The following is a 56213-nucleotide window of genomic DNA, read 5'->3' on the forward strand; positions in this document are numbered from 1 at the left end:
AAGCACAGCCCAGCCCGAAAACGGGCATGGGCTGTACGACAGGAGCGCGGGTGCCCGCGCGGGGCGAGGCTTCCGACGCGGGACGTCAGGCGTTCCTGGCGTGCCCCACACCAAAGCTTTCGGTGATCCGATCGAGAATGATCGCCAACAGCACGACCGCGAGGCCCGACTCGAAGCCGAGCCCGATGTCGAGCCGTGCGATGCTCGTCAGAACGTCATTGCCCAGACCGCCCGCGCCCACCATCGAAGCGATGATGACCATCGACAGCGCCATCATGATGGTCTGGTTGATCCCGGCCATGATGGAAGGCAGGGCGCCGGGAATCTGCACCTTGAACAGCAGCTGCCACGGCGTGCAGCCGAAGGTGATGCCCGCCTCGACCTGCTCGGCGTTGACCTGACGGATGCCGAGACTCGTCAGCCGCACCACCGGCGGCATCGCGAAGATCACCGTCGCCAGCACGCCGGGCACCTTGCCCAGACCGAACAGCATCGCCGCCGGAATCAGGTACACGAAGGCCGGCATCGTCTGCATGAAGTCGAGGCTCGGGCGCACGAAGGACGCCGCAAGCTTGCTCTTCGCCGTCCAGATCCCGAGCGGCACGCCCACCAACAAGCTGATCAACGTCGCCGAGATCACCAGCGCCAGGGTGGCCATCGTCGCGGTCCAGAAGCCGGTGCCGACGATCACCCCCGATGCCGCGACGCAGAACAGTCCGAAGCGCCAACCCACGCGCCAGAACGCCAGCGCGGTCAGCGCCACCACCAGCACCCAGCTCGGGATCAGCAGAAGCCCGTTCTCGACAAGCTCGGTCAGGCTGCCGACGAACGAGCCGATCGCAGCGAAGGTGCCGCTGTCGTTTTCCAACAGGAAATTGACCACTTGGTCGGCCCACTCGCCGATCGGTAGAAAGTCAGACATTGGCCGTCTCCTGTGCCATGTTCCGCAGCAGGATCGTCTGGGTCACGGCGCCGAGGTAGCGCCGCTCGCAGTCGATGATCGGCAGCGGATAAGGGTTCCTGACGATGTTGGAGATGAGCTCGCTCACGCGGGTGTCGCCGGGGACGGGCTGGATGTCGTCGAGCAGCGCCTGCTCGAGCGTGCTACGGCCCTCCGCCAGGCAACGCAGCATCGAATCGATCGACACCGTACCGAGCACGCGCTGCTCCTTGTCCACGACGAAGCCGTAGTTGCGCCGCATCTGCCGTAAACGGTCGATTGCCGAGTGGAAGCCGGCGTTGACGTCGGCGGGCGCCTCCATGACCAGGACCTCGTCCGGGCGGGCCACGTCCCTGGCGGTGAGGTAACGCCTCACGTCCACACCCTTGAAGAAGGCGCGCACGTAGTCGTCGGCCGGATTGCGCAGGATCTCGTCGGGCGAGCCGATCTGCACGATGCGCCCGCCTTCCATGATGGCGATGCGGTTGCCGATGCGGAACGCTTCGTCGAGGTCGTGCGAGACAAAGATGATGGTGCGCTTGTGCTCTTTCTGCAGCGTTAGCAGAAGTTCCTGCATTTCCGTGCGCTTCAGGGGATCGAGCGCCGAGAAGGCCTCATCCATCAGCATCAGCGAGGGATCCACCACCAACGCGCGCGCGAGACCGACGCGCTGCTGCATGCCGCCGGAGAGCTCGGCCGGGCGCTTGCCGGCAAAGGCCTTGAGGCCGACCTCGTCGAGCACCTCGAGCGCGCGCCGCTCGCGCTCCTTGCGCCCCACACCGGCGACTTCGAGCCCGAAAGCGGCATTGTCGAGCACGGTCAGATGCGGCAACAACGCGAAGGACTGGAACACCATCGCCATGTCGCGCCGGCGCAATGCGACCAGTTGCGCCTTGCTCATGGTCGCCACGTCCACGCCGTCGACGAGGATCTGCCCGACGGTCGGCTCGATGAGGCGATTCAACAGCCGGATCAGCGTCGACTTCCCGGAGCCCGACAGGCCCATGATGACGAAGATCTCGCCTTCATTGACCGCGAAGTTCGCGTCCTGCACGCCCACGACCGTGCCGGTCTGCTGGAAGATTTCATCCTTGCTCAGCCCCTTGCGGAGCATCTCCAGCGCAGCCTCGGGGCTGCGGCCGAAGATCTTGTGGAGGCCCTTGGCGACAATTTTCTGTTTCATCTGCCTGCCCTCCCCCCTCTTCGACGACTGGCGCGACGCGCCCGCCGATCCCTATCAACCGCATGTGTATTCATTGATCGTGTCTCCTGTCATGAGTATTCATCCACCGTCTACGCGGCTTCACCCTGCGTGCTTTGTTTCCTGATTGCCGGGCGTGCGGACAGGAAAAAGTTTAGGCGGGGTGGGAATCGGCAAGGCCCGGATTGCGACCGAGAAAATCGGGAATGCGCCAAGAAGGCACGGAATCGTTCGGGTACATGAACTTACTGTCGGGATGGCGGGCACTCGGCCCGCCGTGAACAGTTCTTCTCCGGCGGCCGGGGTCCTCAGAAGGTCCTCGTGACCGAGACGAAGACGGTGTTCTTCAGCGGGTTGGAGGTGTCCATGTGGCCCGACGAGTCGACTGCGCCCGTGGTGAAGCGCTCGAAAAGGTCGTCCTTGTCCCAGGCCTTGGTGAAGGCGAGCGAAGCCGACCAGCCACCGTCGAAACTCTTGCTTACCGCGATCTTGGCGTCGCGCCAGTTGGCGAAGCTGAAGCCGCGCACGCTCTGCTGGCCGTAGTGCAGCAGCAGGCCGTAGCCGGAACCGAGGTCGAAGTTGGCGTTGACGTCTAGGTAGCCCGAGCCGCGGCTGTGGCGATCGCCGGTGCGCGCCGTGGTGCCAAGGGTCTCGTCATTGAAGCCGAAATAGTCCCGCGTGTAGGTGAGCCAGTACTTCACCGTGAGAAACTTGTAGCTGATACTGGGAACGATCTCGCCATAGTCGTAGCGCACGTCGGCAAACGCCATCTTCGCTCCGGGATAGAGGTAATAGTAGGCGGTGACGCCGTATCCCACGTCGCCCACCGTCTGGCTGTAGCCGGCGTACAGGTCCCACTCGACGGTGCCGTCCTCGATGAAGCGATTGCTCACGCTCGACATCCAGGTGCCGGCGAAGAAGCCGCTCGGATGGGCGTAATCGAAACCGCCCTGCAGCGCGGGCTTGCCCCAGGTCTGCCGCCAGCCGCGTGAGACATACTGCGAGGTCAGGGTGACGTTCGCGGAAAGCGGGGAAGCGGCCGCCGGTTCGGGCGCAGTGGATACGCCGGCCTGGGGACCGGCGGCGATGTGGACGGGATCGGCGCTATCGGACTGCGCGAGGGCGGGCGAGGCAGTGCCCCACAGCGCGGTTGCACAGAGGCAGAGGGTGAAGGCGGTGGTGTGGAATGTCATTATTTTCGCTCCTGTCAGAAGACATGAAAGGACTTCCTTCGAGCCCCCCGCTCTCCATCCAGGTCGCACTACAGGCTGGGCGGGCGAGGTCATCCCCAAGGGAGGCGGGCCGATTATTCGTCGCGGCCGGGGGCCGAGCAGACGAGATTGCGACCAAGAAACCCGCGTTTGCGACAGGAACAGGGAAAGCCTCGCCGGGGGTCGGGTAGCGCCTGCTCGCCGGCGGGCGCGACGGGGCGACGGGGCGCCGTGGCGACAGATCGGGTCGCGCCGAGAGAATTCGCTCCGGCGCCCCGTGGCTATGCTCGGCAACACTGTCGGTCCGTAACCGGCAGCCAAAGCGAGTGGCACCCAGGCCGACAATGACTGCGGCCGGGCGTGCCGCCTGGACTGAATCGCCTCCGCACCGAAAAGGATCCGTCATGAAAAATATGCTCAACCTTGCTGCCGCCGCCAGCTTGGGTCTCGCTGCGTTTGCCACCAACGCGGCAGCCAGCGTCGAGCCGGCCACCTGCCGCGACGTCCGCTTCGCCGACGTGGGCTGGACCGACATCACCGCGACGACGGCGCTGGCCTCCACCCTGCTCGAAGGCCTCGGCTACCGGCCGAAGACCACGATCGCATCGGTGCCCATCACCTTTGCCGGAATCAAGAAGAAGCAGATCGACGTCTTTCTCGGCTACTGGTCGCCGTCGATGACGCCGATGATCGAACCCTTCGTGAAAACGGGCGACGTGAAGGTCATCGAGACGCCCAATCTCACCGGGGCCAAGTACACGCTGGCGGTGCCGAAGTACGCCTTCGACGCGGGGCTCAGGAGCTTCGCCGACATCGCCCGCTTCGCCGACAAGCTCGAGCGCAAGATCTACGGCATCGAATCCGGCAACGACGGCAACGCGCTGATCGAAAAGATGCTCAAGGAGAACACCTTCGGCCTGAAGGGCTTCGAGATGGTCGAGTCGAGCGAGGCCGGAATGCTGCTCTCGGTGGACCGCGCGATCCGGCAGAAGAAGTGGATCGTCTTCCTCGGCTGGGAACCTCATCCGATGAACGTCAAGTTCGACGTCAGCTACCTGGAGGGCGGCGACGAGGTCTTCGGGCCGAACTTCGGTGAAGCCAAGGTCTACACTGTCGTGCCACCCGACTACCTCAACCGCTGCCCCAACGTCGGCCGTCTGGTGACCAACCTCACCTTCAATACGGAACTCGAAAACCGGCTGATGATGCCGGTCATGGAGAAGAAGAATCCGGCCACGGTAATCAAGGCCTGGCTCAAGGAAAATCCGGCGCAACTCGACCACTGGCTGGCCGGCGTCAAGACCGCCGACGGCGGCGACGGGCTGGCCGCGGTCAAGGCCTACCTGCAGCGCTGAGAACGGCCGAGGTGTGATCCACCTCCGCCCCGACCTCTCCCCCGCATCCTCCTTCGGCGCGCGCCGCTGACCGGCGCGTGCCGCCTTTTTCCTTGCGAACCTGACGGAGCACCGCATGGAGTGGCTTTACCTGTCGATCTCGATCCTCGCCGAGGTCAGCGCCACCACCGCCCTCAAGGCCTCCAACAGCTTCACGCGCCCGCTGCCTTCGCTCGTCGTGGTGACCGGGTACGGCATTTCCTTCTATTTCCTGTCGCTCGCCATGCACCGCATCCCGCTCGGCGTGGCCTATGCGATCTGGTCGGCGGTGGGCGTCGTCCTGATTTCCGTTGCCGGCGCCCTGCTCTTCGGTCAGCGACTCAGTAGCCCCGCGGTCGCAGGCATGACACTCATCGTCGCCGGCGTGATTGTCATCAACGTGTTTTCGCCCGCCCCGGTCCACTGACCGGACGCAAGCGCATCGCGCTCATCCGCGCCGACAGCCGCGGCGCGAATCCGCACGTCGTGCGGCTAACTCCTCGTCTCGTGCCCCGCCAGCGATGCTGACGACGCTTCAGCACCGCTCCACGACTGGCTGTCCCGCGGTCACGACAGCGGCCTCCAGAACACTCACCGTTTTTTTGATTGCACGTTCAATTAAAAACAAGGAAGATGTGTTCGAACCGTTGTCGCACCTCCGGCAAGGCGACAAACGGATCTCAGGCAAAGGAGCCGGACACAAGCATTCTGGCCAATGAAAAGAGCACTGGAAGGAGACGACCCGATGTCAGGAGCAACGGCAGCACCCACTTATCGCTTCGCATTCATCACGCTCGACAAGTATTCGATGATCGCGCTCTCCAGCGCGATGGAACCGCTGCGCATGGCGAACCACCTGAGCCGACGCGAGGTGTACCAGTGGTCGATCGTTACGCTCGACGGTCAACCAGCCATCGCCAGCAATGGCGCGTACATGCTGCCGACGGTGGCGCTCGACGACATGGGGGCGGTCGACATCGTCTTCGTGTGCGGGGGCATCAAGGTCAAGGAAGCGGTCACTCCGCCGTTGCTGGCTGCCCTGCGCCGTCTGGCGCAGCGCCACGTGCCGATCGGAGCGCTGTGCACCGGGAGTTACGCACTCGCCAAGGCCGGAGTGCTCGAAAAACACCACGTCGCCATCCATTGGGAAAACATGGCGGGCCTCATCGAAGAGTTTCCCGGCATCCACCTCACCGAGAAGCTCTTCTCGATCGATCAGGACCGCTATACCTGCTCCGGCGGGATCGCGCCTTTGGACCTGATGCTTCACCTCATCAAGAACCACCTCGGGAACGACATCGCGTTGGCGATCTCGGACCAGTTCATCGTCGAGCGCGTTCGCGACGACAACGACCGTCAGCGAGTCCCGTTGCAGAACCAGGTCGGCATCTGCCAGGAGAACCTGCTGAAGGTTGCCGCGCTGATGGAGGCAAACATCGAGGAGCCGTTGTCGCTCGACGACCTGTCCGACGAGATCGGCGTCTCGCGGAGGCAAATCGAACGCCTTTTCAAACGCTACCTCAATTGCGTACCGACGAAGTATTACCTCGACCTGCGGTTGCACCGCGCTCGCGCGCTACTGTTGCAAACCTCGCTGTCGATCCTCGAAATCGCCATCGCCTGCGGCTTCCGCACGCCTCCGCATTTCGCAAAGTGCTATCGCGATCTCTTTGGTTACCCACCGAGCGGCGAGCGCGGACAGAAATGCAAGAAGCCATTTGCGTCCGTTCCGCTCATGGCTGCGCCGCAGCTGCGATCCGTCGCCCCCAACGTGGAATATTGCGGCAATGCGTGAGCGGCATGGGCGCGGGACGTTCAGCGCTAATTTCTCATGCACTTCTCGGCCGTCCGGGGCATCTGCCTGCTCCTCGGGCGGAGCGCCTTCATCAAGCTGATCGCGGTCATCAAGATCCACAGCACCTGCGCAATGACCGACGCCAGATTGAAATCGAAGACCAGCGAGAACAGGATGCAGCCGGGGCCGAGGATGTTGAGGCCGATGTAGCGAAGATCGTCACGTCGAACGCGGCCGAGTTGCAGTCCTGCGTACGCAATCTGCACGCAGATCACGCCGAAGATTCCGATCATGTCGGGAATGCTCATGAGTGCTCCATTGCCGGTTGATCGAGCTCCACGCCGCGCGCGCTACTCATTGTTCATGCAGCGCTGATCGAAGCGAGGTATCCGTCGTCGTCGCGCACGCATAGTCTGCACCAGACCGAGCACCGTGATTCCGAGCCACAGCACCTGCGTGATGAGGGCTGCGAGATTGAAATCGAAGACCAGCGAGTAAAGCAGGCAGGCAGGGCCCAGGAGGTTGAGGCCGATGTAGCGCAGGTCGTCCTGTTGAAAGCGACCGAGTTGCAGGCCTGCGTAGGCGATCTGATAACAGATCACTCCGGTGATTCCGACGACGTCTGGAATGTTCATGAATATCCTGTGTTGGGCAAGCCCGTGAGTGAACGACCCGAACCCGCGCGCGGAGTCGGGGTCGAGCCACGGCGCCGATCACGGGTCGGTCTGAATGTCCTGGATCACTGGCGGCTTGCCGGTTCGGATTACCGTGCCGGCGGGGCCTCTAGTATTCGATGCTCACGTCGGACACGGCCTTGGTGCAGCAGCTCAGCACATAGCCCTCGGCGATCTCTTCCTCGGTAATGCCACCGTTGTGACTCATCACGGTGTCGCCCTCGAGGACGCGCACCCTGCACGTACCGCAGATGCCCATGCCGCAGGCTTTGGGGATGGTGATCCCGGCACTGGCCGCCGCCGCATGCAGCGTGGTGTCGGTTGCGGCCTGCACCGACTTGCCGGATTCCTTGAAGCTGACCCGATAGGTATCCTGCGCCGCTTCCTCGCGTTCGTGTGCCTCCGCCGCATGCTCTTCGGCCACCGCGATGTCCGCTTCGGGCGTCGCGCCGAAGGACTCCTCGTGATAGCGGGAGAAATCGTAGCCCGCTTCCTGCAGCAACTGACGTATGGCGCGCATGTAGGGGGTCGGGCCGCAGCAGAAGACTTCGCGCTCCATGAAGTCGGGGGCAATCAGTTGCAGCATCGCCGGCGTCAGGTAACCGCGATATCCGCTCCAGATCTGGCCGGTCTCGGTCCGCTCACTGATGAGGTGCAACTTGAAGTTCTCGATCCGGGTGGACATGTAGTCCAGCTCGGTCCGGTAAATGATGTCCCTCGGCGTTCGGGCACTGTGGGCGAACACCATGTCCACTTCGGAGTTGGTGTCGAAGAACCACCGCGCCATGGACATGACCGGCGTGATGCCGACGCCGCCGGAGAGAAACAGCACCTTCTTCGACGGGTGATCGATGCAATTGAATTGACCAACCGGGCCGTGCACGGCGATCGCGTCGCCCTCCCGGAGGTTGTCGTGCAGCCAGTTCGACACTTGGCCGCCGGGTACACGCTTGACCGTGATCGAGAAGCTGTAGGGAATCGACGGTGCGCTGGAGATCGTGTACGAACGCATGACCTGCTTGCCGTCGATCTCCAGTTCCAGGGTCACGAACTGCCCGGGCTTGAAGAAGAACAGCACCGGCTCCTGCATGCTGAAGCAGTAGGTACGGACGTCGTGCGTCTCCTGAATGAGCTTGCGACAGCGCACCACGTGCCGCCCATTGGTCCAGTTCTGCGTGTTGACGGGGTTGAGGAATTCGGAGCTGGTCAGGCTGAGCATGGGGAATGTTCCTATATGCCGCGCACGGTTCATGAGGCTAGCTGATCCTGTCGGGGCGGCCAAACCACCTCTCCCTCCCCTTCAAGGGGAGGGCCGGGGTGGGGATGGGTTTCAAAGGGCTGGCATGGCGCTCGAACCCATCCCCCTCCTGACCTCCCCCTTGAAGGGGGAGGAACCTGCTAAGGCGGCCCGGCCTGCCGGGGATGCTGAGCTATTTCCGACTGTAGTACTAGCTCAAGCCAGCTTGATCCACGTTGTCTTGAGCTCGGTGTAGTGCTCATGGGCATACACGGACTTGTCCCGCCCGCCGAAGCCGGACTGCTTGTAGCCGCCGAATGGGGTCGTGATGTCCCCTTCCGAGAAGCAGTTCACCGAGACCGTGCCGGCACGGATGGCTTTGGACATGCGATGCACGGTGCTGATATCGTCGCTCCACAGCGAGGCAGCCAGCCCGTAGCAGGTGTCGTTGGCGATGGCGATGGCCTCTTCCTCGGTGTCGAACGGGATCACCGCCAGCACCGGGCCGAAGATCTCCTCCCGCGCAATTTCGGCATCCCTGGGCACCTCGTCGAAGATCGTCGGCGCAACGAAATAGCCGCCGGTTTCTTCGAGGATGCGCTCCCCACCGGTCAGCAGGGTCAGGCCGGCAGCCTTCGCCCGATCGATGAACCCCAGCACCTTGTCCATGTGGTCCTTCTGAATCAGCGCGCCGAGCCGCAGCTCCGGATCCAGCGGGTCGCCGGTCTTCCAGTCGGCCTCGAGCTGGACCAGCATCTCGTCGAGCAGGGCGTCCTTGATGGAACGGTGCACAACCAGACGGGAGCCCGCCGAGCAGTTTTCGCCCATGTTCCAGAAGGCGGAGGCGAGGACGTTGCTCGCAACGGTCTTCAGGTCGCTCACGTCGGGCATGACCACCTGCGGATTCTTGCCGCCCAGTTCCAACGCCACACGCTTGAGGTTGGTCGCGGCCGAGTATTCGAGGAAGCGCCGGCCGACCGCGGTGGAACCGGTAAAGGCGATCAGGTCGACGTCCGGATGCATGCCGATCGCCTGACCCGCGGTGCTGCCGAGGCCGGGCACCACGTTTAGCACCCCGGCCGGGATGCCGGCCTTATGGCCGAGCTCGGCGATGCGGAGGGTGCTGAGCGAAGTGAGCTGGGCGGGCTTGACCACCACGCAGTTGCCCGTCACCAGCGCTGGTCCCAGCTTCCAGCCCACCATCATCGCGGGGAAGTTCCACGGCAGCACCGCGCCGACGACACCGAGCGGCTCACGGCGGACCGTCGCCACCACGTCCGGCGCGGTCGGGGCGACGGCATCGTAAAGCTTGTCCGCGGTCTCCGCATTCCAGCGAATGGTGTTGGCGGTGTCGGGAATGTCGACGTTGAAGCATTCGCCGATCGGCTTGCCCGCCTCCAGGGATTCGAGGATCGCGAGCTCCAGGCGATGCTCGTCGATCAGATCGGCGAAGCGCTTCATGATGGCCTTGCGCTCAGCCGGTGCGAGCCCCGACCAGACGCCGGCATTGAAGGCGCGCCGGGCGGCCTGGACGGCGAGGTCGACGTCCTCGGACCCGCAGGCGGCGACCTCGGTCAATACTTCCCCGGTGGCCGGGTTCAGGGTCGGGAAGGTCTTGCCCGAACGGGCGGGGACGAACTGGCCATCGATGAAGGCCAGGTTGCGATACTCGAGACGCTTGATCTTTTGCGCGATGGCGTCGCGGGTAAGGGTGTCGGTCATTATGGTTCTCCTCCGTTGGAATGATTTAAAGTTCGATGCCGGCCTGCCACTCTTTCCACATGAGGGTCGAGCGGACCCCGATGCCGAGCAGCGGCTCGGGTGGGTTGGCAACCGGCTTCGGCTGGCGCAGAAGGATCTGAAGCAGCTCGCTGTCGATGCCTGACGCATATTCGGCAATCAGCATGCCGCCCATCGTGCCGCGGGTGAGGCCCAGGCCGTTGCAACCGACTGCGCTGTACACTGCGGGGGCGATCTCGCCGAAAGGCGCGCCGCCGTTGCGGGACAGGCACAACGCGCCGCCCCAGGTGTATTCGAACTCGACCCCGGGCAACATCGGGAAACGACGTTCGTATGAACGCCTGTGCGACGCATGCACGCGTTCCAGAGTGCTCGCGCTCGCGTTCACGTCCGGGTTGTAAGTGAAGGAATTGCGAATACAGATGCGTCCGCTCGCCAGACGCCGCACGGTCGTTCCCATCGGGTCGGCCGGAATCAGTCCCCAGCTCTCGTCGCCGCCGAGTGTGGCAAGCTCGGTGGGGCTCAGCTGACGGGTGAGGCTGCCGTAGGTATAGATCGGCAACATCAGCCCCTTCAGGCCAAGCTGACCGAACTGGGCCGCATAGGCGTTGTTGGCGAGGATGAGGCGCGGAGTCTTGATCTGGCCCCGGTCGGTGGTCAGGGTATGCGGCTGGCCAACCACGATCTCGCGGACCACCGTGTCCTCGTACAGCCGCACGTTCTCAGGCAGGGTAGCGCCGAGGCCACGGACCAGGGCTGCCGGCTGAACCAGCACGCAGCCGGGCGCGTGTACGCCCGACCGATAGAAATCGGTGCCCGTGGTCGCCTTCATCTTCCGGGCGTCGAGGACGGTGTAAGGTTCGCCCAAGGCAGACAAGCCCTTGGCGAAGTTCTCCAAGGCTTGCTCCCCACGCGGCTCAACCGCGCCATGCAGCTTGCCCTGCTCGCGCCAATCGCAGTCGATTCCGTGGGCCTTGACGATCTTGCGCACGTAATCGATCGCCGCGCGATTGAGGCGGATCTGCATCAGGTCGGCGCTGCGGTCTCCGGTGTAGTCGTGCTTCGTCAGATCATGCGGCAGGTCGACCATGAAGCCGGAGTTGCGGCCGGAAGCACCGAAGCCCACTCGACGGGCATCGACTAGGGCGATGGAAGCATTGGGGTGGAGTTCGGCCAGGCGGCGGGCCGCCGCAAGTCCGGACAGCCCCGCACCCAGCACCACCCAATCGGCCTTCACGTCGCCCTTGAGCGGAGTCGAAGGCGGCGGCGGAGGCAGCGTCTCGTACCAGCCGCAATGACCGTCGTCCTGGGGCAGAAATTTGAATTTGAGCTGCATAGGGAGTGCCTTCGGTGCTACGGGTTCAAGCGCGGTGGGCGACGAGCGCGTCATAGACACGCTTGAATTCCACCTTTTCCGCGTCGTCGAGCGCGAGCAGCGGCCGACGCGCCGGGCCGACAGGCAGGCCCGCAAGTTCGCAGCCGTATTTGACGCATTGGCAGAACTTGCCGCCATTTTCCAGCATGTTCAGCATCGGCATCAGGCGGGCCGCGAGCTCACGCCCCTTGACGAAGTCGCGCTCGACGACGCAGGCCTGATACAGCGCGACGTGCTCGGGCGCCAGGAAGTTGGACGCGCCGCAGACCCAGCTGCGCGCACCCCAGACGAAGAATTCCAGGATCTGATCGTCCATGCCGCAGCTGAGCTGCAGCTGGTCGGCGTGCTCGTTCGCGAGCGTGTGCATGCGCTGGATCGAACCGGTGCTTTCCTTGATCGCCTGGACGTTCGGCCGATCACGCAGGGCGTTGATGAACTCGAAGCTCATCGGGGTGCCGGTACGATCGGGGAAGTTGTAAAGCATGATCGGCAGGCCCAGCGCGTCGTCGACGCACTGCACATGCGCCAGCAATTCGTCCTGCGTGGGCTGGCAGTAATACGGCGCCGCAACCAGGATGGCACCGAAGCCGGCCGCCTTTGCATGCTGCCCCAGTTCCAGACTCTCGTCGGTCGTGGTCGCGTTGATTCCCGCCATCAACGGCACACGGCCCTTGACGTGATCGGCCACGTAATCGAACAGGCGCTTACGCTCGTCCTTGCTCAGTGCGTAGTATTCGCCGGTCGTACCCCCGACGATCAGTCCGTGAACGCCCTGATCGATCAGCTTGTCGATCGTCCGTCCGACGGTGTCGAAATGGATGGAACCGTCCTTTGAGAAAGGCGTTACCAGCGGGGTCCAGATGCCATCGAAATTCATGCAATCACCTTGTTAATCGTGTGGATGGGGTTGGGCGTTTATGGGTGTGTCGGCCAAAAAATGGTAAGTTCGCGACCTCGCCGCCACAATCAACATTTCGTCCCGGCAATTCATGCATGGACGTTATGAATCGAACGCCACTTGCACGATGGGATGGCCGTCTTATTTCAGCCGAAGCGCGCGAACCACGTCGCCCTCAGGTAAGCGCAGCGAATTGGCCACTCCAGCGGGAGGGTATTCGGAGGAGATGTCCGACCTTCAGGGCGCCGTGAAAACGGGGCGATTTGGACCGGATATTCGGGATAACGGCGGGACGTGGCACGCGACCGAAAATGGCCCGGATACTCGCCGGGACGCTTGACCGAGAACGCTGTCATCATGCTCGACGCAGTGACAGCGGCGGATGCCTTGGGGTTGACCGATTACTCTTGGGCGAAGGGCGAATACTTTAGGGGCCGTATACGGAAAAGACGCAGCTCCCTTTTGCGAGGGAGCTGCATTAATACAAAAGGCAGTCAGCCGGTCAGAAGGGAAGCGGCAGCTTGGCCGTGCGCCCGCCATCCACGACGATAACCTGACCCGTGATGAAGGCCGCGTCATCGCTCGCCAGGAAAACCACGGTGGCGCCGACATCGCTGGGTTCGCCGGTGCGGCCGACGGGGTGCATTTTCAGGAGCGCCGCCCGCGCCTGGGCCACATTGGGTTGGGCTTCGATATAGTCGTTGCTCAGGTCCGAATTGATCCAGCCGGGAGCAATTGCATTGCAGCGAATCCCGTCACGCCCCAGGTCCACCGCGAGCGCACGCGTAAAGCCGTGGACTCCGGCCTTCGAGCCGCAATAGGCTGCGTGCCATGGATTGGCGCCGATACCTTCGATCGAGCCGATGTTGATGATGCTGCCGCCGCCCCGCTGACGCATCCGGGGAAGCAGCGCCTTGGCGAGGAAAACCGGGGCACGCATGTTGACGACCATCATCCGGTCCCAGTCCGCTTCGGCCATCTCGTCGAGCGAGAGCTCGAACATGAATCCGGCGTTGTTCACGAGGATGTCGGCGCCCCCGAACTTCTCCTCCACGGCGCGAGCGATCGCGTAAGGCGCTTCACGCTCCGCAAGGTCGGCATTGACCCAGACGACATTGGCGTTGCGACCGAGAGATTCGTCCAGTGGCTGGCGCTGGGCGATCAGCACCCGTGCGCCGGCCGCGAGCAGTTTTTCCGTGATACCGCGGCCAATCCCGCGTCCGCCGCCGGTTACAACGGCCACTTTACCTTGAAGTTGCATGAGTCTCTCCTCAGCCCGAGACCGGTTTCGCACCGGTCACCTCGACGCACGCGCCAGCCATGTAGCGGGCCTGGTCCGAGGCCAGGAAGGCGATGACGTCGGCGATATCCTCGGGTTCGGCGATGCGTCCCAGTGGCACCGTCTTGTTCAGTTCCGCGACTGCCTTATCCGGATCGATGCCGCGTCGTTCGAAGCCCGTGCGGATCATCGGGGTGTTGATTTCGTGGGGGCACACCGCGTTGACACGTATGCCCAATGGCGCGCAATCGCGGCCGAGGTTGCCGGTCAGCGCAGCGACGGCGCCCTTGCTGGTGCAGTAGGCGACGTGGCCGGGGCCCGGGTAGGTTCCCCAGACCGAGGAGGTATTCACGATGGCGCCACCGCCACGAACCTTCATGTGCGGAATGGCAGCACGACAAAGGAAGAAGACGGCGTTGAGGTTCACGTCCATGGCAGTGAACCACATGTCGTCGCTCGTCTCCTCGATGGTTCCGCGCGGGATGATGCCGGCGTTGTTCAGCAGGATATCGACGCCGCCAAAATGCTCGACGGTGCGGGCGATCACGGCTTCGCAATACTCCTTCTCGCGCAGATTGCCCGCCAGATACTCGGCCTCGGCACCAAGGCTGCGGGCCTCCTCCACCATCGCCTGGCACCCCTCGGCATTGATGTCCGAGATCATGAGACGGGCACCTTCAGCGGCGAACAGCCTGACCAGCGCCTGACCAACTCCGCCGGCGCCGCCGGTAATGACAACGACCTTGTTCTTGAATCTCATTGCTTCATCCCCTCTGGTGGTTAAGTGAGGTCAATAATCGACGAGGGGAAAAGTGCTGACAAACGAGTTTTTCGTGATCTTCACTTAAGTTATAGTTAAGCGACCAGAGGGAGTTCGAAATCAGAATCCAGCTTTCGCTTGCGCTATGGTCAACTACATAATCCGCCAGCAGGGCAGGACCATGAGCAGATCCAGGCTTTCACTTCCACCGCTGAACGCATTGCGAACCTTCGAAGCAGCCGCCCGCCACGGCAGTTTCAAGATGGCCGCAGAGGAACTCTGCGTGACGCAGGCGGCCGTCAGCCGACAGATTCAGGCGCTGGAGGAGTTCTACCGGCTGAGCCTGTTTGCGCGCAGCAACCGCAAGGTCGAACTGACCGAGGACGGACACGCGCTATATCTGGCCACGTCGTCCGCGTTGCAGCACATCGCCACGGCTTCGCGCGATCTCCTGCGGCGCAATAGCCGGGATGATGAGCTTTACCTGATCACCACGAGCGCCTTCGCGCAGCTCTGGCTGATGCCGCGACTGAAGCGACTGCGAGCCCAGTACCGCGACCTCCAGTTGTTCTTGATCAGCTCCGAAGGGAACCCCGATTTTCATGCGGGATTCGATGCTGCCGTGACACTGGGGCTCGAAGAGCACCCGCAATATGTCGCCGATTATCTCTTCGCCGAGGAGATATTTCCGGTCTGCACCCCCGAGTTCTTCGAACAGCATCCGCAGATTTCAACGCTGGAGGGACTGCTGACGGTGCCGCTGCTCAACCTCAGCGCCAGTCATTGGAAAGCAAAACTGTGGACACCGATTGACTGGGCCTTCTGGCTCCAGCAATTCGGGTGCGACGCCCCCACAAGCAAGATGACGATGAATTTCAGTCATTTTCCAATGCTGCTGGATGCCGTGCAGCAGGAAGCTGGCGTTGGGCTGGCATGGCGCCACCTGGTGCAGCAGCAACTGGAGGAGGGAAAACTGGTACGACCAACTGGCGCGACATATTTTGCCGATGACCGGAAGCATTATTTCGTCTGCCGTCGCGAGCTGGTCAACTCCAAGAAGATCCAGATATTCCGCGACTGGCTGATGGCTCAAACTAGAGTGCTGCGGGAACGGAGCGATCTTCCGAATGGAGACCGATCTTCGCCCGCGACCATAGTCCCCGATCCCCGCCCTTGATGGCCAAAAAAAACGCGCTCCGTTACGACCTGGCGAGTTGTTGAAGCCTGAATTTCCCCGGGGCAACATTGAAGAACTGCCGGAAACACTGACAGAAGTGCGAGATGCTGGCAAATCCGGCGGCGACGGCAATTTCCGCAATCGGCTCGTTCGAATGCTGCAGGAGTTGTCGCGCATGGGTGACGCGCAGCTCGAGGTAATACCGCGAGGGCGAAGCACCCAGATAACGATTGAAGAGACGGTCGAGCTGCCGTCGCGACAAATCGGACAATTCCGCAATTTCTTCGATTGCAAGGGGCTCGTCGATATTGCTGTGCATCAGCTCCAAAGCCAATTTGAGGGCTTGCGGTAGAGTCGGATCGCGATCCGACGGCGCGGCCACTACCTCCTGGCTTTTGTCGCAGCTCAGTATTTCCTCGACGGAATCGACGACGGCCGGCTCGTAATCGCGCCTCAACCACGCGAGCATCATGCCGAGCGAGCTATTGGCGCCGGCACAACTCATGCGCGGCCCGTCCAGAACGTAGGAACACCTCGAAACTCTTGTCCGCGGAAATTTCTCGGACATCAGGGCCCGGGTGTCGGGGTGCACCGTGCATTCGTGATCGTCGAGCAATCCGGCGTCCGCGAGGAAGAAGGCACCATTCCACAAGGCCCCCAGCGTTGCCCCCGCGGCATGCGCCGAAAGCAGCTGGGCACGCAGCTGGGGTGGGGTCTGGAGCCGGACCCTGAGCCCGCCGCACACGATGACCAGGTCCCCGCGCCGCACCTGGAGCGCGGAGAGATCGCCGTCTACGGAAATGCCGATCCCCACATCGGTGACCGCCATCTCTCCGTCGGCACTCAACACCAGCGCCTCGAATAGCGGCTCGCGGCTGACGAGATTCGCGGTCGCCAGGGCGTCCACCGCGCCCGTGAAGGCCATCAGCGAGAAATGGTCGAGCACCACGAAGATTACGCGTCGGCAACCGCTCGACGGATTGGCCCAGGGGCGCTCGTGCACGTGCGGCCGGTTCCTGTGCTTCAAGAGGCTCTTGAACGGGACAGTCAGTTTGTCCGCCGGATGTCCGTCACCGATCTGCACTGCCCCGCACCCGGCGTGAATGCCCGGAGGAATCCCGGCGGACGTCCACGCCGGGGCGCCGGCGGTTCCTGGCGATGGCGACGTCATGAATGTTGGCATCGATGTGTGCGCCTGCTGGAGCAGAGTCTGCTCAGCTCAGGGCGGCTTCCCTTGCCGCAGCTCGATCGCCGAGACTTCCCCCCGACGTGTCATCGCCGGAGAGGATGAGCTCGAACAAGGAAGCGCAGCTCGGGCTGCCGGCAAGCTCGGCGATCTGGCGCTCGATGGCCTTGCGGTGCGCCTCCGCGAGCGTACCGCCAGCCATCCGGTGAAATTTCTCCCGCAGTTCTTCGTCCGACAAGCGGGTCGAAGGGTCGCCCTTGGCAGCCGTTGTGTCGCTGCTGAGCTCACGTCCGTCCTTGAGGCGGAGGTAAACCCGCGACAGAATCTCCTCCGGAAACCGGCTCGACAGGTCGTCCTTGTCGACGATCTCGACGCGCGCACTCAGCGCGCGGATGTCCTCCGCCTGAATGGCCGCTCCGGTCACCTCATCCGGCCCGACCCGTCCGCGGCAGATCAATGCCGCGAGAGGGAAGGCCAGCGCGTACTGGGCCTCGTCGGCGTTGGCCGGGGCATGTCCCTGAAGCCGCATCGACTCGTGGAAGGTCTCGATCCGGATGCTCTCGATGTTCTCCGCATCAATCCCGTGATTTTGCTGCATGAGCGCATCCATCGCCGTGAGGGCCGGTTGTGCCCAGCGGCATACGGGCCACGGCTTGAAATACTGCGCATCGATCTCCCAGCGCTCTCCGAGATCGTTCCAGTGCGCAGCCACCTCGCTCGACTCGATCGTCTCTGCCGGTGCGCCCGTCACGCCTGCCCGTGCGAGGAGCAGCGCGTTGATGCCGGCATACGCGCCGGCTCCATGCGCATCGCGCAGCATCGAAGGGTGATCGACGAGGCGCATCATCGGGCAGCGCGGCCCGAAGTACTCGGCAATCCCGAGCGCGTGCCGGAAGGTCTGTTCGTCCAGACCGAGGAGCCGTGCCCCACCGCACACGACGCCCACGCCGGAGAACGCGCCGGACGCGTGATATTCCGGTGCCGTTGCCATTAACGCTGCGCCTGCGCGCAGCGCCGTTTCGTACGCGATGCACAAGGCACTCAGGAACTCCTCGCCGCTGATCGCGTGCCCCTGCTCCCGGTACGCATCGGCCAGCGCCAGCAGGGCCGGCACCACCGTCGCGCCGGCATGCCCCTTGGACGTGAAGTGACCTTCGTGCGCGTCGAGGCTATCGACGCAGAAACCGCCCGCCCAGGCCGCACCCAGGGGGTGGACGCGGTGGCCGTCGAACAGGATCCGGCTGGAGATTCCGTTCGCCGGGTAATGCTCGACGGCGTATTGGCGAAGGATGCTGCTGGTCTGGTTGTCGCGCGCGCCTGCCGCCACACCGAGAATATCCAGCAGGCACGTCAGAAGGAGCCGACGCGTGCCGAGAGGAGCCTGCTCGAAATGAAAACCCTGGACGAACGAGTACAGTGACATTGGATCTCTCGAACTCGGCCTCACGGCCGGACACGGAAATTGGGCGTGCAAGGGGCCGGGGTGCCCGCTCCGCGGGCACCCGCATCACACCACCAGGGAGGGGGCTTTCTTACTTGGCGGCGCGCGCCTGGCTCAGCCAGTCATCGAATTGGCCACGATGCTGCTTCACCCAGTCGGCGGCATGGCGGCGAATGTCGTCTGCGCTCTTCTCGCCGTTCTGCATCCTGAGGTTCTGCGCGCTCTCATCGGCAGCACTGATTTGCACCCGCCCAAGGAATTCGCGAGCGGCCGGATTCTTCTTCGCGAAATCCTTGTTGATCACCGCCTTGACGGTGTCCACTGCAAAGCCGAGGTTCTTGCCATCCACCATGGTGTTGACCTTGTTGTCGCCCCCCGGCAAGTCAGTGTGCGGCACTTCCAGCCACACCACGTCCTTACCCGGGACCAGCACGCCCGAGATCCACTGCGGCGCCCACGTGAAGTAGAGGATCGGCTGACCCTGCTTGTAGCGTGTGATCGTGTCGGCCATCAGCGCGAAGTAGGAGCCGCGGTTGTGACTCACCGTGCGCTCCAACCCGTAGGCCTTCAGGTGATGATCGATCGCCAACTCGCAACCCCAGCCCGGATTGCATCCGGTCAGATCGGCCTTGCCGTCGCCGTTGAAATCGAAAATCTTGGCGATCTTCGGATCTTTCAGGTCGGTCAGGAATCTGATGCCGTGCTTGTCGGCCGTCTTCTTGTCGATGAGATAACCCTGCACGACGCCCGGGATCACGTCCCCCGTCTTCACCAGCGTGTCGTCGCCACCGACCTTCTGGTAGAACTTGTCGTGGAGCTTGTCCCACAAGTGCACCGTGAAGTCCGCGTCGCCCTGCGACAGGGCCACCATCATCGTCGGGTACTCGGTCTCCTTGGGGTCCTTCACCGTGTAGCCCAGTTCGCGCAGCCCCGCCATCGCGACTTCGCCGCGGAAACGCTCCTCCGCAATCGGCGGGAAGATCGGCGTCACGCTCTTGCCCTGTCCGGGCTTGTCGGGCGTCGCCGCCAGCGCATGGAGCGGCAGCAGGGTGACGGCAGCGACCGTCAGGGCACGTGCCACTTTCTGAATCAGGTTGCCAGCATCAAGAAACATCATCTCCTAACCTCTCTTATTAGTCGTGCTGCGGTGAGTGATTTACAGCGCGTGCCGGACGGCGCCGGGCTTGGCGTTGTTCAGATGCAAGATTCGCAGGCAGAGGCCGACGGGGCCTCGCTGATACCAGTGCCGCGTCATGTCGCTCGAGGCGCTGCGCTCGCCCATCGCCTGCGTCAGACGGTCGAGGAAGATCGCAAGCAGCACCAGTCCCATGCCACCGACGGTGGCCAGGCCCATGTCGAGGCGGCCGATGCCACGCAGCACCATCTGCCCCAGGCCGGCGACCGAGATCATCGAGGCGATCACAACCATCGACAGCGACAACATCAGTGTCTGGTTCAGGCCGGCCATCATCGTCTGCGTGGCCAGCGGCAGCTGAACCCGGGTCAGCATCTGCCACGGGGTGCAGCCGAAGGCTCTCGCTGCCTCGATCTTGTCGGCAGGCACCTGGCGGATGCCGAGGTTGGTCAAGCGTACCAGGGGCGGCAGGGCGAACACGATGGTCACGAGGACGCCCGGCACGTTGCCGATGCCGAACAGCATCACGACGGGCACCAGGTAGACAAAGGCGGGCAAGGTCTGCATCGCATCGAGGACCGGCCTGAGCGTCTTCTCCATCCGGTCATACCGTGCGCACAGGATGCCCAGGGGCACACCGAACAGTCCGCAGAAGAAGACCGAGGTGAGCACCAGCGCCAGGGTGGTCATCGACTCCGCCCAGACGCCGATCAAGCCGAGCATGAAGAGCGTGACGGCACAGAGGATGCCCATGCGCCGTCCGGCGATCTGCCAGCCCAGCAGGGAGCCCAGAGTGATGCCGATGGTGGGGGGCACCGAAAGAAGCAAGCCCTCTATGCCATTCAGCACCTGGTCGATCGGCCAGCGCACCGCGCGAAACACGCCGCGGAAATTCTGGACGACATAGTTCAGGCTCGACTCCACCCACTCGCCGAGGGGGATCTGGAGGTGCTGAAACGGATCAAGCAAATTGAAATCTGACATCTTGCCTACCTACTGTCTGTAGTGTTTTCCCGTGGGCTCAATGGCGGCTGAGCGATTTCAGCAGCGAGTCCTTGGAGATCGTCCCGTGCAGGGCCCCTTCACGCGTCACGACCGGGAGCGGATACGGCACGGCGGCCGCGAGCCCCAGGACGTCATGCAAAGGCGTGTCGAATGCGACGACGCTCAGATCCTTCGGAGCGAGCTGCCGAGGCCCCTCGCCGCGGCCGGCACAATTGTCCAGAAGGCCCAGGAAGCGCCCGTCGTTGTCGACCATGAAGGCGTAAGGAATGGCCGGGACATCGGGAGTCGCGCCGTTGGTCTGGCGGACCACGATCTCCGATTCGAAGCGCGCCACGTCGCCCGCTCGGAGAACCTTCGAAGAATCGACGTTCTTGAAGAAGGTCTCCACGTAAGCGTCAGCGGGGTTATTGAGGATCTCCTGGGGCGTGCCGACCTGGACGATTCGCCCACCCTCCATGATCGCGATCCGGTGTCCGATACGGATCGCTTCATCGAGGTCATGGGAAATGAATATGATGGTGCGCTGCTGCTCGGCCTGCAGGCGGATCAGTTCGTCTTGCATTTCGGTGCGGATCAGCGGATCCAGGGCCGAGAACGCCTCGTCCATCAGGAGTATGCTCGGGTCGTTCGCCAGCGCCCTGGCGAGTCCGACGCGCTGTTGCATGCCGCCGGAAAGCTGATGCGGATAGCTGTATTCGTGTCCTGCCAAACCTACCTGCGCGAGGGCTTCACGCGCTCGCGTGTTGCGCTCCTGCTCCGCGACGCCCGAAATCTCCAGTCCGAATGCCGCATTCTCCAGCACCGTCATGTGGGGCATCAGCGCGAAGGACTGGAACACCATGCTCATTTCCTTGCGCCTGACATCGAGCAGCTGCTTGTCGTTGAGGCCGGTGATTTCCTTGCCGTTGAGATAGATGCTTCCGGAGGTCGGCTCGATGAGGCGATTGAACAACCGGACCATCGTCGATTTCCCGGACCCCGACAGGCCCATGATGACGAAGATTTCGCCCCTCTTGACGGAGAAACTGGCATCGAAAACACCGACTACCTGCCCCGTCTTCTTGAATATCTCGTCCTTGTCAGCGCCCTTCTCGAGCATCTTCAGCGCTTCCTGCGGCCGATCGCCGAAGACCTTGAAGATGTTCTTCACCACAAGGATGTCGTCGTCCTTATTCATCTGCCACCTCGTCTCCTTTTATATTCGGAAAGATTCGCCGCAGCGTCTCCCGTTGTATGGCTATAAGTTATAACCTCGGGGAGACGGCGTCCAACGATGTATTGGGCGGGTATTCGATAACCCCCGGTAATCAATTGATCGAGCTGCCTTATGCCCCATAGCCGAGGACAGGTGCAATCGATTCGTCAGTACACGAGGATTCCTCCAATCCTCGAAGCCCAAGGCCGTTGGCGTCGTCTGGCGCCCGCCCAAAGGGCCGGCGGCACGCCGGCCCTTTGAAACGATCAGACGTTCAATTTGCGACGCATCGTGTCGCAATACCAGTCATCGAACTGGCAGGGACCGTTCTCGGCGGTGTCCGAATAGGGCCCCGGCACGTAAGCGGGGGAAGTCACCCCGCACTGGGTCCCTTCGACGAGCCTGCGGTCCTGGTCATTGGTGGCCTTCCACACCCGGGTCAGGTGATCAATGTCGTAATCGACCCCAGCCTCCGCGTCCTTGTGTACCAGCCACTTGGTCGTCAGCAGCGTCTCGCCCGGGCCCATGGGCAGGACCCGGAAACTCAGGGCGTGGTCACCCAGGAAGTGATTCCAGGTCGATGGATAGTTGAAGTACAGCAGCGCGCCGATGTTCTCGACTCCGCTCCGATCGAGGCGGCGTGACACGGCCGGCTTTCCGTCCATCGTGTAACTGGTGGCATTGGGCGCAAGCGGAATGCGGGTCAGGCGGAATTGGCCGCTCTCTGCCATTACGAGGCGACTCGGAAGGCCTGCCGCTTCACAACGATCCCAGAACGCCGCGAGCTCGGGCTCTTCTCCGCTCGCGATGCCGGCCACCGAGAGGTTCTCGACGTAGGAATTCAGCAGCTCCGGGTGCGAACCTTCGCAGTGATAGCATTCGCGGTTATTCTCGAACACCAGCTTCCAGTTGCCCTTTTCGACGATGCTCGCTTCGTAGGCCACCTTGCAATTATTGAGGCCGTGAGGGGCGATGAAGGGCGTCACGGCCTTTCGGAAAGGCTCGAAATCGGGCGCCATTTCGGCGACGCAAACGAAAATATAGCTTTCCACGACCGCGCAATGGGCGGGCTTGAGCCCGTATTGCTGTTTGTCGAAATTGCCGCCCATATTTCCGGCGAACAGCAACTTGCCATCGAGGTCGAACGTCCATTTATGGTAAGGGCACACCAGTTTGGCTGCCTTCCCGTGATCCTCGTTGCAAACCTTCGATCCACGATGGCGGCAGGCGTTGTGGAAGGCGCGGAGTTCACCATCCGTACCCCGCACTACAGCAATTGGATAATCTCCGATTTGGAGAGTGAAATATTGCCCGGGCTTTTCCAGCTCGAATGTGTGCCCGGCAAAGATCCACTCCTTGTGCCATATCTGCGCCAGGTCTTCGCGATAAACATCCGGATCGCCGTAAAGCTCACCCGGCAGTCCATGACGCGCCTCGCGCTGCTGCAGGAAACCGAGAGTTTTGTTTTGATTGCTCACTTCGAACTACTCCTCCTGTGGGGGTCGGCCTACCCTGTCTTCGCCAGTTCTCGCGCATTCAGCGAACGAGGTCTGATGGCTTGCCGGGCGTTCCGATTGCGTCAAATCGGGGCTTGCTGCTTGTTTTTGTGTTGATCCCAGTCTAGGTTTGCGCACCCCTAGGCACAATCGACTTTTTCTGGAAAAAACTGATAACCTTGAGTTATGAGTAAGCCCGCCGACCCCGACCAGACGCTGCTCAAGATGCCTTCACTGCGGGCAGTGAAGTGCTTCGTCGCTGCCGCGCGCTACCAGAGCTTCACGCGCGCAGCGGAAACCTTGTGCGTGACGCAGGCCGCGGTCAGCCGCCAGATTCGTGAGCTCGAGGACCATCTCGGCACAGCCCTGTTCAAGCGCGTCGGGCGTTCTGTCGAACTGACCACTGCGGGCTCGCTCTTTTTCGACGCTGCGCAACTGTCGTTCATCAACATCGCGCAGGCTGCCGACCGCATTCGGGATGATCACGGCCAAGCCGCCCGGCCCCGGCGCAGCCTGACCCTGTGTTGCTCGCCGGCATTCTCGGCACTCTGGATGGCGCACCGCCTCCCGAGCTTCTTCAGCGCGAACCCGGACACGGACCTCAACCTGGTCACGACCCAGAACTTCCTCTCGATGGAGCCGGGCATCCATCCGGATATATTCATCACGAAGATGTCACGGGTACGGCCCGGCTATATCAGCGTGCCCCTGTTCCACGACCGGATCTACCCCGTGTGCACCCCGCGCTATCTCGAGGCACATCCGGAAATCCGTAGCCTGGAGGGGCTGCGGAATGGCCTATTGTTGAATTTGAGCCCCTACGGGCGCTCCCAGGTCGCCGAGCACGTGGATTGGGGTATCTGGCTGGCCATTCATCATCTGGACATCGAGGACCGTCTGCGCCGGGGCCCGCACTATTTCAACGCCAACGATTACAACCTCCTGGTGCAGATGGTGCTGAACGACCAAGGTGTCGCGCTCGGATGGGACCACCTGGTCGGACCGCTGGTCGAACGCGGATTGCTGGTGAGGCCCGTCGAAGAGGAAGTGGTGCTCGAAGAGACTCACCATTACCTGTCGTACCGCGAGGACAAGGCGGACGACTGCGCGATGATCCGGTTCCGTGACTGGTTCCTGGATCAGTGCGGGATCCAGTCCAACACCTGAGTCCCTCCCTGCAGTCGGCGACCATTCGCTGACATCGGCGCTATCGGGCAGCAGCAAGCATGCTGCCTCGATCCGACCCCATTCCCTACTCCGGACCGGTTCCCACATGGCTCGATTTGCAGGCCAGGACGGCTCACGTCCAAAAACGGACATTTAAGGTCCCCTGCACCACATTCTCCCCCGCTGCCAAATCCTAAGATTGGCCCTAATTACCCGCCAAAAGAGCGGGATATCCGCGGGTTGCTGCATTCAGCTGTGCACGCATCAGAAAAGGGAGGAGACAAGGTCATCGAAAAGCCGACCCACCTAAATCGTCACGTCGATTTCACTGCAAATCGCGTTTTGCCGGACACCCCGCGGCCGAGCGCCCTGTTCCGTCGGAAGTCCTGACCGGACTGCCCCGGCGCCGTGCCCCTCGAGTTCACGCGCGGGGGATGCACTCCCCGCGCAGCATCGATCACACCTGCAATTCAGCACCCCGCACCAAAACACAAGGAGACAACAATATGAGCAACTCACCGATCCGCAAGCCGGCACTGCCCGCCGCACTTGTGGGGCTCTTGATCGCATTGGGCAATGGTCACGCACAGGCCGCCGAAGGCGACGGCGAACTCAAGATCGGCGGTGCGCTACGCGCGCGCTATGATTACTCGTTCGACAATGATCCCAATATCAGCAAGCTGAGCTTCGATACCTTCCGGATCGACGTCAATTATGATTCGTCGACCCTCTTTGGCTCGGCCCAGTACCGCTTCTACGGCGGAGCCCATCCGTACGACTACACCGACCAGATCGGCCGCATCAACTTCCCGTCCTGGGCCTGGCTGGGCTACAAGGTCGGCCAGGATACCCGTCTCGTCGCCGGTATCAACCAGGTGCCCTTCGGCCTGCTGCCCTATGTCAGCAGCACGTTCTACCAGAGCTTGGTCAACGCCATCGGCCTGGAAGACGTCCACAACCTCGGCGCCAAGGTCCAGCAGAAGTTCGGCCCGCTCGACGTGCAAGTCGGCTTCTACCCCAAGGACGGCGGCGACTGGACAGGCACTTCGCGTGACGGGAATCGCTACTCGGTCAACGTCGTGAAAGCCGACAGCTACGTGACGGGCGGCAGCGACAACAAGGAGCGCAACCTGTTCGTCGGCCGCGTGGCCTACAAGCTCGAGCATGGCAAGGATGCAAGCTCGGAACTGGGCGTCTCCGCATTGCGCTCGACCCTGCACAACGAAGACACCGACGACGACGGTACCCGCAAGGCCTACGCCGTGCACTATGGCGGCAAGTTCGGGGCGCTCGGCGTCCTCGCCGAGCTCGGCCGCCAGAACATGTCGCCGCGCAACCCGTCGGCCGTGGGCAACGACACCGTGACCTTCGGTGCCTACGACGGCTCCTTCAACGTGGCGTCGAAATCCAGGTTCTACTCCGCTGAGGTGAACTACGCCCTGCCCTGGACCTTCGGACCGGTCAGCAACATCACGCCTTACCTGAATTACAGCGTCGTCACGAAGGACAAGTCGGGCTACAAGGACTCGCAGCGCATCATCGCCGGCGCCCACTTCAGTGCCGGCCCCCTGTTCATCTACACCGAGATGCGATGGGGCCGCAACGATCCCTACACCGGCGACTACGTCAGTGGAGCCGCGGCCGGCGGCGAGGACAAGTGGAAGAAGGCGTTCTACGCCAATATCGGCTACTACTTCTGATTCTCGCCTGGTTTTCCGGCGCACCTCACACGCCGGCTGGATCTTGAGTTCGCCCCGGGGCCGACAAGGTACCGGGGCGATTATTTTCCTGCGTCCATGACGCAAGGCCTGCCGATGATCGCCGCATTGAAGAGTTGGGGCCGTGCGCATTGCTCGACGCGCCTCGCGTCCACCGCTACGAACGGGTCGGGTCCGCTTCCCGATCGTCGGTGTATGCTCCTGAAGGTGGTACGCGGAAGGGCAAGCCCCCCCACCCCGACACCGACGGCTGCGAAGCGATCGTGTCCCGGTGCGACAAGGGGGTCCGAGGCCCGCGCCGAAAATGCCCCCACGCTCTCGTTCGCACCTCCGGGCGGGGCCGGCATCTCGTGGATCTCCTGTATATTCGCCCCGGTTCGCGAGCCAGGGCTCTTCCGCAGTCGAGCGCCGAAATCTGGAGACGATAAATGGGGGACAAATTGCGGCAGGCCCCGCGCAGCTTCGACAGCCGTATGCGGCACAGCAACCAGGCCTATCTTCAGGGGCAGTCGTCCCATGACGAGCATCCGCCGATCTGCCGACGCATCGGCTTCGTGCTGCTCGAACACTTTTCGATGATGGCCTTCACGGGGGCAGTTGACGCGATCGTCACTGCCAACCTGATCAGCCGCAGACCGCTCTACCGATTCGAAACCTACAGCCTGGAAGGCGCCACGGTACGCAGCGACCTCGGCATCAACATTTCTGTGGATGATGAACTGGTCGCGCTGGACACGAAGGATCTCGACATATTGATCATCTGCGGCGGGTTCCGCTCCAACCTCGAACCGCAGCGCCCCGTCGTCGCCAAGCTGCGTGAGGCGGCACGGCGCCAGGTGATATTGGGCAGCCTTTGGAACGGCAGCTACCTGCTCGCGCACGCCGGCCTGCTGGACGGCTATACATGTACCGTGCATCCAGATAGCCGCGACGGCCTCGAGGAGCTTTGCCCTCAGGTCAGGCTCCTGCCCCACCCGTTCGTCATCGACCGCGACCGCATCTCGTCCGCGGGCGCCAACAGTGCGCTCGGAATGATGCTCGCGGTGATCCGGCATCACCACGGTGACGAAACGGTGCGCGGCATCGAGGAGATCCTCGCCTGCGACCGGACGCTGGACGATCTTCCCGACAGTCCGATGCCGACCCTGGTGGACGATCCCACGTTCCCCGACGCGCTTCAAACGATACTGCAGTTGATGAAGAGCAATATCGAGGAGCCCTTGAGCATCGAGGACCTCGCACGTCGCGCGCGCGTTTCCCGGCGCCGGATCGATCGCCTTTTCCAGCGCCACCTGAACACGACACCCTCGCGCTATTACCTCGAAGCCCGACTTACCCGCGCGCGCCGCCTGCTCCAGCAGACCAACGAGCCCATCACCAGCATTGCGATCGCCTGCGGCTTCAGTAGCGCGCCCCATTTCAGCCGGTGTTACCGGGAGTTCTTTGGGGTGTCGCCGTCACAGGTCAGTGCAAGACATCGTCGCAACTGACTGAGCCCTGCCTCCCCGAGCCCACTTTGGGACAATGGTGAGCACTCGAGAGCGCTCTGTCATAGGTCCCACCTTGATAATTTCCATCGGCACAAGCATGGGCGTTGACGCAGTCCACCATCTGGGCGAACGTTGAGCGCACGTCCGCGATGCGTGGGGCTATTGACCTGGAAGCGTCCCGGTCCAGTAGGTCGCTCGGAGCTGAACGGCCCGTCAAGGCCGACAGCCAGACTTCGCCCGCTCGGCGTCGCTCGCCCGGTGCGGCAGGAACCTCGTCGCAATCGCGTTCGCCCCCGAGTGCTCAGGCGGAGTTGGTGTCGGACCCGGGAAAACAGAGCGTCGTACCTGAGAGGTCAGGCGTCAGGGGTCGTTCGTTTGATGCGATGCACCCCAGCTTTGGGGAGGTCCGGGAAGTCACAATACGTCTTGGTCAGCCCGCTTCGTCGGCGAGTCAGTCCATCGCCCCGGTTAACGAACCGGCAAACATTTAGCACAGGCGCCCCTGCGCTTGAGACTGAGCGAGCACGAAGGCCGAGCGCTCAAGAACGAGGTCGTCCGAACCCTGAGTGAAATTGGTGCCGATGCCCACGCAATCTTCACCGACCGCATTGATCGTGTCGTCGATCGCCTCCTCGCAATCCATCACGTTCGCGTGGATGTCCCTCCGCAGGAAGGGCGGGAACATGGTCACGCCGAGGAAGCCGCCGCGATCGGCGACGAAGCGCAACTCCTCGTCGCTCATGTTGCGGGGCGCTCCCTGGGCCCGTCGGGCAGGCAGTGGGAGTAGCGCACCGACCTAGCGGACGCCAGGATCGCTCGGCTGACCACGTGACTGCAAAGAACGAAAAGGCTCGCTGCGGCGCGACAGCGCGGGGAAATCTGCGACGCGGGAATCCAGTGCTCTTACCTGGAAAAACAACCACTTCCCGCATCGCAAGTTACAACTTTGTAATGACGAACAATTCTAAAAGTTCGCCAAGTCTTTGATTTTTTGGCGACATACCGGGATCGAACCGGTGACAACTGGAGCCACAATCACCAGCCGTTTTGTTTTAAATCAGTAGGTTAAGTCATTTTCTGATCTACAAAACCCTGCCAACTACCCCCTTGAAAGCCGCATCAGGGCTGAAGTCCCAACCGTATTGTAGAACGATTTCAGCTAATGACATTGACTCAATCTTGCCGCCAGTCGATGCTGATAGTCCTTGCGCATGACAGCACTGTTCAACGCAGCCCTACGGCTCGGCACCTTCAGCAAACCGCTGCAGGCGTTGCCCCTCAGTGCGCGCCTCCGCCACCAACTGGCTCCAGTCGTCCGGAGGGTGGCCGCTGTCTAGCATCTTGCGGAACACGCGGTAGGCATCGTCGCTGCTCTCGTAGGCGCGCCTGGAGTCCTCGTCGTTAACCCACGCGAACACGATCATCTTGCTCGGCGCGTGATAGCGGAAGAACAGTCGGTACTGCTGAAAGAACTTGGCCCGGAACCAGTGCTTGTGCTCGTCGCCGAGGGTATTGCCTTGTCGATATTCGGGCCGTGTCGGGTCTTGCGGGATGACATCGAACGCCAACCGAGTGATCGCCGCCAGTCGCTTGGTGGCGTTCTTCTTCATGTAGCCGAGGGGGTCCTTTTGCTTGAATACCTCGACCTGCTGGGCCAAGGCTTCAAGTTGTGCCAGGAACAGCGGATGTGCGAAAACCGTCCAGCCGTGAATGACCAACGGTGCAGGCTTGCCCACGCTCATTCATCGTCTGCCGACAGGGCGGCATCAAGATCGACCTCGATGCCGCCCGTCAGCGATTGGAGGCGCCGCACGAAGCTCGCATCGATGGTCTGCAGGCGCTCCGGATGGCTGGCGATGTCGTGGGCCAGGAAGTTCAAGAACTGGCCGAGCACTGGGTCATCCCCGTCCACGTTCTCGGCACGTGTCAACACGACCTCACCCCCGGGTCGGATCGTGTAGTGGATCTTGTCTCGCTTGCCCAGACGAAGGGCCCGGCGCACGGTTTCCGGCACCGTGGTTTGGTAGCGATCCGTCAGCGTGGATTCGACTTCCAGGATGGCGGGCATGGTGACTCTCCGGTCAACGAGGTGAATGTCCAGCATGGTAATGCAAACATCCACCCGTGGCAATGCACTTGAATTGTCTATGCGCAACCTCCTCCTGAAGCTGTCTTGCTCGTCGGGTCCGGTCCAGAAACAGCATCGGGTCGATCCCAGGCGCGCGCGCCGCTCGTGCCCCAGGCGGGAACGCGTTCCCTTCGGCAATGCGCTGTTCACAGTGCCGATGTCGGTGTGGCGGGCGAAATTGTCGGCAAATTGACTGCACCCCGGCGCAGCGTCAATCGAGCGCGACGACCTGCATGAGTGAAGGCCCGCCCAGACGATCGGGACGACCTCATCATCGGCGCTGACCTGCGTCGCCGCCCGCCGGACACCCTCGCCCATAGTCGCGTGACTCCCGTCAGCCGGCCCCTCACCCGAATGGCACCACCCCGAACAACACCCCGTGCAAGTGGCGCGCAAACACGAACCACACCCCCGCCCCGATCCCAACCGCCACCGCATCCCAAACCAGCGCACCTTCCCCCCGCACCACCCGCTGCGCCCGGTCGCGCCGGCGCGCGGCGAAGAAGCTCGCGATCGCCCACACCAGGAAGCAGCCGAACAACAGGAGGTCGGCGAGGGTGCCGTTGGCGAGCAGGTGCGCGAGCGCCCACAGCTGCACGCCGAGCACCATCGGATGGCCGAGCTTCGCCCGCAGTCGCGTGCCGGGCACGTAGGCGGAGGCGATCAGGACGAAGGCGGGCAGCGTCAGCACCGCGGCCAGGTGCCGCGTCCACAGCGGCGGCGCCCACAGCACGAGCGGGGCGAGCGGCGCCGCGCTGTAGCCCCACACAATCAGGCCGAGGCCGATCGCGGAGGCAAGCGAGTAGGCCAGCTTCCACTTCGCCAGGCCGTAGTGGGCGATGTACTGGGCGCGGTTGTCCTCGGCGAAGATGCGCGCCGAATGGGTGCTGAAGAACAGCAGCAGTCCGAGGATCAGGGCGGTCATGCGGGGTTCTCCGGGCGGATTGTGAGGGGCGCGTCGGCGCCGGGCGCCGCGGCCGCACGCGGCGCCGCTTCGCAGACGACCGCGGCGCCGATGCGCAGCACGCCGCCAATAAGGACGCGCGCGGCGACGCCGCCGTGGCCGCGCATCGCGTTGTAGCCGCCGGGGTCGAGCACGTCCTCCATACGCGAGCAGGGCTCGCAGACGCCGGTGAGCTCGAGCACGACCTCGGCGCCAATGCGCAGCACCAGCGGCTGGTCGCGGAACAGGGTGCGCGCGGCGAGCAGGTTCAGGCCGGAGACCACCAGGTTGCGCCGCAGCAGCGCCGGATCGACCTCGTCGCGGCCCGCCAGCGCCGCGATCGCCGCCAGATGCTCGGCCTGGATCAGGCTCAGCTGGCGCTTGCCGCCGCCACGGCCGGTGGCGGCGCAGTGATCCCCGGCAAGCCCGCGGCCGGCCAGCGCGCGCGCCTCGCCCACCGGCTGCGCCGCGGCCCGTCGCTCCGGGCGCAACAGGATCGCCTCGAGCCGGCCGGCGTGGGCGAAGCGGCGCGTCAGCGTGCGCAGGTCAACAGGCTCGGCAGCGGAACGGGCAGGCGGCATGGCGGTCAGTACGGATGAAACACGGGGACGCATCATCCTACCGCGCCTGCCGTCCCCCGCCCCAGCGCACGCCATGATTCCGATCCACGCACTGCTCGCCCGCATCCGTTGGGACCCCGCCTTCGGCCGCGGCGAGTTCGTCATCGGCTATTACGACCGCGTCACCCGGCGCATCGTCCGCGTGCCGCTGCGCCGGCTGACGTTCCCGGATCACGACCACTTCGCCTGCACCCTGGTCGATGACGAAGGCGAGATCCGTCAGCTGCCTTTGCACCGCATCCGCGAAGTGCTCAAGTACGGCCGTCTCATCTGGCAGCGCGACGGCCCGCCCGGCGAAGCCCCGCACCGCCACCGGACCTGAATTTTGCTCGGCCGCCAACCCAGAGTGGACTGGACGCGCGCGGCGGTTGTTTTGAGGGCGCAATGCGATCGTGGACGAAGTCGATCGAGAATCCCTCCAGCCGGCAGCCCGGCGTTGCCGAGGAGGTAGCCGGAGACGCGACCGGCGGCGGCGGAGCTACTGCGCCGGTAGGAAAGGCCGGACTCGCCTGGGTCGCCCATGCCCAATTCGAAACGATCCACCCTTTCCGCAACGGCACGACCACACCGAACGCCTGCTGATCCCGCTGATGCTCGCCGCAGAGGGATTTCCGCCTCGGGGTGTGTCCGGTCCGCTGTACCGCAAAGCGGCACGACTACTTCGATGCCCTGCTGGAAGTGCAGTTGCGCACGCGGTAGGACGACGTTTTAATCGCCCACGAGGCAATCGCCGTTCTCGATCTTGCGTTACGCACAATCCAGTGCGGAACCCTTTAAAAACAATCGGGCCCGCTCATTGGCGGGCCCGGTTTTGTAGATCGTTCTACAACCACTTTGGATACTTCGATTCGCTAACCACTTGATTTTATGGGGCGACATACCGGGATCGAACCGGTGACAACTGGAGCCACAATCCCCATCAGTTTTCTTATAAATCAGTCACTTGAGCGTGTTTTTAATCTACAATCTCCCCTCATCTGTGGCCTCGGAAGCCGCGTCAGCGCTCATGGCGCCACAATTTTGTAGAACGGTTTCGGCGCCATCTTGCACGCGCTGAACAGATTCCCAAGTAGGCGCTTTCGAACCCGAATCGCGCACCCGACAAATCATTCTAGACGCACAGCGCGCGATCGCAACCGATGCTCACCGTTCCACGTCGTGACGGAAGCGAGTGACAGCTTTGTGCCCAACCGAAGGGACTCGGCGCGCGCGTTGAGGATCCGAGAGCGAGCGCGCCGGCACGGTCGCATTACAGGCTAGTGAGCCCGACTTCCCGACGGCTGCGAGTGCAGGTGTCGATGATCGAGTAGATCACCGCCTTGATCGGATCGATCAGGTCGGTGATATGGCTCACGCCCATGCCGCCGAGGCCATCGGAAAACTCCTCGGGCATGTCCTTGTCGCCGATCCACGGATAGCCGACCCGCACCAGCGGCAGTCCGAGCTTGCAGATGGCCGCGGCATCGGTCTGGCCCGAAAGCTTGGGCGCACCCGGATAGGGCTGGCCGCCGTGGGTTTCGCTCCACGCGCGCTGCGCACTCTGCACGACCCAGTTCGACGGGTCGGTGCGGGAACCCGGCACGGCCGCGGTCATCTCCCACTCGGCGTCGATCTCGGGGTAACGGGCGATGATCGCGCGCATCGCGGCGCCGAACTCGGCCTCCACCGACGCGGTGCTTTGCTGCGGATTGGTGCGCATGTCGAGGTAGATCTCGGTCGCCGCCGCGGGGAAGGCCGGGCGCTCGGGCCAGCCGGCGCGCACGCTGGCGATCCAGCCTTCCGGGGCGATCTGGTCGGAGGTGTGCCGCCGCGTGTATTCAGGCAGCCATTGCTCCAGTTCGAGGATCAGCCGCGCGGCCGGGACGATCGAGCTGCGGAAGCCGGGCGTTCCGCGCGGGATGCCCGAGTAGCCGAGCGAGCCCTTGACGGTGACCTTGAACCAGCACATCCCCGGATGCTCGTAATACACCTCGTTCCACGGCTTCAGGATGATGCCGAAGTCGGCCGTCACGCCGTTCATCATCATGTGTGAGACGCCGCTCGACAGCCCGTAGTGGTTGCGCTCCGGCACCACGACCGGCATGCCGCCGCCGGCAAAGGCCAGGATCAGGTCGCCCGTCAGCGGGATGCCCGCTTCGCATACCGCATTGACCGCCTCCGTTAGCGCCGCGACCATGCCTTTCGGATTGGACGCGCCGAGCCCGATTACGGTCTCGCCACGAGCCTGCGCGCGCGGTTTCATGTCGTCGCGCAGCGCCGGCCCGACCCAGGGCAGGTCGTGTTCCGGGTCGGCCTCGATGTGCGTGTCGATCGGCGCATATAGCATCAGCGCGGGACCGCTACCGTCGCCGCGGAGACGGCCGATCGCGTTGCCGGTCTGCGGATTGACCGGCTGGTAGGTGGCCTTGAGCCCCATGCGCTCCATGTGGGCGGCCATGAATTCGCTCGCCGCGCGTTCGGCGCCGGTCGGGCTGTGGATGTCCACCAGTTGCATGTTGAGCTGCTTGAGGCGGGCCGCGTCGATCCGTGCGCAGGCCGCTTCGTACCAGGCGCGCTGTTGCGCGTCGAGTTCCTTGTGCTGGGTTGCCATGGTTCTTCCTTTCAGTCGACGAAGGTCCATTCGGCCGAGCGCTCGGCCATCCACCACGCGATTTCGATCAGCCGGTCGTCGTCCCCGTGGCGGCCGACGACCTGCACGCCGAGCGGCAAGCGGTGATCGCCCAAGCCGACCGGATAGGTGAGGCACGGGACGTGGAGGTAGGTCCAGATGCGGCTGAAGAGCGGGTCGCCGGTCGCATGCAGCCCGGCCGGCGCCTCGCCGATCGACGACGGCACCAGCAGCACGTCGACGCTCCGCATCAGGTCGGCCAGTTGCGCGCGGCAGCGGATGGCCAGTGCCTGCGCCTCGGTGATCGCCGCCTCGCCGCACGCCCTGCCCCGTTCGAGCAGCTCGCGCAGCTCGGGGCTCAGCAGCGCGCCCTGCTCCCGCCACTCGCGGTCCAGATGGTGCGCGCCTTCCGCCATGAAGATCAGCGTCTGCGCGTCGATCAGCGACTCGAAGTCTGCCGGCAGTTCGATCTCGACAAGTTCCGCGCCCGCGCTCGCCAAACGTTCGACCGTACGCTCGTAGGCCAGCTGCATGTCCGCGTCGCCCTTCGGCCACATAGGCGTACGGCACACGCCAATGCGCGGCACCAACGCGGCCGGTGCGGTGACCGCGCGTACCGAGCGCCGCGCCAGCACCTGCCGCGACAGCGAAAGATCCTCGAAGTCGCGTGCGAACACGCCAAGCGTGTCGAGGGACGGCGCCAGCGCGTGCAGGCCGCCGTAGTCGAAGTCGTCGAAGGTCGGCTTGTAGCCGAGAATGCCGTTGAAGCTCGCCGGCCGGATGATAGATCCGGCCGTCTGCGTGCCGAGCGACAACGGCGTATGGAAGTCCGCCACGGCGGCAGCCGATCCGCTCGACGAGCCGCCCGGCGTGTGCGCCGGGTTATGGGGATTCGCGGTCTTGCCGGGGTGATAGGTCGCGAACTCCGCGGTCACCGTCTTGCCGAGGATCACAGCCCCGGCCGCGCGCAGCTGCGCCACAGACGGCGCATCGTGCCCCGGCTGATGGCCGGCGTAGATCGGCGAGCCGTAGCCGGTGGGCATATCGGCGGTGTCGATGATGTCCTTCAGGCCTACCGGCACGCCATGCAGCGGGCCCGCCGGCGAACGCCGGTCTGCCGCCCGTGCCTGGGCCAAGGCAGCGTCGGGATCGTGGTGGATCCAGGCGCCGACAACCGGCTCGCGCTCGGCGATGCGGAACAGCAGCGCCTCAGTGTAGCGGACCGAAGTAAGGTTTCCGTTTGCAATGCGGCGCGCCGCCTCCGACGCGCTGATCCTGATCAGATTGTCCATCTGCTTCACTCTCCGTGAGGTCGCGGCGCTGCGGCGCGGGGGCCGCAACGCGCCGCCGGCTTATTTGGCGAGGAAGTCCAGGACGACGCGGTCGTGCTCTTCGGGGCGCTCCCACTGGGGCCAGTGCGCCGCATCCTTGACGATATGCACGACCGAGTTCTGGATGACCTCGTGCATCGCAAACGCCGCTTCGGGGCCGGCGATCGGGTTCTTCTCCGTCCACAACAGCAGCGTCGGGGCCTTGATGCGCGCGAGGTCGTCGAGCTTGTAGAGGAAGTGCTCGCATTCGGGTGCGAACAGGCGCTCGTAGTAGCCGGTCAGCGATTCGCGCGTCGCGGCGTCCGACCACAGCTTCACGCGCAGGTCGATCAGCTCCTCGGTCACGCCACCGAGCGGCATCAGCCATTCGAGGCGCTTGCGGATCAGCTCGCGGCTCGGGTTGCGCAGCGCATTGAGCGAGGTCTCGCGCAGCGCGCTCAGATCCTCCGCCTTGTCGCTGCCGAGATTCATGCCCCACGCGGTGTTCAGGATCAGCTTTTCGACGCGGTCGGGATGGTGGATGCCGAGGTCCATGACGATCCAGCCGCCGAGCGATTCGCCCTCGAAGCTCGCCTTCTCGATGCCCAGGTGATCCATCAGGTCGAGGATCTGGCCGGTGAACTGCTTGAGCCAGTTGCCCGACTGGAAGGCCGGCTTGGACGACATGCCGTGCCAGATGAAGTCGGGCGCGATCACGCGGTTACGGGTGGCGAGGCGCGTCATGTTGCGCGCGTAGGTCTCGGCGTGTCCGCCGCCGCCATGGAACGCGAACAGCGCCGGGCCGGAACCGGCCTCGATGCAGCGGGTACGGTGTTTGCCCGTATCGTGGAAGCGGGTCTCGGTGCCCAGCAGGTCGATGTGGATCGTGCTCATAAAGCCCTCTTTGTCTCTGTCGGTTTTGTCTGCGGGACGGGGCTTCGTCGAGGCCTTGCCGCCCACTTTGCGTCGAGCCTTCGCCCGATTCGCGATTCAAGTTTCGCGTGTGTTTGCTTTAAAGTCAATTGACTTTTACACTAACTTCAACGTAAAACAACAACACAAACCAAAGACGTACCCACCACAGAGAGAGACCTCACATGCGACAGGAAGACATCGAACGACTGGGTGACGGGCTGTACGCCGCGCTGAACAAGGGCGAAGTGCTGGCTCCGCTCACCGACAGCCACCCCGACATGAGCATCGAAGACGCCTACCAGATCCAGCAGCGCATGCTCGCACGGCGGATCGAGGCCGGCAGCCGGGTCGTCGGCAAAAAGATCGGCGTGACCAGCAAGGCCGTCATGAACATGCTCGACGTGCACCAGCCCGACTTCGGCTGGCTGCTCGACAGCATGGTGTATGGCGAGGGCGAGACCATCCCGATGAGCAGCCTGATCCAGCCCAAGGCCGAAGGCGAGATCGCCTTCGTGCTGAAGCGCGACCTCAAGGGGCCGGGCATCACCGCCGCCGACGTGCTGGCCGCGACCGAAGGCGTGATGGCCTGCTTCGAGATCGTCGACAGCCGCATCCGCGACTGGAAGATCAAGATCCAGGACACCGTCGCCGACAACGCCTCCTGCGGCGCGCTAGTCCTCGGTTCGCGTCTGGTCGATCCGCGCAGCATCGACCTCGTGACCTGCGGCATGGTGCTCGAGAAGAACGGCGAGGTCGCCGTGACCGGCGCCGGCGCAGCGACGATGGCCTCGCCCGTCAATGCCGTCGTGTGGCTCGCGAACACCCTCGGCCGGCTCGACATCCCGCTGAAGGCCGGCGAAATCATCCTCTCCGGCGCGCTCGGGGCCATGGTCCCCGTGAAGGCCGGCGACAACCTGCGCCTGACGATCGCCGGCATCGGCGGCTGCTCGGTGCGCTTCGCGTGAATCTCCCGCCCCAATAGAGAAGGAATTCATCATGAAAAAAATCAGATGCGCCCTGATCGGCCCCGGCAACATCGGCACCGACCTGCTGGCGAAGCTGCTGCGCAGCCCCGTGCTCGAACCCGTGTGGATGGTCGGCATCGATCCCGCGTCCGACGGCTTGGTCCGCGCGCGCGAACTCGGACTCAAGACCACTGCCGACGGCGTCGACGGCCTGCTGCCGCACGTCCAAGCCGACGGCATCCAGATCGCGTTCGATGCGACCAGCGCCTACGTGCATGCCGAGAACAGCCGCAAGCTCAATGAACTCGGCGTGCTGATGATCGACCTCACGCCCGCGGCGATCGGCCCCTACTGCGTGCCGCCGGTGAACCTCAAGGCGCATCTGGGCCGCGGCGAGATGAACGTGAACATGGTCACCTGCGGCGGCCAGGCGACGATCCCGATGGTCGCGGCGGTGTCGCGCGTGCAACCGGTCGCCTACGGCGAGATCGTCGCGACCGTCTCCTCGCGCTCGGTCGGTCCCGGCACGCGCAAGAACATCGACGAATTCACGCGCACCACCGCGGCTGCGGTCGAACAAGTCGGGGGCGCGGCGAAGGGCAAGGCGATCATCATCATCAACCCCGCCGAGCCCCCGCTCATCATGCGCGACACCGTACATTGCCTCACCGAATCCGAGCCCGACCAGGCAGCGATCACCGCCTCGATCCACGCGATGATCGAAGAAGTGCAGAGGTACGTGCCCGGCTATCGCCTCGTGAACGGCCCAGTCTTCGACGGCAATCGGGTGTCGGTCTTCCTGGAAGTGGAAGGCCTCGGCGACTACCTGCCGAAGTACGCCGGCAACCTCGACATCATGACGGCCGCGGCCGCCCGCACTGCCGAGATGTTCGCCGAGGAAATCCTCAAGGGAGCGCTCGTACTCGCCCCCCTTACCCCCGAAACCGTCACCGCCTGAGGAGACCGCCATGGAACTGCGCGGCAAAACGATCACCGTCCACGACATGACGCTCCGTGACGGCATGCACCCGAAGCGCCACCTGATGACACTCGAACAGATGAAGACCATCGCCTGCGGGCTCGACGCGGCAGGGGTGCCGCTGATCGAAGTAACGCACGGCGACGGGCTCGGCGGCAGCTCGGTCAACTACGGCTTCCCGGCCCACACCGACGAGGAATACCTCGGCGCCGTGATTCCGCTGATGCAGCGGGCGAAAGTCTCGGCGCTGCTGCTGCCGGGCATCGGCACCGTCGATCACCTGAAGCGGGCGCACGAGCTCGGCGTCTCGACGATCCGCGTCGCGACCCACTGCACCGAGGCGGACGTCTCGGAGCAGCATATCGGCATGGCCCGGAAACTGGGCATGGACACCGTCGGCTTCCTGATGATGAGCCACATGAACAGCCCCGAGGGCTTGGTGAAGCAGGCGAAGCTGATGGAAGGCTACGGCGCGAACTGCATCTACATCACCGACTCCGCGGGGCACCTGCTCCCCGACACGGTGAAGGCCCGCGTTGCCGCGGTGCGCGAGGCACTGAAACCCGAGACGGAACTTGGCTTCCACGGCCACCACAACCTCGCGATGGGGGTCGCGAACTCGATCGCGGCAATCGAAGCGGGCGCCACCCGCATCGACGCGGCCGCCGCCGGGCTGGGGGCGGGCGCGGGCAACACGCCAATGGAGGTGCTCGTCGCGGTGTGCGACCTGATGGGGATCGCGACCGGCGTCGACGTGTTCGCGATCCAGGACGTCGCCGAAGACCTCGTCGTGCCGATCATGGACTTCCCGATCCGCATCGACCGCGACGCGCTGACCCTCGGCTACGCGGGCGTCTACGGCTCCTTCCTCCTCTTCGCCAAGCGCGCGGAGAAGAAGTACGGCGTGCCGGCGCGCGAGATCCTCGTCGAAATGGGCCGCCGCGGCATGGTCGGCGGGCAGGAGGACATGATCGAGGATACGGCCATCACCCTGGCCAAGAAACTCGGGGTCGCCGCATGAGCGGGCCGGATGCCGTGAGCCTGCGCGACAAGGTCATCATCGTCACCGGCGGTGGCAGCGGCATGGGACGCGACGCCTGCCTGGCGCTCGCCCGGGCAGGCGCCCGGGTGGTGCTCGGCAACCGCCGCGAGGTGGAAGGCGAAGCGGTCGTAAAGGCCATCGCCGCCGCCGGCGGCACCGCCCTCTTTCGCGCGACCGATGTCTCCCGGCCCGCCGACTGCGCCGCCCTGGTCGCTCTCGCCACCGACCGCTTCGGCCGTCTCGACGGCGCCTTCAACAACGCGGGCCTGCAACGGGAATTCAACGACATCGACGCCACGCCGGACGAAGACATCTCCGACGTCATCGACATCAACCTGAAGGGCGTGCTGTACATGATGAAGTACGAGGCCGCCGCGATGCTGGCGAGCGGCGGCGGAAGCATCGTGAACAACAGTTCGATCTTCGGCCTCAAGGCGATGCCGCGGCTCGCCAATTACGTCGCGGCCAAGCACGGCATCGTCGGCGCCACCCGCGCCGCCGCCCTCGACTACGCGGACCGGGGCATCCGCGTGAACGCCGTCTGCCCGGGACCGATCAAGACGCCCAGCTACGACCGCGTCACCGGCGGCGATGACGAGATGTACTCCGGCGGCGTGCCCATGCACCGCATCGGCGCCCCCGGCGAAGTCAGCGCCGCGGTGCTGTGGCTGCTGTCGGATGCGGCGTCCTACGTGACCGGCGCCGCCCTGCCGGTCGACGGCGGCATGGCAGCGGCCTGAGGAGAACCCGCATGAAAAAACGCATCAAGATGATCTTCCCGGTCCCGATGAGCGAGGCCACGCGCCCGCTCGTCGAGTCGCAGTTGCCCCTGGGCATCCAGCGCCCGGACATCGACGTCGCCTTCGTCGGCGCCGGCAGCGCGATGACGCTCGCCGACACCTACATGGCAGGGGCTCTCCATCCAACTTCTCACAGCGCATTGATCTACTTGAAAGGCTGAAGCTGTTGAACGATGCCAACCGGTTGCATGCTGTTCGGAAATTGCGAAACACTTGCGCTCACGAACCTTCAAGCTTCGTAAGGTGGGGAGAATTCGAGGAATGCTATTCCCATGCGAAGGCGGAGTTATCCCACCTTGGAATCATCGCTTAGCAAATCCTCGTCAAGAGGGTGCCACCTCTCACGTCCAGCGTTACGCTTCGGTGAGGACAGATCGGAGGCCCAAGTGCTGAACAAAGGAATCGAAGTCTCTGTCGCTGTACAGCAATTCCAGTCCACTTTCTATGCAGCGGGTCGCAATCACGGTATCGATCGTTTTCCGCACGGTCACTCCCAGCGCTCGTAGCGAACGAAAGTTCCTGGCCGCTTGAATGGCAATTTCTTGCCCTCCCAAGTCAATGACGACCAGCGAAGTCATGAGCGCCCTGGCTTGATTGAAGTCGCGCTCATTCGTGAAGCCCTGCAGCACCTCGGTCAGGATCAAGTCCCCTGTTGCAACCGGTTCTACCCCGAGCAACGAGTCCAGCTTGTCCGTCTGTGGGGTAACGGTTCCCCGGAAGTAGTCGATCCAGACACTGGAATCGACCAAAATCACTTGTCCGTCCTCATCGCGTCAAGATCTCCCTGCCAGTCGAGCTTGCCGCGAAACCGGCGAATCTCTTCCTGCTGCCGAAGGCGAAGGAGCGTCCGAAGGCCAAGCTCTACCGCTTCGCGCTTGGTTTTCAAACCTGTTGCGCGAAGAGTCTCGTCCATGAGCTTGTCGTCAATGACGATGTTGGTACGCATGATGCGTATCCATTCGATGTCTTATACACATCGTAGTTTTTGGGGGCGGCCATTGCAACCGCCCCTTGTTCTCGCACACAGGTTTAGGCGCCGACCACTGCCCGACGCCCCGCCAGCGCACACCGCTCGTCCTCCTCTTCGCTAGCACCAGACACGCCGATCGCCCCAATGACCTGGCCGTCCACTTCGATCGGCACGCCGCCGCCGAACACGACGAGGCGCGGGCGCAGCACGATGCCGCGCTGCACCGGCTCGGAAAAGCCCGCCAGCACTTCCCCCCATTGTGCCGTCGGAAAGCGGAAGCTCGCCGCGGTGTAGGCCTTGTCCATTGCGACGTCGATCGAATGCAGCGACGCGTCGGGCATGCGCAGGAAGGCCGTCAGGACGCCGCTGCGGTCGACGACGGCGACATTCACGGCTACGCCCAGCCGTTCGGCTTCCTCGATCGCGGCCACGGCGGCCTGTTGGGCCGCGTGGCGGGTGATGGTGAGGCAGGCGAGCGCGGCTGCGGCGGGTGCGTAGTCCGCGCTCATGCGGCGAGGTCCGAGAACCGTTCGCGCAGCAGGTTCTTCTGGACCTTGCCCATCGCGTTGCGCGGCAGTTCGTCGAGGAAGAACACGCGCTTGGGCACCTTGAAGTTGGCCAGTTCGCCCTTGAGCGTGCCGATCACGTCGGCCTCGTGCAGCGCCGCGCCCGACTCCCTGACGATCACCGCGGCGACGGCCTCGCCGAAGTCGCGGTGCGGCAGCCCGATCACCGCGGATTCCTTGACCCCCGCGATGTCGTCGATGAAGGATTCGATCTCCTTCGGGTAGACGTTGTAGCCGCCGGTGATGATGAGGTCCTTCGAGCGTCCGACGAGGACGACGTAGCCCTGTCCGTCGATCTTGCCGAGATCGCCGGTGCGGAAGAATCCGTCGTGGGTGAATTCCTCACGCGTCTTTCCCGGCATCCGCCAGTAGCCGGGGAAGACGTTGGGGCCGCGCACCTGCACGTGGCCGATTTCGCCGGTCGACAGGGTCCGCCCTGCGTCGTCGGCGATGCGCAGGTTCACGCCGGGCAGCGGGAAGCCCACGGTCCCCGCCCGGCGGACGGCGTCGAGGGGATTGGAGGTCAGCATCACGGTCTCGGTCATGCCGTAGCGCTCGAGGATCGCGTGCCCGGTGCGTTCCTCGAACTCGCGGTGGGTCTCGGCGAGGAGCGGCGCCGAGCCGGAGATAAAGAGGCGCATCGCCGGGATCGTGCCGCGGTCGAATTCGGGCTGTTCGAGCAGGCGGGTGTAGAAGGTGGGCACGCCCATGAAGACGGTCGCGCGCGGCAGCAGCTTCATCGCGGTGTCGACGTCGAAGCGCGGGAGCCACAGCATCGGGCTGCCGTTGAGCAGTGCGCAGTGGCAGGCGACGAACAGGCCGTGCGCGTGGAAGATCGGCAGCGCGTGGAGCAGCACGTCGCTCCGCCGGAAGCCCCAGTAGGCGACCAGCGTGCGGGCGTTCGACGCGAGGTTGTCGTGGGTCAGCATCGCGCCCTTGGAGCGGCCGGTGGTGCCCGAGGTGTAGAGGATCGCGGCGAGGTCGTCGGCCGCGCGCGGCACGGTCGCGAAGTCTTCGGGCTGGTTGCGCGCGGCCTCGGCGAGGCTGCCGTCGCCGGCTTCGCCGAGGGTCAGCACGTGCGCGACGCCCGCTTCCGACGCGAGCGCCCGCATCGCCGCTTCGGAGGCGGGACGGCAGACCACGAGGCTGGGCTGGGCGTCGCCGAGGAAGTAGGCGAGTTCGGCACGCTGATAGGCGGTGTTGAGCGGCACGAAGACGACGCCCGCGCGCAGGCAGGCGAGGTACAGGAAAAGCGCTTCGGGGGATTTTTCGACCTGCACGACGACGCGGTCGCCGGCGCGGAGGCCGAGGCTCGTGATCACGCCGGCGAAGCGTGCGCTGGCGCGGTCGACGTCGCTGAAGCTGTAGCGGCAGGCGTCCGCGGTTTCGAGGGCGAGGGCCGCCGGGTCGGCCGGGAAGCCTCGCTTGAGGGTGAGGTATAGGTTCTCGTTCTTCATCTGTTCCTCTCCGTGGGTTCGGGTTACGGTGCCACTTCGAGTACGAGCTTGCCGCGCACGGCACTGCGCTGGCTGCGGCCCAGCGCTTCGGCGACCGCCTCCAGCGGCATCGCCTCAATCTGCGGCAATTGGAGCTGGCCGCGCTCGCACAGTTCTGCGAGTTGCTCGAGATGGCCGCGGTTCGCCTTCGCAACGATGCGCTCGGCTCGCACGCCGCGCTCATCGGCCCGCCGCACATCGGGCTCTCCCGTGATCGTGACGACGCGCCCGCCGCTGCGCACGCGTTCGAGGGCAGCGGACAAGGCCTCGCCGCCGATGCAGTCGAAGATCAGGTCCGGCTGTTCGCCGCCCAACGCGTCGGCATCGAACAGGGACAGATTGCCGAGGACGCGGTCGGCACCGAGCGCCGTCAGGTAGGCCTCGCTGCCGGGTCGCGAATAGGCGAGCACGCGCGCGCCCTGCAGGCGGGCGATCTGCACCGCCAGCGAGCCCACACCGCCGGCGGCACCGACGATCGCGACTGTCTCGCCCGCCTTCAGCCCGCCGGCCTCGATCAAAGCCTGACGTGCGGTCAGGAAAGGCAGCGGCAGCGAAGCTGCGGCCTTCAGCGACAGCCCGTCAGGCACGGGAACCAGCAAGTCCTCCGGCACGCAGATGTATTCCGCGTAGGTGCCACGCTCGACCGGCGTGCCGTACTGGCGGCAATAGCCCATCACACGCCGGCCGGGTTGCAGGCGCGAGACGCCCGGGCCGACGCGGTCAACGACGCCGGAGGCATCCCAGCCGAGGGTCAGCGGAAAGCGGTGAGGGAACACCGCCTGCATGGCGCCCTGGCAGATCTTCCAGTCGACGGGATTGACGCCCGCATAGGCGATGCGCACGCGGACTTCGCCCGGTCCCGGTTCGGGCGTCGCGACCTCGCTCACGACGACTTCCGCGGCGGGACGGAAACTTTCGATGCAAACGGCTCTCATGACTCGTTCTCCATTGCGTGGGCGCATCACGGCAGGCGCCCCGACAGCAGGTATCCGGCATCCGGGACGCGCTTTTCGAGCCCCAGCGTGTCGAGCATGCGGTAGGTCGTGCAGACGGCCGCCGATACGACTGGCAGCCCGAGTTCCTTTTCGACGACCGGAATCGCCGCCAGCGAAGGCATCTGCACGCACGCGGACAGCACCACGGCTTCGGCGGTCGCCGTGTTCAGCGAGCGGGCGATGTCGACCAGCGCCATCGGGTCGCGGGCGCCCACTTCGAGGTTGTCGGGGATGCCGAGCGAGATCGAATGGACGATCGAGATGCCTTCGGATTCGAGGTAGTCGAGCACGAGGTCGGTCAACGGCTGCATGTAGGGCGTGATCACCGAGACGCGCCGCGCGCCCATGACCTTCAGGCCCTCGACCAGCGCGCCGGCGCTGCTCACCACTGGGGCCGGGTGGCCGTTGTCGCGTGTGACCTGGTGCAGCCGCGCTTCGGACGTCCGGTGGTAGCCGCGCCCCTGGCTCATGATCGCGACGAGGCAGGCGTAGCCGAGCACGTCGACGGCGGCATCCGACAGTTCGGCGGCGCAGCGGTCGGACTCGCGGTCCATCTGCGCCAGCTCCTCGCGCGACACGTGCTTCATGCGCATGCGGCTGGAATGGAAGGTGAAACGCTCGGGGAGGATCCGTTCCCGTGCGGCGAGCATGCGCGGGATCTCGGTCTCCATGGTCGTATTCGAGCTCGGCACGATCTGGCCGATTCGGAAATTCGTCTTTCTCATGTCGGGGGAAGCCATGGTTTGGGCGGCGCCCCGCCATGCGGGGAGCGCCCGGTTATTGTTCGCCGGCCGCCCCGGGGCGTCGCCCGGGACGGCCGGAATCGACGGAGACCGCTCAGCGGCCCGCAGCCTGCAGCGTCTGCAGCGAGAAGTCCTTCGCGCTCGCGCCGGCGATGTTGGTCCGCCACGTCGCCGCATCGATCAGCGAGACGGTCGCGTGGTTGCGCTGGAAGTCGATCACCGCGCCGCCGGTCGTGCGCACGTCGCGGAAGCCGTCCTCGGCCTTGCCGACGTAGGAGTGGAACTCCATGAACTTCCAGAACTCGCCCTTGCGGTTGTAGGTCTCGCCGTAATAGATCCGCGGGTACTTGGTATCCACGTAAAGGATCTTCTTGCTGTACGGATGCTCGGACGGCGTCGTCGCCTCGATCACGTAGACCTCGCGCGGCTCGAAGCGGTCGTTGTTCATGTTCCAGTACGGCGGCTTGTTCTCGAGGACCGGATATTTCTCCTCGAACGTCGTGCCGCTGCGGTTCCACAGCGGGGTCTTGCCGTTGGCCACCGCCAGCACCCAGCGCTTGCCGAGCATCTTGTAGCCCGGATACCAGCAAGGCCGCGCGTTGAAGATCTCGAGGTCGTCCTGCAGCTGGTCCGACGAGCCCACCGGGTCCATCCACGCACCGCCGGACAGCCGGCGAACCCGCCGCACCGCCGGGATGTAGGCCCACACGTCGTTGAACTTCGGCGAGTCGTACTGCACCGTGTAGGTGCCGAGCCCCTTCATGTCGGCCGGCGACTTGAAGTAGAGCAGCTGGCGTCCGCGCTCGCTGCCGTCGCCCTCGACCGCCTCGCCCGCGAGCCGCCCCTTCATCGCATAGCGCGTGAATTCGGCGACCGGCTCGGCATGGACGCCCTTCGCGCCGTCGATCAGGACCTGCGTGTAGTAGGGCACGATGGCCACGTCACCGGTCAGCTGGCCGAGGTGCCAGTTCCAGATCACCTTCTCGGCGGCCTGGGGATCGTTCATGTCGATGTTCGGGAAGGGCGCGCCGGCGCCCCAGCTGTCGACCTGGCAGGTCTCGGCGTTGATCTTGGTCTTGCCGGCGTTGGCCTGCGAGGCCTTGACCCAGCTCGGGTCGAGGGGGATTTCCTTCGACTTGTGGAGCGGCAGCTTCCAGCCGTTGTTCTTGATCCGCCACTCCATCTTCTCGGTCAGCAGGCTGGCGACGGTCTTGCCTTCGAAAGTGTCGTTGCGGATCTGCTCGAGGTTCTCCGCCGAAACCACGGTGCCTTCGGGAAGTTCGGCCGCGCCGACATCGAAAGCGAGTCCCGCGAGGGCGACGGACAGCGAAAGCGCGAGGGCCTTGGGTTGGATGTTCATGGTTGTCTCCGGTGCGGGGGTCGTCAGAAGAGGTAGGTCAGGCTGGTGTAGAGCTGGTCGCGCTTGTGGAAGTAGCCGAACAGGCCGGTCTCGTCACAGCTCGCGGCGTTGGGGAAGGTGCACTTTCTGCCGTCCCGCCACTCGTCGGACCAGAACTTGTCGTACTCGACCTTCCACTTCCAGTTCTTGCTCAGTTCCATGGTCACCGACGGCACGGCGAACCCGCCGCCGTAGGTCAGATCGCGGCCGACCACGAGTTCGGGACGGATCCGGCCGTTGTCGTAGCTCAGGCTGAAGATGCCCGTCAGCAGGAAGGAGTGCTCGCGCGTGCGTGCGCCCCAGCCGACCGAGTTCAGCAGCCGCTCGTTGCGGTCATAGTCCTGGATCCATTTGTCGAAGAGCTGCACCGAGAAGAACATCGGCTTCTCGGTGCCCAGCCATTGCTGAGTCGCCGCGATGTTCTTGTCCATGCGCATCATCCAGGCCAGCACGTCCTTGCGCTTGATACCGTCGAAGCCCGGCGCGACCGCCTGCGAGATCAGCGTCGGCACGTGCGCCAGGAGCTGGTAGGGGGCGTCCTTGATGTAGGCGATCTCGGTGCTGAACACCGCATCGGCCCGGTCGGAATAGCCGCTCGCGGTGAAGCCGAAGACATCGACAATCGGATAGATGATGTCGCCCGCGAGGCCCTTGGTGTCGGCGCGCCCGACCGTCTTCGCCCCCGACGGCACGCCGGGCAGCCCGAACAGCTTGAGCGTGCTCGACGCGTTGAGGATCGGGTTCGGCCAGAAGGTGTTCAGGTAGGACAGCGAGTAGTTCACGTCCCCGGCCACCCCGCTCCAGCGCACGCCCCCGGTCACCTTGCGGTAGTTGCCTTCGCTGTTCTTGAAATCGTAGGGGTCGATGTTGCGGAAATCGACCCCTGCATAGGGCTGGCCGGACCAGCGGCCGCCGTAGATGTCCAGTTCGGTGCCGATGTCCTTGGAGCCGTCCCAGCCCGGCCGGACCAGAACCTCGAGCCCGCCGTCGAGCTCGGGCACATCGACGTTGATCTTCGCCATGATGTTCGGCTTGCGCAGCTCTTCGTTGGCCGGCTCGAGGAAGGAGCGCCACGTATAGTTGAAGCCGTGCACCAAGTCATTCGCGGCAAAGAAGTCGGTTTCGCCCCACGCCACCTGCTGCTTGCCGAAACGCACCTTGGTCCGCTCGCCGACGGGGAAATCGACGTACAGCTCGCGGATCTCCTCATCGTTGTAGAGGTCCATGATGTCGCCGCGGGCGCCCGACTGGAAATTGTTGGCGCCCATCTTCTCGAGGTGATTCAGGAAGCCGGTCTTGAACTCCCTGACCACGCGGAATTTCCCGACCACGGTCACGTCGTCGGTTGCGCGCCACTCGGTGTTGACCCGGGCCGTCGTGCGGGCCATCGACAGCTTGCGGCGGTCGTCGTAGCCCGGCGTATCCACCCAGTTGAGGGTGTTCCACGACAGCTCCTCGCGCAGGTAGCCATCGACTTTGAAGCTGCTCTCCTCCGCGCGGACTGCCGGCGCGATCGCCGCCAATGCCGCGCTGATCGCAAGCACCCGGCAGGGTGCACTGGAACGCTTGCCGCTTTTCATACCGACTCCTTCTCTGGTGGGTTGTGACGTTCTTTCTTGTTTTGAATACGACGTTGGGTTGACCGAACGCTCAGTGGGTCTGCACGGCCGGCACCATGCCCGCGAGCACGGGCCGCTCGCGCTTGCCGAAGATGAATTCGGGCCGGAACACGTAAATCACGGACGGCATCACGAAGAGCGCCGACATCGCCGAGATGCCGAGCCAGATCGCCATCAGCAGGCCCATTTCCGCCTGGAACTTGAGGGAGGACGCCCACCACAGCAGGGTGCTGACAATCAGCACGCTGGCGGTCACCACGACCCCCATGCCCGCCGAGTGCATCGCGACGGTGATGGCCCGCTCCGGGCTGCTGCCGGCGGCGATCTCCTCCTTGATACGATCGGCGATGTAGAAGGCGTAATCGACGCCCAGGCCGATGCCGAGCGCGGCGACCGGCACGGTGTTGATGTTCATGCCGATGCCCTTCCACGCCATGAAGCTGAAAGTCAGCGTGTTGGAGATGATCACCGGCACCATGAACAGCATCCCCGCCACGGTGGAGCGGTAGACCACCGTGCAGATCACCACCAGCACCAGCAACGCCAGCGCCACCGCCTCGATCTGGCCGGACAGGATCACCTCGTTGACCGCCGCCATCACGCCGATCAGACCGCCCGCCAGTTGCCAGCCGCCCTGCGCGAGCGGATTGGCGGCGATGAATTCCTTGACGCGCGCGACCGCGGTACGGATCGTCTCGCCCTTGCGGTCGCGGAAGAGCAGCGTCACCGCGCCGTTCGCGTACTGGCTGTCGACGAAGCGGTCCATGTCGCCGGGCTCGGATACCGAATCGAGCACCGCCATCAGGCTGCCGTTGGTCCCCTGGCTGTCGCCCAGCTCCTCGTAGCGCGGATTGCCTTCGCGCAGCGTGCGGCTCACCACGGGCAGCACGTCGGCGATCGAGATCGAGCCGCCGATCTCGGGCTGCGCTTCCATGAAGCGCTGGAAGCGGTTCATCGTGGTCAGGATCTCGTTCTTCTTGACGAGATCCGCCTGCCCCTCCGCGCCGAGCACGACGAACATCCGGTCGGCGCCCTGGAAGCGGGCGTTGATCGCCGCCGCGTCCTGGTTGTATGCCGAATCGCCCCACAGGATCGGCGAGCCGGGATTGGCATCGCCGATCTTGAGGTTGAAGGCATAGAGCCCCGAGACCAGCATCACGATGGTGCTGCAGCCGATCACGACAAAGCGGAAGCGCGAAGTCGCCATCCAGACGCCGAGATCCAGAATCCGGCGCAGGGGGGGTGCGAGGTCCAGTCCATGCACCGTGCCATGCGGCCGCCGGATGAAGGACAGCATCACTGGCGTCAGGATCACCGCGCTGATCGTCAGCGTGGACACCCACACCACCGACAGCACGGTGAGCTTCTGCAGCATCGGGATCGGACTGAGCGCCACCACCGCCATGCACGCCGCGTCGGCGATGACGCCGAGCATACCCGGCCGGAACAGGTCGGCCAGCGCGACTTTCGCGGCATGCCGTGCGCACTCTCTGCCCTTCGCGATGCTTTCCAGTTCGTCGTCGAAGCGATTGACGATCTGCACCGAGTGCGAGACCGCGCGCGACGTGATCAGCATCGCAACCACGATCACCAGCGGCTCGAAATGAATGCCCAGCAGGCGGCAGATCCCCAGCGCCCAGACCGCGCTCACAACGCCGGCCAGGAAGGGCAGCAGCACGCCGCGCCAGGTGCGCAACAGCACGAAGAGCATCGACAGGGTCACCGCCAGGGCCGCGGCAACCAGGTTGATGGTCTCCGGCACGTAGTGGTTCACCCAGCCGTAGAGGATGGGATCGCCGACCACGCGGACACGCACCGAATCGTCCGCGACGCCGCCCACGAGCGTGCGGACTTCCTCGAAGACCTTGGCGTAATCCACGTCGCGATCGATGAAGTCGACGGTGATCAGCGTCGCCTGCAGGTCCTTCGACACGTAGGGGCCATAGACGAGCGGATTGCGCAGCACCGCCTCCTTGAGCGCCGCCATCGCCTCGGGCCCGTCGGGCAGATCCGGCCACATCAGCGGCGTCGTCGCGATACCCTCGGTCGAAGCCTGCACCTCCTTGAGTTTTTTCGAGGCGAGCGAGGTGATCTGGTACGGATTGACCGCCGACACCTCACGCAGGCCCAGCGTGACCGTGCGCACCTTGTCGAGCAGCGCGGGAGTGAAGATGTCGCCCTCCTTCGCCTCGAACATGATCGTGACCATGTTCGAGCCGCCGAAGGTGTCCTTGAAGCGCTCGTGGGTCTGCACGTACTCGTGCCGCGAGGGCAGCATGTCCTCGAATACGGTGCGCACCTCGATGCGCAGCGCAAACCAGCCCAGCACCAGGGTCAGCACGGCGATCACGCTCACGAGCCAGGCGCGCCGGTGGATACAGAATTCCGCTATGCGTTCGATCATTTTTTATGTCTCTCTGTAGGGATCAGGTCGGGATCGAGCGGCTAGCGCACGAGGGGCTGCCAGCGGGCCCCGTCCCAGCGTCCAACGCCGGCCCCGGCGAACCACAGCTCGCCGCCAGCCGGCAGCACACGCGTGTGCCAGGAAAGGTCGCGCTCATCGACGCGCCCGGCGCTCCAGGTCTTCGCGTCGGCCGGCGCGCTGACCCAGCGCCCCAGCACGCCGGCGCCGACCCAGCGGCCGCCCGCCTCGTCCCACGCGACGTCGAGCAGGTGGTCGTGGATGCCGGTCTCCGCGCGGCGCCAGCTCTCGCCGCCGTCCTCGCTCGCGAGCACCACGCCGTCGAGGCCGACGGCGACGCCATGGCGGGCGTCGCGGAAGGCAATCGCCATCAGCGAGGTCTCCACGGGCGCGGCGGCCTCACGCCAGCTCGCGCCACCGTCGTGGCTCACCAGCATCCGCCCGAACTCGCCGACCACCCGCAGCTCGCCGGCGCCGAGCAGCGCGACGTCGTTCCACGCGACGTCTTCCTCTGCGCGCAGCCGGCGCCAGCTCGCGCCGTAGTCGTCGCTCGCGAGGATCGCCCCCATCTCGCCCACGACCACGGCGCGGCCCCCTTCGGCCACGCGTACGCGGGTCAGCTTGTTGGCGACCTCGGAACGGGGCACATCGCTCGCCGGCGTCCAGATCCGGCCGCCGTCGTCGGTCGTGACGATCACCCCGTCGTTACCGACCGCCACGCCATGCTGTGCATCCCACGCCGCGATGTCCTGCAGCGTCCGGCCCGTGCCGCTCGCCTGCAGGCTGAGGCGCCCATCCGGTGCGACCGCGACGATCTTTCCGCCCGACCCGGCGAGCCACACCCAGCCGCCACCGGGCGCTGCCACGCCGTAGAGGTGATCACGCGCCTCCAGCACCGGCGGCTGCACCGTGTTGCCGACCGCCGCGGGCTTGACGAAGAGCCCGGCCCACAGCAGCCCGCCGATGATCAGCCAGGGCACGACGGAGCTCGTCACCTTCAGCGCCCGCCCCGCGAGCCCCGGCCCGCGCTGTGCCGGGGGCTGCGCCAGCCTTAGCAATTCGTTGTTCCTGTCCATGAAAACTCCATCTCGACAGCAGGTTCTCTCCCCCGGGCAGGCCGCCACGTCGCGACCTGCCCGGAATGGATCGAAGAAAAACGCGCAACCGCGACGCGACCACGCAAACGGACTGACCGGAAGACAGCCCGGGAGGAAACAGCCTCGGTATGCGGGACCGGGCGACGCGACCGCGCCGCCGGCCCCGCGCACCGCCTACGCCGCCAACGTGTGCCCCCACAGGCCGGGCGCGTTGAAGACCTTCACGTCCCAGTCCCGGTCGTCGACCTCGACGCCGCCGTAGCCGTACTCGATGGCGAAGCCGGACTCGGTCCTGATGTAGAAGGACGTCATCTGGTCGTTGGTGTGGCGCCCCAGCGTCATGACCATCGGGATCTTCATCTGATGCACCATGTCGTACGCGCGGCCGACATCGTCGAGCGAGCCGACCTGCAGCATCAGGTGGTTGAACTGCCCCGGCACCATGCCGAAGCACGGGTTCATCAAGGCCAGCGTGTGGTGGCGCGGATTGCAGTGCAGGAAGGTCGCCTCGGCCTCGTCCCAGAAGATGTAGTCGGAGAGGCGGAAGCTGAAGTGCTCGGTGTAGAAGCGGGTCGCCGCCTCGCGGTCGCTACTCGCCAGCACGACATGCCCCAGGCCGAGGTCGCCGGTCACGAAGCCCGAAATCGCCCGGCCGGGCTTGAAAGGCTGCTTCTCGACCAAGGCACCGAAGTACAGCTCGATGCGGATGTCGTCCGGCCCCTTCAGGTGGATCATGTCCAGCACCGCCCGCTCCTCGCGCTCGGCCGCGGTCGCACGCGTCACCTCTAGGCCCTTGCGACGCAGCTCGTCCTCCGCCGCGCGCAGCGCATCCAGCGATTCCACCTCCAGCCCCATGTACGCGAGCGACATCCTGTCGGCGGCGTAGAAGGCCATGCGGTGATGGCGCTCGTCGACCCGCGCATAGAGCCGGTTGTCGTCGCGCCTGACTTCCGCGCCGCAGACCTTGCCCAGCACGTGTTCGAGCGCATCGAGCTCCACGACGTTGACGCCGGCGTATCCCAACTGAGTCACATTGATCATGTCAAAAACCGTCCCTGAATGAAGGATTGACGTACGGAGGCCGCGTCAGGCCGCGCTGGCCGAGAAGTGCTCGGCGTGGATGTTTTCCGGCAGGACGCCGAGGCGCTCGAGATGCGCACGGGCGGACTCGATCATCGGCGGCGGGCCGCACAGGTAGGCGACCGCCGTCGCGGGATCGCTGATGTCCGCGGCCGAGATCACTTCCACCGGATTGCCGACGAGACCGCGGTAAGCCTCGCCAGGATTCGCCACCGCAACCTTGACCTTCAGCCCCGGGAGCCAAGCGGCCCGTACGTCCAGTTCGTCGACGTAGAACAGGTTGTCTTCGCTCGCGCAGCCGAAGCTCAGCAGCACCTTGGGCTTGCGTCCGGCGCGCATGCGGATGTCCTCGAGCATGCCGAGCATCGGCGCGAGGCCCGTGCCGCCCGCGATCATGATGTGCTGCCCCTTCGCCTCGCGCAGGTAGAACATGCCGAACGGTCCTTCGAGCTCGATCAGGTCGCCGGCGCGTGCCCGCGAGCGCAGGTAGTCCGACATCACTCCCGCGTCGAGCACGCGCAGCAGCAGCACCAGCTCGGGCAGGTCCGCCACCGTCGAGGCCATCGAATAGGAACGCCATTCCTCCGTCCCCGGCACCTGCACGCGCACGTACTGGCCGCTGCGGAACTCCAGGCCCGCGTCCTTGGGCAGGCGCAGGGTCAGGCGCACGACGTTGCTCGCCACCCAGGCCGCATCGGCGACCTCGGCCGTGCAGCGCGCCGGGCCGGGCTCGTCGAGCACGCTGCTGGGGTAGTCGAACTGCAACACTGCATCGCTGTCGCAGAACGACGTGCAGGTCAGGCGAAAACCCTCCGCTGCCTCGCTCGGTAGCAACGAGGTGCCGCGCGCGGTGCTCATCCGCACCTTGCCGGACGCGACCCGCGTGACGCAGGTGCCGCAACTGCCTGTCAGGCACTGGTGCACGAGGCGCACGTCGTGCTCCTTCGCTGCGGCAAGGATCGTCTGGTCCGGCCGCACCGGGAAGGCATGCTCGACCCCGTCGGAAAACCGCACGGTGACCGAACGCACATCCACCTCGCAGACCGCCGTGTCTTCCATTTCTTCTACTTCTGCATTCATCATGGTTTCGTCTCCACCACCCCGGGGCACCGCGAGGGCGCCCCGGGACATGCCTCACTCGCCCTTGGTCTTGCGGTAGCTGCCTGCCGCCGGCCCGCGGATCTCGGCGAGCACATTGCTCGCGCCCTTCACCACTCCCGCAACGCCCCGCGGCTTCGCGGCGATCCCGCGGTTGTAGCGGGACGCGACCTTGCGCCAGGTGATGATCGAGTAGTCCATGTCGCCCAACTGCTCGTCCGTCCAGCCCGTGCCGTCGGCATAGAAGTTCTGCATCGCGTCGCGGGCGAACAGGTCGCAGTCGTTGAAGCCGTGCAGCGCCATCGGCTCGTAGAAGTTCTTGAAGCGGTACTCGAAGCCCTTCACGTCCTCCTCGGTCGGGCAGCGCTTGACCAGCACTTCCCAGTACTCGTAGGTGTCGTCGGTGATCGGCACGTACCACTCGTACTGCACGACGCCTTCCTCCGGCCAGTTCTCCACCATCAGCACGCCGGGCAGGAACATCGAGGTGCGGAAGTACTTGGGCACCGTGCCGGAGGCCTTGACGCCGAGACGCTCATTCACGAGCACCGGCTCGTAGTTCTCGGTGAAGTACATGTTGATGAAGCCCTTCGGGCCGTCCTCGTCCTCGATCAGCTGCGTCGCCTGGTCGGTCAGCGGCTTGATGCCCAGCGGGACGGCCCAGTCCTTGGCCTGGACGATCGTGCAGTCCTTGTGGATCAGCAGGTGGCCCGCGTCGAAGCCGTTCTCGCAGGCGAGGCGCCAGTTGGCGTAGCCGGTGCGATGCACGCCCAGCGCGACGGCATCCTTGTCGAGCATGCTCGGGGTGTCCGGCCAGAAGGGATGCGGGAAGCGCTCGTTGTTGTCCGGGAAGCGGATCGGCAGGTCCTGCGCGAGCGGTGGCACGTCCTCGTCCCAGTCCTCGCTGCGCACAAACACGAAGACGATCCCGTTCACCTCTTCCACCGGGAAGGTCGGGATCCCGGTCGTGCCGATGATCTCGTCGTCGGGCGCGGCGACGATCGACACCAGCTCGCCGGTCTCGATGCTGAACGTGAAGCCGTGGTACCAGCAGGTGATCGTGTCCTCGGTCAGGCACATCGGCTTGGCCGACAGCTTCACGCCACGGTGCAGGCACTGGTCCTTCAGCGCATAGACCTTGCCGCGCGAGCGGCGCAGGACGATCGGCACGCCGCAGATCTGCACGCCGATCGCGCCGCCTTCCGGCACCTCCTGCGAAAAGCGCGCGGGATACCAGTGATTCAGGAAACCCCACTCGGCTTCCGCGTAGGGGGCATAGAGGCGCCGCGCCGCGGCGTCGTTGGCCTTCTTGACTGTCCGTTTCATGTCCATCGTTTTGTCTCCGTCTAAACCGCTTCTTGATCGATCACACCCATGCCGGTCGGCTCCCGCCCGGCGCCGGAAATGCCCGGCCACGACAAAAATATCGTTGATGATGAATTGAAAGTCAATTTATTTTCACGTTAATTTTAGTTGTAATGCAGTGCACGATCAGTTGATAACTCATCAACAAGCTTGATTTCCGTACCGAAACGGCACGCGCAAATGCCGTGCGGAAGAAGGTGTTGTGCGCTGCATCCCGGTCCGGAGAGGCGCCCGCAGGGGGGCATCGAGGGCTCCGCACCGGGCGGGAGCACGTGCGCCGCGGGGCGTGCCCGAGACGTGTTGGGGCGCTGGCGAAGCAGCAGAAGTTGACGAACAGGGGAAATTGATTATTACTTTGCAATCGATTGATCTTCAATCGACAAAACAACAAACAAAGTCATCCGCCCCGAGGAGACACCCCATGGAGACACCCCATGGAGACACCGCTATCGCACGCCCCGACAGGCTTCGATCTCTTGCAGTCCGGACACCTGGAGGAGACACGGCAACTCGTCGCAGGCGTGTTCTGCGATCACCGCCTCGATCTCGTCCGGCCCGGCCGGTCGCTCGCCTATCGGCACCAGCACGCGCACATCGGACGCGTCGGGTTCAGCCTGATGAGCTACGGCGCCGAGGTGTGACACCCGGGCCGCTCAGGTCCTTCTTCCTCGTGCAGATGCCGCTCGCCGGCCACGACCTGATCCGCATCGGACGCGAGACGCTACACAGCGATGCGGGCTGCGCCACGGTGCATTCGCCGGACGACGACCTCGGCGTGCAGTGGAGCGGGAACTGCCACAAGATGGTCGTGCGCTTCGAGCGGGAAGCCCTGGAGTGCCGGCTCGCCGTCGCGCCCGCGGGCACTGCGCTTCTGCTCGACGATGGACGTGCGCCGGGGCGCGGGCGAAGCATGGATGCGCACGACGCGAAACGTCCTCGATACGCTTCGGCGTACGCCTGCACTGCTGCAATCGCTGCTGATCCGCACCCAGTTCGAACAGATCCTGCTGACGACACTGCTCGAATGGCAACCCGGCAGCCTCAGCGAGTCGCTGCGCAGCGACGCACGCGAGGTGCTGCCACGCCACGTGCGGTTCGCCGAGGACTACATCCGTACCCATGCGGACGAGCCGATCACGATCGAGCTCCTGACCGGGCTCACAGGCGTGAGCGGCCGCACGCTCTACAGCGGATTCCAGAAGTTCCGTGGCATCACTCCGATGCGCTATCTGCGCGATGTGCGGATGGAGCACGCGCGAAGCGATCTGCAGGATCCCGCCCGGCCACACAGCGTGACCGAGGTCGCGACGCGCTGGGACTTCTTCCAGCTCGGGCGCTTCGCGTCGGAATACCGCAAGCGCTACGGTGAATGCCCCGCGACGACGCTCCGCCGCACGAGCTGACCGAGGCACAGCCGCCACAAACGCAGTCCCCACAAAACCTCTCACCTTCACTTTTCTGCACTAACTGGACAGGCGATGCACTGACCGCATATTCCCGACCAAGCGCTTGTCGCACATTGCGTTCGCCCTTTACGAAAAGGGCTCCCAACAACGCAAG

General features: G+C 64.4%; 53 protein-coding genes and 1 pseudogene. 15 read left to right on the forward strand and 39 right to left on the reverse strand.

Annotation, left to right across the window (positions count from 1 at the left end; genetic code table 11):
- Nucleotides 1–85 precede the first annotated feature (85 nt).
- From GPA27_RS05835 to GPA27_RS05845, 3 genes are all read right to left on the reverse strand, one after another.
- Complete coding sequence (locus tag GPA27_RS05835) at nt 86–922, reverse strand: ABC transporter permease (RefSeq protein ID WP_169138501.1); 837 nt, start codon at nt 920–922, stop codon at nt 86–88.
- Complete coding sequence (gene proV / locus GPA27_RS05840; protein ID WP_169138503.1) at nt 915–2123, reverse strand: glycine betaine/L-proline ABC transporter ATP-binding protein ProV; 1209 nt, start codon at nt 2121–2123, stop codon at nt 915–917. Before proV (GPA27_RS05840) ends, GPA27_RS05835 begins: the two co-directional genes overlap by 8 nt.
- Nucleotides 2124–2449: 326 nt before the next feature.
- Nucleotides 2450–3334 carry a TorF family putative porin gene (locus GPA27_RS05845; protein ID WP_169138505.1) on the reverse strand — a complete coding sequence of 295 codons (885 nt, stop codon included), beginning with the start codon at nt 3332–3334 and terminating at the stop codon, nt 2450–2452.
- A 422-nt stretch (nt 3335–3756) separates the two neighbouring features.
- On the opposite strand from GPA27_RS05845, the gene GPA27_RS05850 reads away from it, so the two are divergent.
- The 3 genes from GPA27_RS05850 (at nt 3757) to GPA27_RS05860 (ending at nt 6520) form a co-directional block, all read left to right on the forward strand.
- Nucleotides 3757–4707 (forward strand): choline ABC transporter substrate-binding protein, encoded by a 951-nt coding sequence (locus GPA27_RS05850; protein ID WP_169138507.1) that lies wholly within the window; start codon nt 3757–3759, stop codon nt 4705–4707.
- A gap of 115 nt (nt 4708–4822) precedes the next feature.
- Nucleotides 4823–5152 (forward strand): DMT family transporter, encoded by a 330-nt coding sequence (locus GPA27_RS05855; RefSeq protein ID WP_169138509.1) that lies wholly within the window; start codon nt 4823–4825, stop codon nt 5150–5152.
- A gap of 318 nt (nt 5153–5470) precedes the next feature.
- Entirely contained in the window at nt 5471–6520 is a 1050-nt protein-coding gene (locus GPA27_RS05860) for a GlxA family transcriptional regulator (protein ID WP_169138511.1), read from the forward strand.
- Between the two features lie 26 nt (nt 6521–6546).
- On the opposite strand, the gene GPA27_RS05865 is transcribed toward GPA27_RS05860, so the two are convergent.
- The 8 genes from GPA27_RS05865 to GPA27_RS05900 form a co-directional block, all read right to left on the reverse strand.
- Nucleotides 6547–6828 (reverse strand): CBU_0592 family membrane protein, encoded by a 282-nt coding sequence (locus tag GPA27_RS05865; RefSeq protein ID WP_169138513.1) that lies wholly within the window; start codon nt 6826–6828, stop codon nt 6547–6549.
- A gap of 42 nt (nt 6829–6870) precedes the next feature.
- Nucleotides 6871–7155: a CBU_0592 family membrane protein gene (locus GPA27_RS05870; RefSeq protein ID WP_169138515.1), complete on the reverse strand. Its 285-nt coding sequence runs from the start codon at nt 7153–7155 to the stop codon at nt 6871–6873.
- Between the two features lie 148 nt (nt 7156–7303).
- The gene (gene gbcB / locus GPA27_RS05875; protein WP_169138517.1) at nt 7304–8413 is read right to left on the reverse strand and encodes a glycine betaine monooxygenase reductase subunit; all 1110 of its coding nucleotides are present in this window, start codon (nt 8411–8413) and stop codon (nt 7304–7306) included.
- 234 nt (nt 8414–8647) lie between these two features.
- On the reverse strand, nt 8648–10153 hold the full coding sequence (locus GPA27_RS05880; RefSeq protein ID WP_169138519.1) for an aldehyde dehydrogenase: 1506 nt from the start codon (nt 10151–10153) through the stop codon (nt 8648–8650).
- 25 nt (nt 10154–10178) lie between these two features.
- Nucleotides 10179–11507 (reverse strand): NAD(P)/FAD-dependent oxidoreductase, encoded by a 1329-nt coding sequence (locus tag GPA27_RS05885; protein WP_169138521.1) that lies wholly within the window; start codon nt 11505–11507, stop codon nt 10179–10181.
- A 25-nt stretch (nt 11508–11532) separates the two neighbouring features.
- Nucleotides 11533–12423: a 4-hydroxy-tetrahydrodipicolinate synthase gene (dapA, locus tag GPA27_RS05890; RefSeq protein ID WP_169138523.1), complete on the reverse strand. Its 891-nt coding sequence runs from the start codon at nt 12421–12423 to the stop codon at nt 11533–11535.
- A 523-nt stretch (nt 12424–12946) separates the two neighbouring features.
- Nucleotides 12947–13705, reverse strand: a complete 759-nt coding sequence (locus GPA27_RS05895; protein ID WP_169138525.1) for an SDR family NAD(P)-dependent oxidoreductase — start codon at nt 13703–13705, stop codon at nt 12947–12949.
- A 10-nt stretch (nt 13706–13715) separates the two neighbouring features.
- Nucleotides 13716–14483, reverse strand: a complete 768-nt coding sequence (locus tag GPA27_RS05900; protein ID WP_169138527.1) for an SDR family NAD(P)-dependent oxidoreductase — start codon at nt 14481–14483, stop codon at nt 13716–13718.
- A 181-nt stretch (nt 14484–14664) separates the two neighbouring features.
- Between GPA27_RS05900 and GPA27_RS05905 the strand changes: the two genes are divergently transcribed.
- Nucleotides 14665–15660, forward strand: coding sequence for a LysR substrate-binding domain-containing protein (locus tag GPA27_RS05905; protein WP_169138529.1), 996 nt, complete (start codon nt 14665–14667; stop codon nt 15658–15660).
- Nucleotides 15661–15682: 22 nt separating this feature from the next.
- On the opposite strand, the gene GPA27_RS05910 is transcribed toward GPA27_RS05905, so the two are convergent.
- From GPA27_RS05910 to GPA27_RS05935, 6 genes are all read right to left on the reverse strand, one after another.
- The gene (locus GPA27_RS05910; protein WP_211164856.1) at nt 15683–16744 is read right to left on the reverse strand and encodes a GlxA family transcriptional regulator; all 1062 of its coding nucleotides are present in this window, start codon (nt 16742–16744) and stop codon (nt 15683–15685) included.
- 130 nt (nt 16745–16874) lie between these two features.
- Complete coding sequence (locus GPA27_RS05915) at nt 16875–18269, reverse strand: MmgE/PrpD family protein (protein WP_169138531.1); 1395 nt, start codon at nt 18267–18269, stop codon at nt 16875–16877.
- 109 nt (nt 18270–18378) lie between these two features.
- Nucleotides 18379–19404, reverse strand: coding sequence for a glycine betaine/L-proline ABC transporter substrate-binding protein ProX (gene proX / locus GPA27_RS05920; protein WP_246260960.1), 1026 nt, complete (start codon nt 19402–19404; stop codon nt 18379–18381).
- A 39-nt stretch (nt 19405–19443) separates the two neighbouring features.
- Nucleotides 19444–20406 carry a glycine betaine/L-proline ABC transporter permease ProW gene (gene proW, locus GPA27_RS05925; RefSeq protein ID WP_169138533.1) on the reverse strand — a complete coding sequence of 321 codons (963 nt, stop codon included), beginning with the start codon at nt 20404–20406 and terminating at the stop codon, nt 19444–19446.
- A 37-nt stretch (nt 20407–20443) separates the two neighbouring features.
- Nucleotides 20444–21604: a glycine betaine/L-proline ABC transporter ATP-binding protein ProV gene (gene proV / locus GPA27_RS05930; protein WP_169138535.1), complete on the reverse strand. Its 1161-nt coding sequence runs from the start codon at nt 21602–21604 to the stop codon at nt 20444–20446.
- Between the two features lie 284 nt (nt 21605–21888).
- Entirely contained in the window at nt 21889–23100 is a 1212-nt protein-coding gene (locus tag GPA27_RS05935; protein ID WP_169138537.1) for an aromatic ring-hydroxylating oxygenase subunit alpha, read from the reverse strand.
- Nucleotides 23101–23304: 204 nt separating this feature from the next.
- Between GPA27_RS05935 and GPA27_RS05940 the strand changes: the two genes are divergently transcribed.
- From GPA27_RS05940 to GPA27_RS05950, 3 genes are all read left to right on the forward strand, one after another.
- Complete coding sequence (locus GPA27_RS05940; protein WP_169138539.1) at nt 23305–24285, forward strand: LysR substrate-binding domain-containing protein; 981 nt, start codon at nt 23305–23307, stop codon at nt 24283–24285.
- 506 nt (nt 24286–24791) lie between these two features.
- Nucleotides 24792–25985 (forward strand): putative porin, encoded by a 1194-nt coding sequence (locus GPA27_RS05945; RefSeq protein WP_169138541.1) that lies wholly within the window; start codon nt 24792–24794, stop codon nt 25983–25985.
- 458 nt (nt 25986–26443) lie between these two features.
- On the forward strand, nt 26444–27493 hold the full coding sequence (locus GPA27_RS05950) for a GlxA family transcriptional regulator (RefSeq protein ID WP_246260961.1): 1050 nt from the start codon (nt 26444–26446) through the stop codon (nt 27491–27493).
- A gap of 487 nt (nt 27494–27980) precedes the next feature.
- Here GPA27_RS05950 and GPA27_RS05955 read toward each other — a convergent pair whose 3' ends face one another.
- The 5 genes from GPA27_RS05955 to GPA27_RS05975 form a co-directional block, all read right to left on the reverse strand.
- Nucleotides 27981–28271, reverse strand: a complete 291-nt coding sequence (locus GPA27_RS05955) for a membrane dipeptidase (RefSeq protein ID WP_256222815.1) — start codon at nt 28269–28271, stop codon at nt 27981–27983.
- 457 nt (nt 28272–28728) lie between these two features.
- Nucleotides 28729–29235: a type II toxin-antitoxin system YhaV family toxin gene (locus tag GPA27_RS05960; protein ID WP_169138547.1), complete on the reverse strand. Its 507-nt coding sequence runs from the start codon at nt 29233–29235 to the stop codon at nt 28729–28731.
- The gene (locus GPA27_RS05965; RefSeq protein ID WP_246260962.1) at nt 29232–29939 is read right to left on the reverse strand and encodes a type II toxin-antitoxin system PrlF family antitoxin; all 708 of its coding nucleotides are present in this window, start codon (nt 29937–29939) and stop codon (nt 29232–29234) included. Before GPA27_RS05965 ends, GPA27_RS05960 begins: the two co-directional genes overlap by 4 nt.
- A gap of 28 nt (nt 29940–29967) precedes the next feature.
- Nucleotides 29968–30546: an NnrU family protein gene (locus tag GPA27_RS05970; protein WP_169138549.1), complete on the reverse strand. Its 579-nt coding sequence runs from the start codon at nt 30544–30546 to the stop codon at nt 29968–29970.
- A complete protein-coding gene (locus tag GPA27_RS05975) occupies nt 30543–31181 on the reverse strand; it encodes an MOSC domain-containing protein (RefSeq protein WP_246260963.1) in 639 nt (212 codons plus the stop codon). The genes GPA27_RS05970 and GPA27_RS05975 overlap by 4 nt, the downstream gene beginning before the upstream one ends.
- 37 nt (nt 31182–31218) lie before the next feature.
- Between GPA27_RS05975 and GPA27_RS05980 the strand changes: the two genes are divergently transcribed.
- The gene (locus GPA27_RS05980; protein ID WP_169138550.1) at nt 31219–31506 is read left to right on the forward strand and encodes a DUF504 domain-containing protein; all 288 of its coding nucleotides are present in this window, start codon (nt 31219–31221) and stop codon (nt 31504–31506) included.
- Nucleotides 31507–32433: 927 nt separating this feature from the next.
- Here GPA27_RS05980 and GPA27_RS05985 read toward each other — a convergent pair.
- Genes GPA27_RS05985 through GPA27_RS05995 form a run of 3 tightly spaced genes read right to left on the reverse strand, consistent with a single transcriptional unit; the run spans nt 32434 to nt 35996 of the window.
- Nucleotides 32434–33774: a M20 family metallopeptidase gene (locus GPA27_RS05985; RefSeq protein WP_169138551.1), complete on the reverse strand. Its 1341-nt coding sequence runs from the start codon at nt 33772–33774 to the stop codon at nt 32434–32436.
- 11 nt (nt 33775–33785) lie between these two features.
- Nucleotides 33786–35084, reverse strand: a complete 1299-nt coding sequence (locus tag GPA27_RS05990; protein WP_169138552.1) for an amidase — start codon at nt 35082–35084, stop codon at nt 33786–33788.
- 60 nt (nt 35085–35144) lie between these two features.
- Nucleotides 35145–35996 carry an alpha/beta fold hydrolase gene (locus tag GPA27_RS05995; protein WP_169138553.1) on the reverse strand — a complete coding sequence of 284 codons (852 nt, stop codon included), beginning with the start codon at nt 35994–35996 and terminating at the stop codon, nt 35145–35147.
- A 203-nt stretch (nt 35997–36199) separates the two neighbouring features.
- Between GPA27_RS05995 and dmpE the strand changes: the two genes are divergently transcribed.
- The 5 genes from dmpE to GPA27_RS06020 are packed head-to-tail and all read left to right on the forward strand — an operon-like array spanning nt 36200 to nt 39964.
- Nucleotides 36200–36982 carry a 2-oxopent-4-enoate hydratase gene (dmpE, locus tag GPA27_RS06000; protein WP_169138554.1) on the forward strand — a complete coding sequence of 261 codons (783 nt, stop codon included), beginning with the start codon at nt 36200–36202 and terminating at the stop codon, nt 36980–36982.
- Between the two features lie 28 nt (nt 36983–37010).
- Nucleotides 37011–37940 (forward strand): acetaldehyde dehydrogenase (acetylating), encoded by a 930-nt coding sequence (locus GPA27_RS06005; protein WP_269469645.1) that lies wholly within the window; start codon nt 37011–37013, stop codon nt 37938–37940.
- Between the two features lie 10 nt (nt 37941–37950).
- Nucleotides 37951–38982, forward strand: a complete 1032-nt coding sequence (dmpG, locus tag GPA27_RS06010; RefSeq protein WP_169138556.1) for a 4-hydroxy-2-oxovalerate aldolase — start codon at nt 37951–37953, stop codon at nt 38980–38982.
- Nucleotides 38979–39743: an SDR family NAD(P)-dependent oxidoreductase gene (locus tag GPA27_RS06015; protein ID WP_169138558.1), complete on the forward strand. Its 765-nt coding sequence runs from the start codon at nt 38979–38981 to the stop codon at nt 39741–39743. Before dmpG ends, GPA27_RS06015 begins: the two co-directional genes overlap by 4 nt.
- 11 nt (nt 39744–39754) lie before the next feature.
- On the forward strand, nt 39755–39964 hold the full coding sequence (locus GPA27_RS06020) for a hypothetical protein (RefSeq protein ID WP_246260964.1): 210 nt from the start codon (nt 39755–39757) through the stop codon (nt 39962–39964).
- A 192-nt stretch (nt 39965–40156) separates the two neighbouring features.
- Here the strand turns inward: GPA27_RS06020 and vapC are convergent, their stop codons facing one another.
- The 13 genes from vapC to GPA27_RS06085 form a co-directional block, all read right to left on the reverse strand.
- The gene (gene vapC, locus GPA27_RS06025; protein ID WP_169138560.1) at nt 40157–40558 is read right to left on the reverse strand and encodes a type II toxin-antitoxin system VapC family toxin; all 402 of its coding nucleotides are present in this window, start codon (nt 40556–40558) and stop codon (nt 40157–40159) included.
- Complete coding sequence (locus GPA27_RS06030) at nt 40555–40749, reverse strand: type II toxin-antitoxin system VapB family antitoxin (RefSeq protein ID WP_169138562.1); 195 nt, start codon at nt 40747–40749, stop codon at nt 40555–40557. Before GPA27_RS06030 ends, vapC begins: the two co-directional genes overlap by 4 nt.
- Before the next feature lie 83 nt (nt 40750–40832).
- Nucleotides 40833–41282: a GlcG/HbpS family heme-binding protein gene (locus tag GPA27_RS06035; RefSeq protein WP_169138564.1), complete on the reverse strand. Its 450-nt coding sequence runs from the start codon at nt 41280–41282 to the stop codon at nt 40833–40835.
- Nucleotides 41279–42796, reverse strand: a complete 1518-nt coding sequence (locus tag GPA27_RS06040) for a malonate--CoA ligase (protein ID WP_169138566.1) — start codon at nt 42794–42796, stop codon at nt 41279–41281. Before GPA27_RS06040 ends, GPA27_RS06035 begins: the two co-directional genes overlap by 4 nt.
- A gap of 23 nt (nt 42797–42819) precedes the next feature.
- Entirely contained in the window at nt 42820–43770 is a 951-nt protein-coding gene (locus GPA27_RS06045) for an NADP-dependent oxidoreductase (protein ID WP_169138568.1), read from the reverse strand.
- 26 nt (nt 43771–43796) lie between these two features.
- Nucleotides 43797–44555, reverse strand: a complete 759-nt coding sequence (locus GPA27_RS06050; RefSeq protein ID WP_269469644.1) for a maleate cis-trans isomerase family protein — start codon at nt 44553–44555, stop codon at nt 43797–43799.
- Nucleotides 44556–44667: 112 nt separating this feature from the next.
- Nucleotides 44668–45933, reverse strand: coding sequence for a DUF1329 domain-containing protein (locus tag GPA27_RS06055; RefSeq protein ID WP_169138570.1), 1266 nt, complete (start codon nt 45931–45933; stop codon nt 44668–44670).
- Nucleotides 45934–45956: 23 nt separating this feature from the next.
- Complete coding sequence (locus tag GPA27_RS06060; protein WP_169138572.1) at nt 45957–47552, reverse strand: DUF1302 family protein; 1596 nt, start codon at nt 47550–47552, stop codon at nt 45957–45959.
- Between the two features lie 70 nt (nt 47553–47622).
- Complete coding sequence (locus tag GPA27_RS06065) at nt 47623–49995, reverse strand: efflux RND transporter permease subunit (protein WP_169138574.1); 2373 nt, start codon at nt 49993–49995, stop codon at nt 47623–47625.
- A gap of 41 nt (nt 49996–50036) precedes the next feature.
- Complete coding sequence (locus GPA27_RS06070; RefSeq protein WP_169138576.1) at nt 50037–51089, reverse strand: WD40/YVTN/BNR-like repeat-containing protein; 1053 nt, start codon at nt 51087–51089, stop codon at nt 50037–50039.
- A 195-nt stretch (nt 51090–51284) separates the two neighbouring features.
- Entirely contained in the window at nt 51285–52151 is an 867-nt protein-coding gene (locus tag GPA27_RS06075; RefSeq protein WP_169138578.1) for a VOC family protein, read from the reverse strand.
- A 45-nt stretch (nt 52152–52196) separates the two neighbouring features.
- Nucleotides 52197–53273, reverse strand: a complete 1077-nt coding sequence (locus GPA27_RS06080) for an FAD-binding oxidoreductase (RefSeq protein ID WP_169138580.1) — start codon at nt 53271–53273, stop codon at nt 52197–52199.
- A 51-nt stretch (nt 53274–53324) separates the two neighbouring features.
- Nucleotides 53325–54614, reverse strand: a complete 1290-nt coding sequence (locus GPA27_RS06085; protein ID WP_256222804.1) for a Rieske 2Fe-2S domain-containing protein — start codon at nt 54612–54614, stop codon at nt 53325–53327.
- Nucleotides 54615–55087: 473 nt separating this feature from the next.
- Between GPA27_RS06085 and GPA27_RS29465 the strand changes: the two are divergent.
- Nucleotides 55088–55440 (forward strand): annotated as a pseudogene (locus GPA27_RS29465) (cupin domain-containing protein); the annotation flags it as partial.
- Here the strand turns inward: GPA27_RS29465 and GPA27_RS06095 are convergent.
- Entirely contained in the window at nt 55375–55575 is a 201-nt protein-coding gene (locus GPA27_RS06095) for a hypothetical protein (RefSeq protein ID WP_256222806.1), read from the reverse strand. The pseudogene GPA27_RS29465 and the gene GPA27_RS06095 overlap by 66 nt on opposite strands.
- Between GPA27_RS06095 and GPA27_RS06100 the strand changes: the two genes are divergently transcribed.
- The gene (locus GPA27_RS06100) at nt 55568–56056 is read left to right on the forward strand and encodes a helix-turn-helix transcriptional regulator (protein ID WP_256222808.1); all 489 of its coding nucleotides are present in this window, start codon (nt 55568–55570) and stop codon (nt 56054–56056) included. The two genes, GPA27_RS06095 and GPA27_RS06100, sit on opposite strands and share 8 nt — an antisense overlap.
- Nucleotides 56057–56213 lie beyond the last annotated feature (157 nt).

This window comes from Aromatoleum toluolicum, assembly GCF_012911005.2.
Classification (GTDB): Bacteria; Pseudomonadota; Gammaproteobacteria; order Burkholderiales; family Rhodocyclaceae; genus Aromatoleum; species Aromatoleum toluolicum.

Excerpts from the sequence above, each read along its gene's own strand:
- GPA27_RS05940 (WP_169138539.1), top strand. The coding sequence starts at position 23,305 with ATGAGTAAGCCCGCCGACCCCGACCAGACGCTGCTCAAGATGCCTTCA.
- GPA27_RS05860 (WP_169138511.1), top strand. The coding sequence starts at position 5,471 with ATGTCAGGAGCAACGGCAGCACCCACTTATCGCTTCGCATTCATCACG.
- GPA27_RS05850 (WP_169138507.1), top strand. The coding sequence starts at position 3,757 with ATGAAAAATATGCTCAACCTTGCTGCCGCCGCCAGCTTGGGTCTCGCT.
- dapA (WP_169138523.1), bottom strand. The coding sequence starts at position 12,423 with ATGAATTTCGATGGCATCTGGACCCCGCTGGTAACGCCTTTCTCAAAG.
- GPA27_RS06080 (WP_169138580.1), bottom strand. The coding sequence starts at position 53,273 with ATGATGAATGCAGAAGTAGAAGAAATGGAAGACACGGCGGTCTGCGAG.
- GPA27_RS06060 (WP_169138572.1), bottom strand. The coding sequence starts at position 47,552 with ATGAAAAGCGGCAAGCGTTCCAGTGCACCCTGCCGGGTGCTTGCGATC.
- GPA27_RS05845 (WP_169138505.1), bottom strand. The coding sequence starts at position 3,334 with ATGACATTCCACACCACCGCCTTCACCCTCTGCCTCTGTGCAACCGCG.
- proV (WP_169138503.1), bottom strand. The coding sequence starts at position 2,123 with ATGAAACAGAAAATTGTCGCCAAGGGCCTCCACAAGATCTTCGGCCGC.
- GPA27_RS06020 (WP_246260964.1), top strand. The coding sequence starts at position 39,755 with ATGAAAAAACGCATCAAGATGATCTTCCCGGTCCCGATGAGCGAGGCC.
- GPA27_RS06100 (WP_256222808.1), top strand. The coding sequence starts at position 55,568 with ATGCGCACGACGCGAAACGTCCTCGATACGCTTCGGCGTACGCCTGCA.
- GPA27_RS06015 (WP_169138558.1), top strand. The coding sequence starts at position 38,979 with ATGAGCGGGCCGGATGCCGTGAGCCTGCGCGACAAGGTCATCATCGTC.
- GPA27_RS05865 (WP_169138513.1), bottom strand. The coding sequence starts at position 6,828 with ATGAGCATTCCCGACATGATCGGAATCTTCGGCGTGATCTGCGTGCAG.
- GPA27_RS06055 (WP_169138570.1), bottom strand. The coding sequence starts at position 45,933 with ATGAACATCCAACCCAAGGCCCTCGCGCTTTCGCTGTCCGTCGCCCTC.
- GPA27_RS05895 (WP_169138525.1), bottom strand. The coding sequence starts at position 13,705 with ATGCAACTTCAAGGTAAAGTGGCCGTTGTAACCGGCGGCGGACGCGGG.
- dmpG (WP_169138556.1), top strand. The coding sequence starts at position 37,951 with ATGGAACTGCGCGGCAAAACGATCACCGTCCACGACATGACGCTCCGT.
- GPA27_RS05835 (WP_169138501.1), bottom strand. The coding sequence starts at position 922 with ATGTCTGACTTTCTACCGATCGGCGAGTGGGCCGACCAAGTGGTCAAT.
- GPA27_RS05980 (WP_169138550.1), top strand. The coding sequence starts at position 31,219 with ATGATTCCGATCCACGCACTGCTCGCCCGCATCCGTTGGGACCCCGCC.
- GPA27_RS06040 (WP_169138566.1), bottom strand. The coding sequence starts at position 42,796 with ATGAAGAACGAGAACCTATACCTCACCCTCAAGCGAGGCTTCCCGGCC.
- GPA27_RS05995 (WP_169138553.1), bottom strand. The coding sequence starts at position 35,996 with ATGAGCACGATCCACATCGACCTGCTGGGCACCGAGACCCGCTTCCAC.
- GPA27_RS06085 (WP_256222804.1), bottom strand. The coding sequence starts at position 54,614 with ATGAAACGGACAGTCAAGAAGGCCAACGACGCCGCGGCGCGGCGCCTC.
- GPA27_RS05855 (WP_169138509.1), top strand. The coding sequence starts at position 4,823 with ATGGAGTGGCTTTACCTGTCGATCTCGATCCTCGCCGAGGTCAGCGCC.
- GPA27_RS05945 (WP_169138541.1), top strand. The coding sequence starts at position 24,792 with ATGAGCAACTCACCGATCCGCAAGCCGGCACTGCCCGCCGCACTTGTG.
- dmpE (WP_169138554.1), top strand. The coding sequence starts at position 36,200 with ATGCGACAGGAAGACATCGAACGACTGGGTGACGGGCTGTACGCCGCG.
- GPA27_RS06070 (WP_169138576.1), bottom strand. The coding sequence starts at position 51,089 with ATGGACAGGAACAACGAATTGCTAAGGCTGGCGCAGCCCCCGGCACAG.
- GPA27_RS06045 (WP_169138568.1), bottom strand. The coding sequence starts at position 43,770 with ATGAGAGCCGTTTGCATCGAAAGTTTCCGTCCCGCCGCGGAAGTCGTC.
- proX (WP_246260960.1), bottom strand. The coding sequence starts at position 19,404 with ATGATGTTTCTTGATGCTGGCAACCTGATTCAGAAAGTGGCACGTGCC.
- GPA27_RS05965 (WP_246260962.1), bottom strand. The coding sequence starts at position 29,939 with ATGGGCGAGGGTGTCCGGCGGGCGGCGACGCAGGTCAGCGCCGATGAT.
- GPA27_RS05985 (WP_169138551.1), bottom strand. The coding sequence starts at position 33,774 with ATGGCAACCCAGCACAAGGAACTCGACGCGCAACAGCGCGCCTGGTAC.
- GPA27_RS05885 (WP_169138521.1), bottom strand. The coding sequence starts at position 11,507 with ATGCAGCTCAAATTCAAATTTCTGCCCCAGGACGACGGTCATTGCGGC.
- gbcB (WP_169138517.1), bottom strand. The coding sequence starts at position 8,413 with ATGCTCAGCCTGACCAGCTCCGAATTCCTCAACCCCGTCAACACGCAG.
- GPA27_RS06065 (WP_169138574.1), bottom strand. The coding sequence starts at position 49,995 with ATGATCGAACGCATAGCGGAATTCTGTATCCACCGGCGCGCCTGGCTC.
- GPA27_RS05905 (WP_169138529.1), top strand. The coding sequence starts at position 14,665 with ATGAGCAGATCCAGGCTTTCACTTCCACCGCTGAACGCATTGCGAACC.
- GPA27_RS06030 (WP_169138562.1), bottom strand. The coding sequence starts at position 40,749 with ATGCGTACCAACATCGTCATTGACGACAAGCTCATGGACGAGACTCTT.
- GPA27_RS05960 (WP_169138547.1), bottom strand. The coding sequence starts at position 29,235 with ATGAGCGTGGGCAAGCCTGCACCGTTGGTCATTCACGGCTGGACGGTT.
- proV (WP_169138535.1), bottom strand. The coding sequence starts at position 21,604 with ATGAATAAGGACGACGACATCCTTGTGGTGAAGAACATCTTCAAGGTC.
- proW (WP_169138533.1), bottom strand. The coding sequence starts at position 20,406 with ATGTCAGATTTCAATTTGCTTGATCCGTTTCAGCACCTCCAGATCCCC.
- GPA27_RS06075 (WP_169138578.1), bottom strand. The coding sequence starts at position 52,151 with ATGATCAATGTGACTCAGTTGGGATACGCCGGCGTCAACGTCGTGGAG.
- GPA27_RS05880 (WP_169138519.1), bottom strand. The coding sequence starts at position 10,153 with ATGACCGACACCCTTACCCGCGACGCCATCGCGCAAAAGATCAAGCGT.
- GPA27_RS05900 (WP_169138527.1), bottom strand. The coding sequence starts at position 14,483 with ATGAGATTCAAGAACAAGGTCGTTGTCATTACCGGCGGCGCCGGCGGA.
- GPA27_RS05975 (WP_246260963.1), bottom strand. The coding sequence starts at position 31,181 with ATGATGCGTCCCCGTGTTTCATCCGTACTGACCGCCATGCCGCCTGCC.
- GPA27_RS05970 (WP_169138549.1), bottom strand. The coding sequence starts at position 30,546 with ATGACCGCCCTGATCCTCGGACTGCTGCTGTTCTTCAGCACCCATTCG.
- GPA27_RS05870 (WP_169138515.1), bottom strand. The coding sequence starts at position 7,155 with ATGAACATTCCAGACGTCGTCGGAATCACCGGAGTGATCTGTTATCAG.
- GPA27_RS05915 (WP_169138531.1), bottom strand. The coding sequence starts at position 18,269 with ATGTCACTGTACTCGTTCGTCCAGGGTTTTCATTTCGAGCAGGCTCCT.
- GPA27_RS05990 (WP_169138552.1), bottom strand. The coding sequence starts at position 35,084 with ATGGACAATCTGATCAGGATCAGCGCGTCGGAGGCGGCGCGCCGCATT.
- GPA27_RS06035 (WP_169138564.1), bottom strand. The coding sequence starts at position 41,282 with ATGAGCGCGGACTACGCACCCGCCGCAGCCGCGCTCGCCTGCCTCACC.
- GPA27_RS06050 (WP_269469644.1), bottom strand. The coding sequence starts at position 44,555 with ATGAGAAAGACGAATTTCCGAATCGGCCAGATCGTGCCGAGCTCGAAT.